The sequence below is a fragment of the Lacinutrix sp. genome, assembly GCF_037625555.1.
Lineage (GTDB): Bacteria > Bacteroidota > Bacteroidia > Flavobacteriales > Flavobacteriaceae > Lacinutrix.
Window position 1 is genome coordinate 115344 of the sequence record NZ_JASJHV010000044.1, and the last position, 53070, is coordinate 168413.

The 53070-nt window shown below is 30.9% G+C and carries 45 protein-coding genes, 2 tRNA genes and 3 pseudogenes (1 of these 50 cut by a window edge); 22 read left to right on the forward strand and 28 right to left on the reverse strand.

What is annotated here, in order from left to right; translation table 11 throughout:
* The 5 genes from QNK89_RS03095 to QNK89_RS03115 form a co-directional block, all read right to left on the reverse strand.
* Positions 1-695 carry the 5' portion of a class I SAM-dependent methyltransferase gene (locus QNK89_RS03095; RefSeq protein WP_340169503.1) on the reverse strand. It extends 166 nt beyond the left edge of the window, so 695 of the gene's 861 nt are visible here — the first part of the coding sequence; it begins with the start codon at positions 693-695; its stop codon lies off the left edge, out of view.
* Positions 696-726: 31 nt separating this feature from the next.
* Positions 727-1119 carry a hypothetical protein gene (locus tag QNK89_RS03100; RefSeq protein ID WP_340169504.1) on the reverse strand — a complete coding sequence of 131 codons (393 nt, stop codon included), beginning with the start codon at positions 1117-1119 and terminating at the stop codon, positions 727-729.
* A 71-nt stretch (positions 1120-1190) separates the two neighbouring features.
* On the reverse strand, positions 1191-3062 hold the full coding sequence (gene mnmG / locus QNK89_RS03105) for a tRNA uridine-5-carboxymethylaminomethyl(34) synthesis enzyme MnmG (protein ID WP_340169505.1): 1872 nt from the start codon (positions 3060-3062) through the stop codon (positions 1191-1193).
* Between the two features lie 165 nt (positions 3063-3227).
* Complete coding sequence (gene ybeY, locus QNK89_RS03110) at positions 3228-3638, reverse strand: rRNA maturation RNase YbeY (RefSeq protein WP_340169506.1); 411 nt, start codon at positions 3636-3638, stop codon at positions 3228-3230.
* Positions 3631-7116, reverse strand: coding sequence for a DUF4175 family protein (locus QNK89_RS03115; RefSeq protein ID WP_340169507.1), 3486 nt, complete (start codon positions 7114-7116; stop codon positions 3631-3633). The genes ybeY and QNK89_RS03115 overlap by 8 nt, the downstream gene beginning before the upstream one ends.
* Before the next feature lie 101 nt (positions 7117-7217).
* Here QNK89_RS03115 and QNK89_RS03120 point away from each other — a divergent pair.
* Positions 7218-8261 (forward strand): annotated as a pseudogene (locus QNK89_RS03120) (alkane 1-monooxygenase).
* 100 nt (positions 8262-8361) lie between these two features.
* Positions 8362-9885: a glutamate--tRNA ligase gene (gene gltX / locus QNK89_RS03125; RefSeq protein WP_340169508.1), complete on the forward strand. Its 1524-nt coding sequence runs from the start codon at positions 8362-8364 to the stop codon at positions 9883-9885.
* A 76-nt stretch (positions 9886-9961) separates the two neighbouring features.
* Here gltX and QNK89_RS03130 read toward each other — a convergent pair whose 3' ends face one another.
* Positions 9962-11794: a T9SS type A sorting domain-containing protein gene (locus tag QNK89_RS03130; protein WP_340169509.1), complete on the reverse strand. Its 1833-nt coding sequence runs from the start codon at positions 11792-11794 to the stop codon at positions 9962-9964.
* 851 nt (positions 11795-12645) lie between these two features.
* Here QNK89_RS03130 and QNK89_RS03135 point away from each other — a divergent pair.
* Together QNK89_RS03135 and QNK89_RS03140 are read left to right on the forward strand one after the other, a co-directional pair.
* On the forward strand, positions 12646-13578 hold the full coding sequence (locus tag QNK89_RS03135) for an SPFH domain-containing protein (RefSeq protein WP_340169510.1): 933 nt from the start codon (positions 12646-12648) through the stop codon (positions 13576-13578).
* 362 nt (positions 13579-13940) lie between these two features.
* A complete protein-coding gene (locus QNK89_RS03140) occupies positions 13941-14135 on the forward strand; it encodes a hypothetical protein (RefSeq protein ID WP_340169511.1) in 195 nt (64 codons plus the stop codon).
* 73 nt (positions 14136-14208) lie between these two features.
* On the opposite strand, the gene QNK89_RS03145 is transcribed toward QNK89_RS03140, so the two are convergent.
* From QNK89_RS03145 to QNK89_RS03155, 3 genes are all read right to left on the reverse strand, one after another.
* A complete protein-coding gene (locus tag QNK89_RS03145; protein ID WP_340169512.1) occupies positions 14209-15366 on the reverse strand; it encodes a GNAT family N-acetyltransferase in 1158 nt (385 codons plus the stop codon).
* A gap of 67 nt (positions 15367-15433) precedes the next feature.
* Positions 15434-15913: a DUF1761 domain-containing protein gene (locus QNK89_RS03150; protein ID WP_340169513.1), complete on the reverse strand. Its 480-nt coding sequence runs from the start codon at positions 15911-15913 to the stop codon at positions 15434-15436.
* Positions 15914-15990: 77 nt separating this feature from the next.
* On the reverse strand, positions 15991-17997 hold the full coding sequence (locus QNK89_RS03155; protein ID WP_340169514.1) for a glutamine--tRNA ligase/YqeY domain fusion protein: 2007 nt from the start codon (positions 17995-17997) through the stop codon (positions 15991-15993).
* Positions 17998-18136: 139 nt separating this feature from the next.
* Between QNK89_RS03155 and QNK89_RS03160 the strand changes: the two genes are divergently transcribed.
* The 3 genes from QNK89_RS03160 to QNK89_RS03170 all read left to right on the forward strand — a co-directional run bounded on the left by QNK89_RS03160 (position 18137) and on the right by QNK89_RS03170 (position 18863).
* Positions 18137-18337, forward strand: a complete 201-nt coding sequence (locus QNK89_RS03160) for a zinc ribbon domain-containing protein (protein WP_340169515.1) — start codon at positions 18137-18139, stop codon at positions 18335-18337.
* 9 nt (positions 18338-18346) lie between these two features.
* Positions 18347-18709: a dihydroneopterin aldolase gene (gene folB, locus QNK89_RS03165; RefSeq protein WP_340169516.1), complete on the forward strand. Its 363-nt coding sequence runs from the start codon at positions 18347-18349 to the stop codon at positions 18707-18709.
* An 83-nt stretch (positions 18710-18792) separates the two neighbouring features.
* Positions 18793-18863: transfer RNA gene (locus QNK89_RS03170), tRNA-Cys, on the forward strand.
* Between the two features lie 120 nt (positions 18864-18983).
* On the opposite strand, the gene QNK89_RS03175 is transcribed toward QNK89_RS03170, so the two are convergent.
* The 3 genes from QNK89_RS03175 to rnr all read right to left on the reverse strand — a co-directional run bounded on the left by QNK89_RS03175 (position 18984) and on the right by rnr (position 22847).
* The gene (locus tag QNK89_RS03175) at positions 18984-19673 is read right to left on the reverse strand and encodes a LysE family transporter (protein ID WP_340169517.1); all 690 of its coding nucleotides are present in this window, start codon (positions 19671-19673) and stop codon (positions 18984-18986) included.
* Positions 19674-19960: 287 nt separating this feature from the next.
* Positions 19961-20155: a heavy metal-binding domain-containing protein gene (locus QNK89_RS03180; RefSeq protein ID WP_340169518.1), complete on the reverse strand. Its 195-nt coding sequence runs from the start codon at positions 20153-20155 to the stop codon at positions 19961-19963.
* 493 nt (positions 20156-20648) lie between these two features.
* Complete coding sequence (rnr, locus tag QNK89_RS03185; protein WP_340169519.1) at positions 20649-22847, reverse strand: ribonuclease R; 2199 nt, start codon at positions 22845-22847, stop codon at positions 20649-20651.
* 796 nt (positions 22848-23643) lie between these two features.
* On the opposite strand from rnr, the gene rpiB reads away from it, so the two are divergent.
* The 3 genes and pseudogenes from rpiB to QNK89_RS03200 all read left to right on the forward strand — a co-directional run bounded on the left by rpiB (position 23644) and on the right by QNK89_RS03200 (position 25440).
* On the forward strand, positions 23644-24072 hold the full coding sequence (gene rpiB / locus QNK89_RS03190) for a ribose 5-phosphate isomerase B (RefSeq protein ID WP_340169520.1): 429 nt from the start codon (positions 23644-23646) through the stop codon (positions 24070-24072).
* Positions 24073-24918: pseudogene (locus QNK89_RS03195) on the forward strand (cation diffusion facilitator family transporter).
* 75 nt (positions 24919-24993) lie between these two features.
* A complete protein-coding gene (locus tag QNK89_RS03200; RefSeq protein ID WP_340169521.1) occupies positions 24994-25440 on the forward strand; it encodes a GNAT family N-acetyltransferase in 447 nt (148 codons plus the stop codon).
* Here the strand turns inward: QNK89_RS03200 and QNK89_RS03205 are convergent.
* The 8 genes from QNK89_RS03205 to QNK89_RS03240 all read right to left on the reverse strand — a co-directional run bounded on the left by QNK89_RS03205 (position 25437) and on the right by QNK89_RS03240 (position 35958).
* A complete protein-coding gene (locus QNK89_RS03205) occupies positions 25437-26297 on the reverse strand; it encodes an OmpA family protein (RefSeq protein WP_340169522.1) in 861 nt (286 codons plus the stop codon). The two genes, QNK89_RS03200 and QNK89_RS03205, sit on opposite strands and share 4 nt — an antisense overlap.
* Before the next feature lie 24 nt (positions 26298-26321).
* Complete coding sequence (locus QNK89_RS03210) at positions 26322-27968, reverse strand: S41 family peptidase (protein ID WP_340169523.1); 1647 nt, start codon at positions 27966-27968, stop codon at positions 26322-26324.
* A gap of 4 nt (positions 27969-27972) precedes the next feature.
* Positions 27973-28338 (reverse strand): ribonuclease P protein component, encoded by a 366-nt coding sequence (rnpA, locus tag QNK89_RS03215; protein ID WP_340169524.1) that lies wholly within the window; start codon positions 28336-28338, stop codon positions 27973-27975.
* Positions 28339-28466: 128 nt separating this feature from the next.
* On the reverse strand, positions 28467-30311 hold the full coding sequence (locus QNK89_RS03220; RefSeq protein WP_340169525.1) for a M1 family metallopeptidase: 1845 nt from the start codon (positions 30309-30311) through the stop codon (positions 28467-28469).
* Positions 30312-30374: 63 nt separating this feature from the next.
* The gene (locus tag QNK89_RS03225) at positions 30375-31988 is read right to left on the reverse strand and encodes a S8 family peptidase (protein ID WP_340169526.1); all 1614 of its coding nucleotides are present in this window, start codon (positions 31986-31988) and stop codon (positions 30375-30377) included.
* A gap of 23 nt (positions 31989-32011) precedes the next feature.
* The gene (locus tag QNK89_RS03230) at positions 32012-32875 is read right to left on the reverse strand and encodes an MBL fold metallo-hydrolase (RefSeq protein ID WP_340169527.1); all 864 of its coding nucleotides are present in this window, start codon (positions 32873-32875) and stop codon (positions 32012-32014) included.
* 51 nt (positions 32876-32926) lie between these two features.
* Positions 32927-35113 carry a SulP family inorganic anion transporter gene (locus QNK89_RS03235; RefSeq protein ID WP_340169528.1) on the reverse strand — a complete coding sequence of 729 codons (2187 nt, stop codon included), beginning with the start codon at positions 35111-35113 and terminating at the stop codon, positions 32927-32929.
* On the reverse strand, positions 35110-35958 hold the full coding sequence (locus QNK89_RS03240; RefSeq protein WP_340169529.1) for a universal stress protein: 849 nt from the start codon (positions 35956-35958) through the stop codon (positions 35110-35112). The genes QNK89_RS03235 and QNK89_RS03240 overlap by 4 nt, the downstream gene beginning before the upstream one ends.
* Before the next feature lie 133 nt (positions 35959-36091).
* Here QNK89_RS03240 and QNK89_RS03245 point away from each other — a divergent pair, with 133 nt between their 5' ends.
* Together QNK89_RS03245 and QNK89_RS03250 are read left to right on the forward strand one after the other, a co-directional pair.
* Positions 36092-37942 carry a sodium:proton antiporter gene (locus QNK89_RS03245; RefSeq protein WP_340169530.1) on the forward strand — a complete coding sequence of 617 codons (1851 nt, stop codon included), beginning with the start codon at positions 36092-36094 and terminating at the stop codon, positions 37940-37942.
* A gap of 3 nt (positions 37943-37945) precedes the next feature.
* The gene (locus tag QNK89_RS03250; protein ID WP_340169531.1) at positions 37946-38089 is read left to right on the forward strand and encodes a hypothetical protein; all 144 of its coding nucleotides are present in this window, start codon (positions 37946-37948) and stop codon (positions 38087-38089) included.
* 26 nt (positions 38090-38115) lie between these two features.
* On the opposite strand, the gene QNK89_RS03255 is transcribed toward QNK89_RS03250, so the two are convergent.
* Positions 38116-38253: a hypothetical protein gene (locus QNK89_RS03255; protein ID WP_340169532.1), complete on the reverse strand. Its 138-nt coding sequence runs from the start codon at positions 38251-38253 to the stop codon at positions 38116-38118.
* A 524-nt stretch (positions 38254-38777) separates the two neighbouring features.
* Positions 38778-40574 carry a translation elongation factor 4 gene (gene lepA, locus QNK89_RS03260; protein ID WP_340169533.1) on the reverse strand — a complete coding sequence of 599 codons (1797 nt, stop codon included), beginning with the start codon at positions 40572-40574 and terminating at the stop codon, positions 38778-38780.
* A 159-nt stretch (positions 40575-40733) separates the two neighbouring features.
* On the opposite strand from lepA, the gene QNK89_RS03265 reads away from it, so the two are divergent.
* Both QNK89_RS03265 and QNK89_RS03270 read left to right on the forward strand, forming a co-directional pair.
* Positions 40734-41180, forward strand: a complete 447-nt coding sequence (locus QNK89_RS03265) for a carboxypeptidase-like regulatory domain-containing protein (RefSeq protein ID WP_340169534.1) — start codon at positions 40734-40736, stop codon at positions 41178-41180.
* Positions 41181-41212: 32 nt separating this feature from the next.
* Positions 41213-41902 (forward strand): annotated as a pseudogene (locus QNK89_RS03270) (outer membrane beta-barrel protein).
* 28 nt (positions 41903-41930) lie between these two features.
* Here the strand turns inward: QNK89_RS03270 and QNK89_RS03275 are convergent.
* From QNK89_RS03275 to QNK89_RS03285, 3 genes are all read right to left on the reverse strand, one after another.
* Entirely contained in the window at positions 41931-42197 is a 267-nt protein-coding gene (locus QNK89_RS03275; protein WP_340169535.1) for a hypothetical protein, read from the reverse strand.
* A gap of 114 nt (positions 42198-42311) precedes the next feature.
* Positions 42312-42668, reverse strand: a complete 357-nt coding sequence (locus tag QNK89_RS03280; RefSeq protein ID WP_340169536.1) for a hypothetical protein — start codon at positions 42666-42668, stop codon at positions 42312-42314.
* A 198-nt stretch (positions 42669-42866) separates the two neighbouring features.
* Positions 42867-43979 carry a hypothetical protein gene (locus tag QNK89_RS03285; protein ID WP_340169537.1) on the reverse strand — a complete coding sequence of 371 codons (1113 nt, stop codon included), beginning with the start codon at positions 43977-43979 and terminating at the stop codon, positions 42867-42869.
* A 59-nt stretch (positions 43980-44038) separates the two neighbouring features.
* Here QNK89_RS03285 and QNK89_RS03290 point away from each other — a divergent pair, with 59 nt between their 5' ends.
* From QNK89_RS03290 to dusB, 4 genes are all read left to right on the forward strand, one after another.
* The gene (locus QNK89_RS03290; protein WP_340169538.1) at positions 44039-45271 is read left to right on the forward strand and encodes a M20/M25/M40 family metallo-hydrolase; all 1233 of its coding nucleotides are present in this window, start codon (positions 44039-44041) and stop codon (positions 45269-45271) included.
* Positions 45272-45316: 45 nt separating this feature from the next.
* On the forward strand, positions 45317-45655 hold the full coding sequence (locus QNK89_RS03295; RefSeq protein WP_340169539.1) for a DUF4345 domain-containing protein: 339 nt from the start codon (positions 45317-45319) through the stop codon (positions 45653-45655).
* A gap of 72 nt (positions 45656-45727) precedes the next feature.
* Positions 45728-46318: a heme-binding protein gene (locus tag QNK89_RS03300; RefSeq protein ID WP_340169540.1), complete on the forward strand. Its 591-nt coding sequence runs from the start codon at positions 45728-45730 to the stop codon at positions 46316-46318.
* A gap of 75 nt (positions 46319-46393) precedes the next feature.
* Positions 46394-47389: a tRNA dihydrouridine synthase DusB gene (dusB, locus tag QNK89_RS03305; protein ID WP_340169541.1), complete on the forward strand. Its 996-nt coding sequence runs from the start codon at positions 46394-46396 to the stop codon at positions 47387-47389.
* 6 nt (positions 47390-47395) lie between these two features.
* Here dusB and QNK89_RS03310 read toward each other — a convergent pair whose 3' ends face one another.
* Positions 47396-48610: an FtsX-like permease family protein gene (locus QNK89_RS03310; RefSeq protein ID WP_340169542.1), complete on the reverse strand. Its 1215-nt coding sequence runs from the start codon at positions 48608-48610 to the stop codon at positions 47396-47398.
* A 5-nt stretch (positions 48611-48615) separates the two neighbouring features.
* Entirely contained in the window at positions 48616-49017 is a 402-nt protein-coding gene (gene rbfA, locus QNK89_RS03315) for a 30S ribosome-binding factor RbfA (RefSeq protein ID WP_340169543.1), read from the reverse strand.
* A gap of 173 nt (positions 49018-49190) precedes the next feature.
* On the opposite strand from rbfA, the gene mce reads away from it, so the two are divergent.
* Together mce and QNK89_RS03325 are read left to right on the forward strand one after the other, a co-directional pair.
* Complete coding sequence (mce, locus tag QNK89_RS03320; RefSeq protein ID WP_340169544.1) at positions 49191-49619, forward strand: methylmalonyl-CoA epimerase; 429 nt, start codon at positions 49191-49193, stop codon at positions 49617-49619.
* A 46-nt stretch (positions 49620-49665) separates the two neighbouring features.
* Positions 49666-49739, forward strand: a tRNA-Ile gene (locus QNK89_RS03325).
* A 336-nt stretch (positions 49740-50075) separates the two neighbouring features.
* On the opposite strand, the gene QNK89_RS03330 is transcribed toward QNK89_RS03325, so the two are convergent.
* Entirely contained in the window at positions 50076-50303 is a 228-nt protein-coding gene (locus QNK89_RS03330) for a hypothetical protein (protein ID WP_340169545.1), read from the reverse strand.
* A 383-nt stretch (positions 50304-50686) separates the two neighbouring features.
* On the opposite strand from QNK89_RS03330, the gene QNK89_RS03335 reads away from it, so the two are divergent.
* Positions 50687-51163 (forward strand): T9SS type A sorting domain-containing protein, encoded by a 477-nt coding sequence (locus QNK89_RS03335; protein ID WP_340169546.1) that lies wholly within the window; start codon positions 50687-50689, stop codon positions 51161-51163.
* Positions 51160-52167: a hypothetical protein gene (locus QNK89_RS03340; RefSeq protein ID WP_340169547.1), complete on the forward strand. Its 1008-nt coding sequence runs from the start codon at positions 51160-51162 to the stop codon at positions 52165-52167. Before QNK89_RS03335 ends, QNK89_RS03340 begins: the two co-directional genes overlap by 4 nt.
* The last annotated feature ends 903 nt before the right edge of the window (positions 52168-53070 follow it).

The window sequence follows — 53070 nt, forward strand, 5'->3', positions numbered from 1 at the left end:
GGAAGCGTTTTTTCTACGATCATGTTTTTTGTTTCAAATAGTTTAGATATTGAATCTTTAGAGAAATGCCAAAGATGTCTAGGGACATCAAAAGCTGCCCAAAAGTTTTTGTAATGTAAAGCATCATAGCTCTTATAATTTGGCACAGCTATAATTAAAGTTCCATTTGGTTTTAGTAATTTTTTAATAATTGAAACATGTTCAACTAAATTAGGTAAGTGCTCTAGTACATGCCAAAGCGTAATTACATCAAAACTTTCAGCTTTAAAAGCTTCTAATTTTTCGACATTAAAAACAGAACCATCACAATTCTTATTTGCAATATTTCTTGCTTTTTCATTTGGTTCTATTCCAAAAACATTCCAATTATTATCTTTAGCTATCTTTAAAAAAGCTCCTGTTCCACAACCAATGTCTAGTATTTTTTTCTGTTCTGATTTAAATGAATTAATCAGTTTTAGCTTTCGTTTTAAAGAAATATTACGAATTATATGATATACGTTTTCAAACAAGTTACGCTTAGCATTAGTGTGTGAAATATAATCTTCACTTTCATAATAGATAGAAAGTTTATCTAAACTAGGTTGAGGTGTGGTTTCTAAATAACCAAATTCCTTGTTTAAAATCAAATCAAATTCCTCTCCAGAAACCGAATAATCTTTAACTTGAATGTATGATACTTCTTCTTTTGTCACTACAAATTCATTTGTGTTCCACGTGGAACTATTATAAAGTATTATGTAAATTTACTTGAAATAAATGAGCTAATTTAGTGCCTAATACAATTACCTCATTCTTTTTATTAGACTCGAAAACAATCTCTCTTTCGCGCTCATTAAATAATTTTATTGTAAATAAGGAGTAATGGTCGTCTTTTAAAATTTTTGAGTAAAGACCAACACCACTATCTCTCCTGAAGTTTTGCTTAAAAAGTGAAATATAATCAGGAATTATAAACTTTTTTTTAAATTTAAAAAACGAAAAGCCAAACATTGTAAAACTTAAAAACCTTTTATCCTTGCCGTAAAACACAAAATCAAAGCCACAACCAAATAAGAGAATTGGGACTAATAGGTAGTAAAAACGACTTGGGTTATTATACGCAAAAGCAAAAATCACTAACAACAAAGTATAAGCAAAGAACCACTTAAAATTAGGATGAACGGTTTGTTTTAAAACAACTTTATCAATTATCTTCCCATATATAACAAAAGCACAGAAATATCTGCAGGAGAAACGCCGCTAATTCGTGAGGCTTGAGAAATGGTTATTGGTTGAATTTTATTTAATTTTTCACGAGCTTCTAAACTCATAGATTGCAAACCTGAATAATTAAAATTAGCAGAAATTTTAATATTCTCTAACCTATTTAACTTATCTGCATTGTTTCTTTCTTTATCAATATAACCCGAATATTTAACTTGAATTTCTGTTTGTTCAATAACTTCTCTATCTAAATTATTCTCTTGAATATAGTTTTCTACAGATTTAATTTTACGCATATCATCTATAGTAATATTAGGTCTAGCAAATATTTTATGCATCTTCCCTTGTTGATTTACAACTGCAGAATTTTTAGCTTCTAAAACTGGATTTGCTTCTTCTTTTGTAACACTTGTTTCTTTAAAAAAAGTAACGAATTTTTTAGATGCGTTTAACTTTTCTTCCATTCTTTTAAGTCTTTTCTCGCTCGCTAAACCTAGATCATAACCTTTAGGTGTTAATCTAAAGTCTGCATTATCTTGTCTTAATAAAGTTCTGTATTCTGCACGAGAAGTAAACATTCTATAAGGCTCTTCAGTTCCTTTAGTAATTAAATCGTCTACCAAAACACCTATGTAAGCTTCATTACGTTTCAGTATAAAAGGTTCTTTTTCTTGTACTTTAAGCGCTGCATTAATTCCAGCCATTAAACCTTGCGAAGCAGCTTCTTCATAACCTGTTGTGCCATTAATTTGACCTGCAAAATATAAGCCTTCTATCAACTTTGTTTCTAAAGTATGTTGTAATTGTGTAGGTGGAAAATAATCGTATTCTATAGCATAACCAGGTCTAAAAAACTTAACCTTTTCGAAACCAACAATGGAACGCATAGCTTTAAATTGCACATCTTCTGGCAACGATGTAGAGAAACCATTTACATACATTTCAACGGTATTCCAGCCTTCTGGTTCAACAAATAATTGATGACTATTTTTATCTGAAAACCTATTAATTTTATCTTCAATACTTGGGCAATATCTAGGTCCAAGACTTTTAATTCGACCATTAAACATTGGTGAACGATCGAAACCTTCACGCAATAGATCGTGAACCATTTCACTTGTATGTGCCAAATAACATGAACGCTGATGATCTAATGGTTTGGTAATATCCAAATAAGAAAATTTTTCTGGATTAGCGTCACCAGGTTGTTCTGCCATTTTAGAAAAGTCTAAAGAGCGTCCATCTACTCTTGGTGGTGTGCCTGTTTTCATTCTACCAGATTCAAAACCTAAATTTACAAGCTGTTCTGTTATACCAGTTGCTGCTCTTTCTCCTGCTCTTCCTCCACCAAAATTCTTGTCTCCAATATGAATTAAACCATTTAAAAAGGTGCCATTTGTTAACACTACAGATTTAGCTTTAACCATTATACCTAAAGATGTCTTTACACCAGTAACTTTAGCGTTTTCTACAATTAATGCAGAGACCGTTTCTTGATAGAAATCAAGATTTTTTGTATTCTCTAAAAGTAATCTCCAATCTTCTGCAAAACGCATTCTATCGCTCTGTACTCTGGGACTCCACATTGCAGGCCCTTTAGATTTATTTAGCATTTTAAACTGAATCGCTGATGTATCACTAACAATACCACTATAACCACCTAAAGCATCAATCTCTCTTACTATTTGCCCTTTCGCTATTCCTCCCATTGCAGGATTACAAGACATTTGAGCAATGTTTTGTAAATTCATGGTAATAAGCAAGGTTTTACTTCCCATGTTTGCAGCGGCAGCTGCTGCTTCACTTCCTGCGTGACCTGCACCAACAACAATAACATCGTAAATTTCGTTAAACATATTTTAACCTTTAAAAATGTATTATATAATTTCTTTAAGCCTGTTCCACGTGAAACAATTAACTAGTTTAATAAATTTTAAATGTTTGATAATTAAAAAAATGTTCCACGTGAAACATAATTACAACATTTAAAAGTCTGCAAATATACAACGAATTAATTAATACTATACAAGCGTTTTAAGATAGTAGTTTTCTTTGTCACGCATTAAAAGAGCATCAGCTTCTGTCTTGTCTTTATAGCCACAAAAATGTAAAATACCATGTACTAATACGCGATTTAATTCTTCTACAAAGGGAACACTAAAATCTATAGCGTTCTCTTCTACTCTTTCTGTTGAAATAAAAATATCGCCTTGTAGGGTTTTTCCGACAGAGTAATCAAAACTTATAATATCTGTAAGCGTATCATGATTAAGAAACTCTATATTTAATTTATGAAGATAAGTATCGTCACAAAAAACATAGTTTATTTCGTCTTCTTTGCAATTTTCTGCATTTATAACTGTTGAAAGCCAATTAGAAATTTTTAATTCGTTTGTTAGCTTGAAGTTGTTCTCGTAATTAAAACTAATCATTCTTTTGTTTAAAATAATCTTGAACCTTTTTTTTGTAAACTTGCTGCAAAGGTAGAGTTTGCTTATTCAAAATTTCTGTAATATTAAAATATTCTTTAGCCTTAGATATTTGATTATTTGTAGTGTTTATAAATTCTTTTTTATTTGCTTCAGATTTACGTTTGTGGTCTTGACCTTGTTGAAAAGCGGCTTTTTCTAACTTTAATAATTGGTGTTGTAAATTCATCATTTTCGATAGCGTTTCGTTAGTAAAACCACTATTAATTAAGTCTAACTCTACATCTTCCATCTGTTTTAAAAGTTGTTTAGCTTCTGCAGGAGTACCTAGACCCATCTTTTCATCCATTGCAAGTTTATCTTCTAATGCTTGACGTATCATTTGCTGTTGTTGGTAAATTTTAAACAATTCACCATTAACATCCTCATTAAAACCATCTTGACCGTCTTGGTTTCCTCCTTTAACTTCACCGTTATTACCTTTTCCCTCGCCTTTACCTTCACCTTCGCTTTTTCCGTCTTTCCCTTTTTCGCCTTCTTTGCTGTTTTCTCCCTCTTTACCATCTTCTCCCTCTTCTCCTGGCTTCTTTCCTTCTCCAGGTTTTTCGCCTGGTTTGTCACCTTCACCTTCTTTTGGTTTTCCGCTTTCAGCCTTTTTAGTGCCTTCTTCCATTTTTTTATTAAGTTCCTCTTGACTTATAATAATATCTGGAAGCGGAACACCGCCTTCTCCTTGACCAGATCCTGGTGAGGGCATTGCATCCATTAATCCATCTAGCGTGTCGCTTAAAAAATTTGCTAAATTATTTGCAGCCGTTACTGTGTATTGTTGTGACGATACTCCTTTATAAAGATTATTTTCTGCTAACTCTGCTAGTGCTTTGTCTATGTTAAAATATACTTCTGAAATTTCTTTATTGACTTGTTCTGATAATTTAGGTTGACGTAGTGATATTGCAAATAAACTATCGTCTATATGTTCGAAATGGGTACGTAAGTCTTTTTGTTTTTTAAGGTAGGTTGCATATTCATTATGGTTAACTTTTATGCTTTTAAACTGTTTCATCACCTTTTCTTCATCGAAAGAAAATAATACTAGGTTATCTAAAATTTGACGTAACATTTCTATATCTTCCTTTAATGCTTCTCCTCCAGATTGTCTCATTTGAGCTTGCATTTTCATACTCATCTCTTTCATTTTTTGTGCAGCAGACTTTTGTTTAGCTTTTGCTTTATTATTTTGTTCTTGCTTTTCTTCTTCTGTATTAGAATCTTCTTTTTTCTCTAGTTCTTCTGAAGCCTTTTCTTGATCATCTTTTACATTTTCTTCCTTGTTTTTATTTCTAGGAAGCTTAAGTGGGTTTTTAAGTTGTTTATTGTCTTTTTCAAGCTCGTCTAATTGTTTTTGAATCTCTTTAAACTTTTTATTTAAAGCGTCTTGTTTCTCTTTTGTATTCTCTTTTGGGTCTTTATTAGCTAGTTCGTCTTGTTCTTTTGCGAGCTTATCTATCTCATTACCGGTCTTTTCCATTTTTTTAGAAACATAATAACGCTTTGTTAATTCGAGCATTTGCTCTAGACTTCTTTTTTGGTTTTTGGCTTTTTTAGCAAGTTTATCTAATTTTTCAGAAAACTCTTCTTTATTCATCTTTTCTCGAAGTTTTTCAAGTTCCTTAAGAAGTTTTTCGTCTTCTTTAAGCTGTTCTTCGTTTTCTTTTAAACGCTCTTTTAAATCTTCCTTAAATTGATCTTCTTTTTTGTTTTCTTTTTGAAAGTCTTCTAGATTCTCTTGTAGTTTTTTATTAAAATTCTTCATCATTTGCTCTTGTTGCTTTTGACGTTTAATAAAGTTTGTAAATTTCTTTTTATCGTTAAAGCTAAGTTCAGATTTCTCCTTTTGTGTTTTAGATAGCTCTTCTAATTCCTTTTGCTGGTCTTCGAATTTTTCTAAAGTTTTGTTTAAATCTTGAATAGTTTCGTTTTGCTCTTCTAGTTGTTTTTGCTCTTCTTCGTCTGCTGTTCTCTTTCTATAACTAAACACGCTGCTTTTTGTGCTTTTATTATTAGCAAAGGCATCGTTATCAAAAACCTCAAAGTATAATTCGTAACTAACACCTTCATCTATATCTAAATTATTCGGAAATGCACTAACAAACTCACTAAAATTAGATTTAGATATTAGTATTGCTTCTGTTTTTTTCTCCTTATCATTTCCGCTAGGATAATATACTAATTGAAGCTTATTAAGTCCGTAATCATCACTTACTTGTCCTAAAAAATATATGGATTGTTGATCAAGTGAGTCGACTTTAGACTGTAATTTAAGCTCTGGATATTCATCGTGAACTACTTGAATATTAAAAGCTATGTTTTCGTAATCTTTTAAATGGTTATTACTTGTTGAAATACTGTAATCTAAATTATTATAGAGCTTTTTAGTTGCTGAAAAAACCCCATTATTGGAGCTGTTAAACAATAGAGTGTCTTTTGCATAAAGCGTTGCGTAATGTGTAGCTTTGGTTCTTAATTGCCAAGTCACATTTGTTCCTGTTGGTACAACTGCATTTCCAGTGCTTTTTAACACCTCATCTCTTTTGTTAGTATAGTTTGGATAGTTTAAAACCATATCAAAACCCAACAAAGTAGGGACAGGTGCAACTGTTATTGTGTATGGTCTTGAGGTAACATTGTTGGCAGATAGATTAAAAGTAATATTGGTTTTTGGTTGCTCGAAAACATACTCAAAAGCTCCTGCTCCGCGTTGTTGCAAATAGTAGGTTTCGTTGTTAAATGTAATTCTTGCGTTTTCTGGTACAATGTCTCCTGCTGTTTTAATAATTAATCGAAATTCTTTTTTTTCTATGGCTTGCATCTCTTCGTTTAAAACAAAAAACTGAAAAGGAGCAGGAGGTTCGTAAGCTGTTTGATAATTTAATACACGCTCATAACTATCACTAAACCAATTTAACTTACCAGATATTGCAGAGAGTAAAATGATAAGTACAGGAATGGCTGCATATTTTAGATACTTCGTGTTCTTTTTGAAATTAATCGCTAATTTAAAAGGAATAGGTTTAAGCTCTGCCGACTTTTGATCGATACTAGCTAAAAGCAATTCAGAGTCAGATTCTGTGCTTTTTAGCTGGAGCACATTCAATAATTTATCTTTAACCTGAGTAAAATGATTACCAATTAAAACTGAAGCTTCTTCAAAATTGATTCCTTTTTTAAGCTTAAACAGTTTTGCTATTGGTAATATAATAAACTTTGAAAATAATGCAAGCTCTACACCAACAAATAAACAAAACAAAATAGTTCTTGCTCTAGAATTAAGCCATAAAAAATGCTCAACTAATAACGTTATGATTAGGTACAACAAGCCAATGCTAAAAAACAGAATAACACCTTTAATCAACTCATTAGTATAATATTTTCTAATAAATTGCTCTAATTTAGATTGTATGTTTTTAAAATTATTCAAACTCAAATAGTCTATATTGCTTAATAACTCACTAAAATAGTGTTTTATTCTAAATAAGAATTGATTAGATTTATAAGTTTAACATAAACTGTTTACAGATAATGAAAGATTTAAAATACATAGCGGCTTTTTCATTACCATTAATTGCATTTATTGGCTTGTATTTTAAAGGAATCTTTAGTTTTTCAACACCTGTTTACGCTTTTGTAATTATACCATTATTAGAAATTATTTTACCTGTTCAAATAGAAAATCTAACAGATAAAGAAACAAACTCAAAATTAAAAAGAAAAGTATTCGACTGGTTGTTATACCTTAATTTACCAATAGTTTTTGTTTTAATTACTCTAGCTTTTTTTGTTGTTTCAACACAACCTGTTTCAACTTTTGAATTTATAGGATTCGTTTTTTTAATTGGTATTATTCTAGGTACAAATAGTATTAATGTAGCGCATGAATTAGGACATAGACAAAATATTAACGAACGGTTTTTAGGTAAGGCTTTGCTTCTTCCTTCATTTTATATGCACTTTTATATTGAGCATAATTTTGGACATCACCTTCATGTTGCTACACCAGACGATGCTGCAACAGCAAAGTATAACCAGAATGTATATTCCTTTTGGATAACCTCTACTATTAGGCAGTATTTTAATGCATGGAGTATTCAAAAAAAATTACTAAGCAATAATAAGCTGTCTTTCTTTTCTTTAAAAAACGATATGTTTTAGTACACTGATTATCAAACAACTTACTTAATAATTGTTTTCTTTCTTTTTGGAAAAACCACATTATTATTTGCTGTTTTATGTGGCATTGGTGGTATAATAATGCTTGAAACGGTTATTTATATTGAACATTACGGTTTGTTAAGATTAAAAACAAAGTCTGGGTGTTATGAACGCGTTCGAGAAATGCATTCATGGAATTCTAATCATTTAGTTGGATGTATTGTATTGTATGAATTGACTAGACACAGAGACCACCATTATAAATCGTCTAAAAAATATCAAATTTTAGATTGCCATGATGAAAGTCCACAAATGCCCTATGGCTATCCAACATCTATGGTACTGGCGTTGTTTCCGCCTTTATGGTTTGCAATAATGAATAAACGAGTGCCAAAGAACATGATTAATAGTTAATTTGGTTATTAAACTGAACCATTCTTATTAATAATCTTATGTTTCTTTTCTTTGTACTATAGCTATATCAATATATCTTTACGCAATTAAAAATTATACAATGTCTAAAAATGTTCGTGTGCGTTTTGCACCAAGTCCTACAGGACCTTTACATATTGGAGGAGTAAGAACTGCTCTTTTTAACTATTTATTTGCAAAAAAACACAATGGTACTTTTGTGTTGCGTATTGAAGATACAGACCAAAACCGTTATGTTGATGGTGCAGAGAAATACATAGTAGATTCTTTAAACTGGTGTAATATTCCTTTTGATGAAGGACCAGGTAAAAATGAAAAATTTGGACCTTATAGACAAAGTGAACGCAAACATTTATATAAACAATATGCAGAGCAATTAATTGCAAGTGATAATGCATATTACGCTTTTGATACTAGTGAAACATTAGATGCCAAAAGAAAAGAATACGAAGCAAACAAGCAAACTTTTATTTACAATTGGCATAACCGTTTAGAACTAAGTAACTCTTTATCGCTTTCTAAAGAAGAAACGCGAGCAAAATTAGATAATGGAGACGATTATGTTATTCGTTTTAAGATGCTTGATACAAGTAAAGGTTCTCATGGTACTATTTCTACTCAAGATTTTATTCGTGGTCATGTTTCATTTAAAAAAGAAGTATTAGATGATAAAGTCTTGTTTAAAAGCGACGGGATGCCAACCTACCATTTAGCGAATATTGTAGACGACCATTTAATGGAAATTTCTCATGTAATTCGTGGTGAAGAATGGTTACCTTCTGTTCCTCTTCATATTTCATTATACCAATCTTTAGGCTGGAAAGCTCCAGAATTTGCACACTTACCTCTAATATTAAAGCCAACAGGAAAAGGAAAACTAAGTAAGCGTGATGGTGACAAGTTAGGCTTCCCTGTCTTTCCTTTAGAGTATACATCTCCTCAAGAAGGAGTTTCTAAAGGCTATAAAGAAGAAGGCTATTTTCCTGAAGCGGTCATTAATTTCTTAGCCTTTTTAGGGTGGAATCCAGGTACAGAACAAGAGTTATTTAACTTAGACGAGTTGGTAGAATCTTTCGATTTAAATAGAGTTAATAAAGCAGGAGCACGTTTTGATCCAGATAAAACAAGGTGGTTTAATCACCATTACATGCAAGATCAAAATAATGATGAATTAGCTGAAGCTTTTAAAAGTAAACATTCAGAATTAACAGATGTAGATTCAAATTATATTGCAATGGTTATTGGCTTAGTAAAAGAGCGCGCAACATTTGTAAACGACTTTTGGAACTTAAGTAGCTTCTTTTTTGTTGCACCAGATAGTTATGATGAAAAGGCATCAAAAAAAGCTTTTAAAGAGGAAACTAAAGCGTTAATGACGCAATTAGTTTCTATTGTTAGTAACATAAATAATTTTGAAGTAGAAACACTTCAAAAAGAAATAAAAGGATGGATAACTAGTAATGAAATAGGTTTTGGAAAAGTAATGATGCCACTACGTTTAGCTCTAGTAGGTAATTTACAAGGTCCTGATGTTTTTGATATTATGTATATGATTGGTAAAAATGAAAGCGTGAAACGTATTGAAAAACTGATTTCTATATTATAAAACCTAAAAAATTTAAATAAAAAAAGCGTGCTCTATTTTAAATAGAGTTCGCTTTTTTTATGGTGATATTTGTGTTTTACTCTTTTATAAACTTTAGAACAGTATCTACTCCATTAAATTTAATAAAGTAAGTTCCTGTTGCAAAATTAGAAACATCCATAGTATTAGAGCTTACGTTAACCATTTGCTCTTTTACTTTTTGACCTAGCATATTGTAAATAGCAACATTATATTCTTGCTTAATATTCTTTAAACTAATAATTCCGTTTGTTGGATTTGGGAATATAGAAATAGAATTAGCTGCAAACTCATCTACACTTAATAAATTACAAGTGTATGGAGGCATGTTATAACCTTGAGCCGCAAACCTATCTGTCATAGATTGAATATCTGCACAGGTGTAACCATGAGCTGTTCCCATATCTATTGCAGCTTGTCTTACCGCAATTGCTGCATTTTCTTGGTTAGTTCCGCTATTAGTCATACCAAGGCCTTCTAAAAAGGCTTTATCTGTCTTTTCACGACCTATGTCTTCCCAAATTTCCATTAACGTTGTTGCCCACATTTGTCCATCTGTATGTATTTGTCCAACTAATCCTGCTGGATACTGTGCACCATAAACAGTTGTTCTTCCGTTCCAACAAGCATTGTGTCCATCCCAACCAAAAACCCAGTTTCTAGCTGCATCACTTGTAGACCATAAACCTAAGCTTCTTTTATAAGAATTTGCCCAATAATCTCCACTTCCTTCACTTAAACCATTTACTTGAGATAAACCCCCATTGGTAATCCAATCGTGTAAACCGTGTCCTAATTCATGCAATACAACATCTGCGTCTTCTGCATCATCAACACAACCTTCTCCAAAATTTAATGTTCCAGCTGTATAATAAGAGTTATCTCCACCACTAACTCCATGTGGATCGAAACGTATAACACCACCATTTTGTGGTGGAGCTAAAGCAATTCCTAAATCGTTATTTATGTATCGCATTGTCTTATCTGTATGGTAATACACATTGGCTGCCTCAAAACCATCTTCTTGTCTATTAAACTCAAAATTGTTATTACTCTGGATAAATAAGCCTTTATTAGGAGATGTTAGCTCTGCTATTTCAGTATATGGACCTCTTAACCTATATTGTCCACCTGCTAATTCAATATCTAATAATGTAACAGCTGTTCGTGCAGCATCTAGTGCAGCATTAGTAGCGTCGTTTCCGTCTATATATTGTCCTCCATAAGGACTCGTTGTAGCGGTTAATGGATCTGTATCAAAAATCATGGCTGTACCTGTTGCTATAAAAGATGAAGATCTATTTTGCTTGCTTGCTTTCTTTTTCTTGTCTTTATCTTTGTCGCCATGATAATAGATTGCAATATCATTAGCGCTAATAACAACTCCAGTTTGTGCATCTACCATAACTTCCCATCCACCAGGTTTTGTATAAGCATGAACAAAAACTCTATAAGCTAAAACGGTTTCGTTATTGTTTTTTTTAAGTAAAAGTTTATTCTCTTGCTGAGTTATACTTGATGGTTCAACATTTAAATTTAATAATGCATTAGTAAAGGCCTCAGCCTCAGTAACACTTGGTGTCGTGTTAATGTTTTGAATAGTAGCATCGTAAGTACTTGCAAAATAAGAAACAGCATTTCTATTAGAAACATGAACTGTTACCTCAGCATCAAATACCTGTACTCCATTTGCTATTTGGTAAAATCGAAACGTTTCTCCTGTTAATCCTTCTCTGCTAAACAACATATCAAACGTATGATTCACTTGTATGTTTAACTCGTGTTTATTGTCTTCTAGCCAGTTTGTAGCTACTGTTATCTTTTCTACTTGAGCAAAAAGAGCAACACAGCTAAATACTGCGCAAAACGTAAAAAGTAGTTTTTGTTTCATATTTATAATTTTTTGAGGTTAAATGTGTTTATTATAATTAATTGTTTGTAAGATAGTTGCTTTTTTTAAAACGTAATCATTGCTGAAAAAGTTAATAAGGACTGGTTACCTTTAAACTTATTATCATTACCAGTTAAATCGATACTATTATTAGCGTTTAATTTATTTGTGAAACCGTAAATGTATTACGCTCTAAACTTAATGATACTAAATCCAGCTGTTAACCCAATAGCGACATTTACATTAAAATTAGAAATTTCTGTAATATAGTTTGCGGTTAAATTATTGTAATTATTAATCAAAAAAAGCTCTTGTTCATCGTCTTTTAGTTCTAAGTTACTATTTTATTGTAGCATTGGTCCAAAATCTAATGTTAAATAACTACCTGTTAATTTAGCATGCTATAAAAAGCCTAACTTGACGGCTAAAAGTTTATATTCAAATTATCTAGCAGACAGGTCTCTATTACTAGTAAGACCTAAAATCCCTATTGTGTTTTCAGATAATTGCATACCATAACTAGCATTATACCATTTATTTGGAAATCTACAGTAGCACTCATGCCTCCTACCCATACATTACCTTTTGTGGTTTCAAAATTATCTGTAATAATATCAAATTATGTAACACCACCAAAGAGGCTAAAGCCTTTTTTAATTTCGTGATTTTACGTTGAGCAAAACCTTTTTGTAACAAACCATAACATGATTGCTACTAATAAGGTAAGTTGTGTGTTTTTTATTGTTAATATCAGTATTAATGAGCAAATATAACTTATTTTAGTATTTCAAATTTTATTAACATTAAAAGCTGTTTTTTAAGCTTTTTTCTAATCATTTAAAAAAACTGTTATGGGAAAAATTATTCTTATTCCGATTTTATTTTTCGGTCTTATCATTTTAATCTCTGCTTTCTTCGTCGTAAAACAACAAACATCTGCTATTATTGAACGCTTTGGTAAATTTCATAGTATTAGACCATCTGGTTTACACCTAAAGATTCCTTTAATAGATAAAATTGCAGGGCGCTTAAGTTTAAAAATTCAACAATTAGATGTTATTGTAGAAACCAAAACTAAAGATGATGTTTTTGTGCGCTTAAAAGTATCTGTACAATACCGTGTTATTAGCCAAAAAGTTTACGATGCTTTTTACAAGCTAGATTATCCGCATGATCAAATTACGAGTTATGTTTTTGATGTTGTACGTGCCGAAGTACCAAAAATGATATTAGATGACGTGTTTTTACGTAAAGACGATGTTGCAATAGCAGTAAAATCTGAACTTAACGATGCTATGTCTGACTATGGTTTTGATATTATTAAAACATTAGTAACAGATATCGATCCAGATGCTCAAGTTAAAGAAGCTATGAACCGTATTAATGCTGCAGATAGAGAAAAAACTGCTGCTCAATATGAAGGAGATGCACAACGTATTTTAATTGTTGAAAAAGCAAAAGCTGAAGCTGAAAGCAAGCGCTTACAAGGACAAGGTATTGCAGACCAACGTCGTGAGATTGCACGTGGTCTTGAAGAAAGTGTAGAGGTTTTAAATAAGGTTGGTATTAACTCTCAAGAAGCTTCTGCGTTAATAGTTGTAACCCAACATTACGATACTTTACAGGCTATTGGTAGCGAAACGAATAGTAATTTAATTTTATTGCCAAATTCGCCTCAAGCTGGAAGTAATATGCTTAATGATATGGTTGCTAGTTTTGCAGCTAGTAACGAAATTGGTGAAGCTATGAAAGAAGCTAAACTTAATAAAAAAGCAGGTAAATAAGGTTTTACCATTAACACCTAAACAATTATTTATGTTTAAAAAAACTGTTTTTATTTTCTTTATCTGTTTTGCTACACAAGCATTTGCTTAAAATACAGAAACACTAAAAGCTTTTGCGTTACGAGATGCTCAAGCAGCCTCTGATGCAACCGTTAGAAAAGGTTTTAAAACATTATTAACCTATCCGCATCCAAATCTTTTGGAAGCTGTTGGTGGAGTATATGTAATGGAAGAGTATTTAAAAACCACATTTACAGAAATGAAAGCAAATGGTTTTTTAAATAAAAAAGTAGAAAAAATCTGTTTCAGATGTTGTAAAAGAACAAGGTGAATACCGTTGTTTTGTAGAAAATTACAACCAAATGAAGATGAAAAACAAACGCATAACAGCTACTAGTTATATGATAGGTTTTTATAATGAAACAACTAAAAAACGGACGTTTGTTGAAGCAAAAGAAATGAAAGCTGATACAGGAACTATTATTGAATACTTTCCAAACTTTAAAACATCTTTAGTTATTCCTGAAAACACTATGAATGTTGAAGAACTCTCGTAATTATTAATAAATTATTTATGAGGTTTAAAAATAAAAAATGTGTACTAAAATAGTGCGCTTTTTTGTTTAAATATTATGATTTAAAAGGATGTCTTTCTACCCATTTTGTAACAGGATTAAGAAACTTAACAATTAATTTTAGTATAGAATTTGCAATAAAATTAGTGTGTTTCATATAAATATGCATTGTTCTTGGCTTTGCACCTACAGAACTCTTAATCTCCATTGCTGTTCTAGCATAAACAATATTTTTAAAATTATTTTCTATACCATATTGTGCCATATCAAAAAGCATGTTTAAGTACGTTTGATGTTTATATTGATAATCTTGGTTATAACCCAAAAAATAAGTTTCTAGCGTTTTATTGTTTACTATTAAAGTGTAAAAACCAACAAGTTCTTGATTTATAAAATAACCGAAAATTTTAAAATTTTCGTTAAGTTCTTTTTTTAAGGTTATAAAATGCGTTTCGTTTAAAATAAAAGAATTTACGCGAGCATTATCTGATACGTTTTTATAAAGTTGATAGATTTCTAATTCTAAATCTTCTAAATCTTTTAAAGATAATTCTCGCTTAATAAGTTGTTTTCCCTTCTTTCTTGCAGATTTAAAACGATCTCTGTATTTTTTTGTGAAAGCTGATGTGTAATCTTCTAATACTCTCCAAGTCTCTGGTATTGTAAAAACCATATTTGTTTGTACTTGTACTTTATAAAGGCTCTTTGTTTTAAAAAAATCTTGATTATCATGTATTTTATCTTCTTCAAAATAATCTTTAAAAGCTATTAACCTTACTTTCTTATTTAAGTTTTTCTTAAGCTTATCTGTTATAGCTGAAATAGCTGAAGAGACTTGATTAAGGTATTCCTTATAACTAATACTTTGGCTATTAAAATATAATCCATGTTGTCCTGTGTGCATTAAGTTTCCAATAATTAATATATTTCCAGTTACAATTTTTGAAATGAGCTGCTTCGATTTTTTAATTAAATACTTATCGTTAGTGTTTCTAAAAACATCTTCTAGATACATTTCTACACGTTGTATTATTGCTATTCCAACAAGCTCTTTGTTGTTAAAAACCGCGATATAATTAGGTGTAATATTTTTAGGGCTAGAAAGCTCCAAAGCTTTTAAAAAAGGTGTTTTTAAAAACAAATCGTTATTTGGTAGGGTGTCCCAAGACTTAGGAAGATCGCTTACATTAGAATGAATTTTATAGTCAATCAAAATTATAGAAAAGAAAAAAGACTAAAACAGAAAATTTCAGTCTTTGTAAAGTTAGTATTTATACTCATTATCTCCAACCGCAGATAATAGCTCCCATAATTGCTAAAGAAATTATCCAATAGCCAGAATTAATGAAAATGTATTTCCAGCTCTTACGTTCAAACATTCCGTTAATTGCAATAACAGGAAAGAATAAGAAAACACCTGCTAATACACCGTGTAAAGCACCATGTTTAAAGCTTCTAAATTCGTTTCCATATTCTTGCACAAAAGCAAGGTGTGTTTCTGTTTCACCTAATTCTCCTTGAGCTAAAGCAAAAACTCGCATTTGATGAGTGGTTAAGTTTTGTAAAAAAAAGACTAGAACGAATGATAATAATAATGTAAGGCTAAAAATAAGAGCCATGTTACCGCTTTTCATTTTTTCTAAAGTCATTTCTGCTTCTTGCATCCATGCGTTTCCAAAAAATACTGGATTGTACCACAAAAACCCTATGACGATAGGTGCAATTGCAGCTACTAATATTGCTAAATAATTAAATTCCATCGTTGTAAATGTTTTAGTGTTAGTTAGTTAAATGTACAAAAAAGTAATTGCTCACTATTTCTACAAGTATTTTATATTTATTTAATTGAAGTAGCCTCAGTAACTAACAATTCGTTTTTATCCTCTAATGCTTTTGCTATAAAATTATTTATGTCTTCATTTCTTTCGTGTCCGTTTTCTAATAAAACACCTAAACTTATCATAGTAATAATTCGTGTTCCTGCTTTTTTTACTGCAGTTCCAAAAAGCGGTTCTAAGTCTTGATAAGTTACATTTTTAGCTAATTCAATAATCTCTGTTTTTGCTTTTTCGCGCTGTGCATCTTGCATTCTATCGTACTTTTTACCGTAAGACTTTATTTGCTCTATTGCAGAACGATTATTTTGTTGTGGTTGCTTTTGCTGATTATTATTATTTTCTTTTGGCTTTACTTTTACCCAAGAATCTCTAAGCCCAACCGTTTTATTGAATACTAATTTATCTAAACTTGAGTCTAAATCAACATTAAAATAACCTAAGCGTTGAAACTGAAACTGCTCGCCTATTTTTGCTTCTGCAAGACTTGGCTCTACAAATGCTTCTATAATTTTTAATGAGTTTGGGTTAATAAAGTGCATAAAATCTTTGTCTGCGTGACTATCTGGAGCTTCGTTTGTAAATAATCTATCATATTCGCGAACCTCTGCTTTTATTGCGTGCTTTATAGAAACCCAGTGTAAAGTCCCTTTTACTTTTTTTTCTGTGTCTTGTGAATATGTACAATGAATTTCGATAATATTACTTTTTTCGTCTTTAACAACACTCTCTGCTTTTATAATATAAGCGTTTTTTAAACGTACTTCTCCACCAAGCCTTAAACGGAAAAATTTACTTCCGGCTTGTTCTTTAAAATCTTCCTTTTCTATATATAGTTCTCTTGAAAACGGTACTTTTCTAGAACCGGCACTTTCATCTTCTGGATTATTTTCAGCATCAAGCCATTCTACTTTATCTTCAAGATAATTGGTAATTATTAGTTTTATTGGGGCTAAAACAGCCATAACCCTATCGGCTTTCTTGTTTAAATCTTCTCGAATACAGAACTCTAAAAGCGATACATCAATTATATTTTCGCGTTTAGCAACACCTACGGTTTCTACAAACTTTCTTATAGATTGTGGTGTATAACCACGACGTCTTAATCCTGAAATAGTAGGCATTCTTGGATCGTTCCATCCAGAAACCACACCATCTTCTACTAACTTAAGCAGCTTACGTTTGCTCATAATTGTATAACTTAGGTTTAAACGTGCAAACTCACGCTGTTTTGGTTGCATAGGATACTTGTTCTTTGCAAAGGTGTAAACTTGCTCCTTAAACCAGTCGTAAAGCTCTCTATGAGGCTTAAACTCAAGCGAACAAAGTGAGTGAGAGATTTGTTCTATATAATCGCTTTCTCCATGAGTCCAATCGTACATTGGATAAATACACCAATCGTTAGCAGTACGATGGTGGTGTTTTTTTAATACGCGATACATAATAGGATCACGCATTAACATGTTAGGGTGTTGCATGTCTATTTTTGCGCGTAAAATATGCTCACCTTCATTACATTCTCCTGCTTTCATTTTTGCAAAAAGCGCAAGGTTCTCCTCTATTGTTCTGTTTCTGTAAGGTCCATCTATTCCTGGTTGAGTAGGTGTGCCTTTTTGCTCTGCCATAGCTACACTAGGTTGAGAATCTATATAAGCTTTACCATCTTTTATTAATAATATTGCCCAGTCGTAAAGTTCTTGAAAATAGTCTGATGAGTAACGCTCTTCTGCCCATTTATAACCTAACCAAGACACATCTTTTTTAATAGCATCTACATATTCTTGCTCTTCTTTAGCAGGATTAGTATCGTCGAAACGAAGGTTTACAGGAGCGTTATATCTTTCGCCTAACCCAAAACTAATACTTATAGCTTTTGTGTGGCCAATATGTAAATATCCATTAGGTTCTGGTGGAAAACGAAAACGTAGTTTATTTTTCGATAAACCGTTAGCTAAACCCTCTTCTATAATGTGCTCTAAAAAGTTGAGCGATTTGGTTTCTGTAGACATATTGTTATTGAATATTTTTTATTGATTATTTACTCTAAATCAATATTAAAAAAACGTTGTAAAATTAATGAAAATACGTAACAAATTATAGGTTTATAGGACTTATACTTTGAATTGTTAATCTATAAAACTAAAAACTATGAATTACGAATGTCCAAAATGCCACAAGACAACTTGTGAAATTGATAAAATGCGAGCTACAGGTGGAACGTTTTCAAAAATTTTTGATGTACAAAATAAAAAATTATCTACAGTTACTTGTAAAAAATGTACATATACCGTGTTTTTTAAAACCAAAACCAGTGTAATTAGTAATATCTTTGATTTTTTTACAAACTAAAATATAGTAATGGGAATAATTAAAGTTGAAAATATCCGCATTTTTGCCAATCATGGTTGCTTGAAAGAAGAAACAGCTATTGGAAGTGATTACCGCGTAGATTTAAAAGTAAAAGCAGATTTAGAAAAAAGTGCTAATTCTGATGCACTTAGTGATACTGTAGATTATGTTTTTTTAAATAAAGTTGTTGCTGAAGAAATGGCTATTCCAAGTGCGCTTTTAGAGCATGTTGCAAAGCGTATTTTAAAGCGCATATTTGCAGAAGATAAGTTAGTTACTACTGCAACAATTGCAGTTAGTAAAATAAATCCTCCAATAAGTGGTGATGTTGAGATGGTTACTATAGAATTAACTGAAAAAAGAAAAAGCTAAAGTATATAGCGTTAAAAGGGAATTATTTTTATATTTACCATCTCATTAATAATAAAGAGTTTTCTATTAAAAATAGAAAATAGGGTGTCGTGGCCGAGTGGCTAGGCAGTGGTCTGCAACACCATCTACAGCGGTTCGAATCCGCTCGACACCTCAAAAAGAGTTACTTTTTAAAGTAGCTCTTTTTTTTATGATTAAATTTTTTGGAAACTATAATAATGTTGAATCTGTTTAAAACTACTAAAAAAATATTCCGCGTAAGTTGATATTATAATTAATGTGTATTCTCTTCTATTTTCTCGAAGATTTCTTGAGGATTTAATTTATCTTTTGGAAGAAAACCTTTAACAATAAGCACTGTTCCACAAATTACTAAAATTAGTCCTAGAAGACGTTTAACCTTAATAATAGCTTTAGCCGTGAGTTTGTTTTTTAATTGTTTTGCTAGTAAAATTTTAAAAAGATCTGTTACAAAGTAAGCTGAAATCATAGTTCCAAAAAAGATAATAAATCTATTGGTATCGTTTTCTAAACTCGGACCAACAACAATAATAATTCCTAACCAAAAAACTAAAACTCCAATATTAATAAAGTTTAGAAAGAAACCTTTAATAAACAGTGAAAGGTAATTGGTTTTTGGCTTTGCTAATTCTACAGTATCTACAGCTTCTACAGCTTCTTTATTTTGTTTTTTAAAGTAAATAATAAAACCATAAGCTGCTAAAATAGTGCCCCCAAAGACATAAAGGCCTGGTTGATTGCTTAAATTTTCTAATAATTGAAAGCTTGAAAAATAAGCGATTGCTATAAATATTATATCTGCTAAAATAACACCTAAATCTAATGCTAATGCAGCTCTAAAACCTTTAATAACACTTGTTTCTAGAAGTACAAAAAACACTGGTCCAATCATGAAGGCTAAGAAAAAGCCTAATGGTATTGCTGCCTGAATGTCTTCAATCATAAAAAGGAAAGTGTTGTTTATATCAAATAAACTAATTTAATATATAATCAATCATTTTAAAATTTAATTGATATTACAAAGTAAAGAAATTTATAGGATTAAAATAAAAGATTATAAAGTATTACAGTTTAATATGTAAAAATAAAAATTTATTTATCTTCTACGACAGTTACTACTGTTCCTGTTATAGAGATTATTAAAATAGATGTTGCTGATAATGGTTTAATATCAACTTTAATTCCAACTACTGAATTAACATTTAAAGCTTGTGTTTTGTTTTGTAATTTTTAAAAAGCTTCTTCTTTAATATTTTGAAGGCCCTCCTCATAAGCTTCTTGATGTTTTTTCATACTAAACATGTCTATAAAAAACATTTTTTTACCTTTATAAAAATGACTTGAATTATTAGATATTCCTGAAACTATACCTTTGTATTCTATTATTTTAAAACCTTCAATTGAATTTATTGTTGTAAGTATCATACTTTTTTTTGTTTTTAAGTAGTTGAAAAAATATTTTTATTTCATGTTAAAAATAAAAAAAGCCTCAGTAAAACTGAAGCTTAAGTTTATTATTTTATTATTTTTCTGAAACAACATTTACTACACTACTAGTTAAAGATATTATATTAACACCAGTTGTCGCTAAAACTTTAAAATCTATTTTAATACCAACCACAGTGTTTGCATTTAAAGCTTGAGCTTTTTCTTTTAATTTAGAAAAAACTTCCTCTTTTACATCGTTTACACTCTTATTTAAAGAATCTAAATACTTACTTGTACTAAAAGAAAATATAACTTTTTGTTGCTATGCACTTACTCCTGTTACAATACCTTTATAATCTATTCTTCTAAAGCCTTCTACAGAGTTTGTTGTTGTTAAAATCATGGATAGTTGTTTTTTTTATTAGTATAAAAAGTATTAGAATTGTTACAATTATATAATAATAAAGTTACATTTTTATTATAAATTAAATTATGCTTCAGGTTTTCCTATAAGTTCAAAATCTAAGTGACGTTTTACTAAATCTGCATTTTTAACTTTTACAATTACTTCATCACCTAGTTGATACATGGTTTTTGTTTTTTTACCAATTAATGCATATTGTTCTTGATCGAACTCATAATAATCACCTTTAATATCCCGAGTTCTTACCATACCTTCACATTTATTAGCAACAAGCTCTATGTAAATTCCCCAATCTGTAACTCCAGAGATGACACCTAAAAATTCTTCATCTTGGTGATCTTGCATAAATCTAATTTGCATGTATTTAATAGAATCTCTTTCGGCTTTTGTAGCAAGATATTCCATATTACTAGAATGTTTACAACGCTCTTGGTATACGTCTGCATTAGCTGTTTTTTCGCCATCTAAATACCGTTGTAATAAGCGATGTACCATAACATCTGGATAACGACGAATAGGAGATGTAAAATGACTGTAATAATCGAAAGCTAAACCGTAATGGCCAATATTTTTGGTAGTATACTCTGCTTTAGACATGGTACGTATTGCTAAAGTATCTACTAGGTTTTGTTCTTTTTTACCTTGTACATCACTTAATAACTTATTTAAAGAGGATGCTATACCGTTTTTACTATTAAAGTTAAGCTTATACCCAAATTTAGAAACAACGCCTTGTAAAGTTATTAATTTATCTTCATTTGGCTCGTCGTGTACTCTATAAACAAACGTTTTTTCTGGTTTTTGTTTTCCAATAAATTCTGAAACTTTTCGGTTTGCTAATAACATAAATTCTTCAATAAGTTTATTAGCATCTTTACTGGTTTTAAAAAATACACCTACAGGATTTGATTCTTGATCTAAATCGAATTTTACTTCAATTTTATCGAAAGAAATAGCTCCAGATTGCATGCGTTTTCCACGCATGATTTTCGCTAATTCATCCATTTTTAAAACAGCATCTGCAATAGCTTGATCTGTTATATATTCTTTTCCTGTAAGTGAAACTTCAGCAGGAATTGTATTATTTTTATTTCCTATAATAGCTTGTGCTTCTTCGTAAGCAAAACGTGCATCAGAATACGTTACCGTTCTTCCAAACCATTCGTTTATTATTTGAGCTTTGTTATTTAATTCCAAAACTGCAGAAAATGTATATTTTTCTTCGTGTGGACGTAAAGAACAAGCACTATTACTTAAAATTTCTGGCAACATAGGTACCACTCTATCTACTAAATATACTGAAGTTGCACGCTTGTAGGCTTCATCGTCTAAAACGGTACCTTTTTGTAAATAATGCGACACGTCTGCAATATGAATTCCTATTTCATAATTACCATTTTCTAGAACGGTAAACGATAAAGCATCATCAAAATCTTTAGCATCTTTTGGATCTATAGTAAAAGTTAAATCCTTTCGCATATCGCGACGCTTCTTAATTTCTTCTGGTTTTATGTTTAAATCTATATTGTTTACATAATCTTCAACTTCTTTTGGAAATTCGTAAGGCAAACCGTAATCTGCTAGAATTGCGTGGATTTCTGTATTGTGTTCACCAGCTTTTCCTAGTACTTTTATAACCTTTCCGTTAGGAGAATCCGATTTTTCTAGCCATTCTTCCATAGTAACTAATACTTTGTCACCATCTTCAGCATTCATGGTTTTATTGATAGGTACAAAAATGTTGGTTTTCATTTTATTACCATCTACCACTACAAAAGCAAAATTCTTTTTTATGTGTACTTGTATAATACCAACATATTCGGTTTTAGCTCTCTTAATTATTCTAGTAATTTCACCTTCTTGTTTACCGCTTTTTCTACGTTTGTAAACATATAATTCTACTTCATCTCCATTTAAAGCTTTGTTTACATTATTTGAACCAATATAAATATAGTCTTCAAAATCATCGCAAATAACATAACCGTTGCCACGTTGCGCAGCATCGAAAATTCCTGTATAGTACACTGTATTACTATTTATTTGAAACTTACCACGATCGATTTCTTTAATTTCTTCTTTCGCTTTAAGTTGTTGTAATTTTTTTATAATCTGGTTACGACTACTCGCATCGTTAACGCTTAATATTGCTCCAATTTGTTTATAATTGAATGCTTTGTTTCTATCTTTTTTTAAAATACTTAGAATTGTATTTGTTAGATTGGAAATCTTGTTATGACTTGGTTTCCTGTGTTTCTTTTTACTCATGTAATGTTTTAATGTAATTGAATTCCTAAAGTTATTGGAATTTTTGATTTTTATATCAATTGTATTATTAAATAATTGATAATAAATAGCAATTAGAAGAAGATGTTTTGCTATTATGTTTATGCAAAGCTACGTTTTTTTAAATTAAATTATTATTTATTTAAAGTTAACTTAATATAAAAGGGTTTATAAATTTTAAAAGTAGAAGTAAACTTTTATTAACATTTATAATATATATTATTATTCTTTCTTTAAAATTTAAAAAAAAATTGATGATTATGATTGCTTGTTAATAGCGGTATAACTTTATAGTATTTTATTTTTATATGTTACTTATATCTTTCTATTAACAGTTTATAAACATATTAAAGTACTGATTTTAATACTAATTAGGTTTACTATTAACAACTGTTTATAACCTTAATTAACCAACTTTTTTTAATAAGTATTTTATTTTTTTATGTTGGTATGGGTTTTTTTTTTAATGATAAATAAATAAAAGAAAACAACTAACTTTTTTGGTGGTTTAGTTTATATTTTAGTTTAGAAAATTAACTGGATAAACCTAATAAAAGTTTTTAAAAACAGTGATTAGATATTAACAAGTAGTTACTATTAAAAACTATAGTTATTAACAATAGTTTTAAACACTCTTTTTAAGTTGAATTTTCAAACATATAAATTTTGAATAAGTTCCTAAGTATTACTTATTAATAGTTACAATCAATTATTAACTTTACGTTTTATAAAGCAAATAGATTTCTTTTTTACTGAAACTATTTTAAACCTTAATTAGATGACAATATCAATAGGAAACGATCACGCAGGAACAGATTATAAATTTACTATTATTACACATTTAGAAGCAAAAGGAATAACTTTAATAAATCATGGAACAGATGCTAGTGATAGTGTAGACTATCCAGATTTTGTTCATCCAGTTGCTAAAGATGTAGAGAATAAAAAAGCAACTTTTGGAATATTAATATGCGGAAGCGCAAATGGTGTTGCTATGACTGCTAATAAACATCAAGATATAAGAGCTGGTATTTGTTGGACAAAAGAAATTACAGCTTTAACACGCCAACATAATAATGCAAATATTATTTGTATTCCTGCACGTTATACAGCTGTACAACAAGCAATAGCTATAGTAGATACGTTTTTAGAAACTGAATTTGAAGGTGGTAGACACCAAAACCGAGTTGCTAAAATACCATGTTAATTGGGACAGCAACACAATAATAATCACGCACACAATCACAACAATTTAAAAGGTAGAAACTTATTAATTTTTATTTTTTTAAATATAATAATTTCAGTTGCACAAATAATAGGTGGAATACTATCTGGAAGTTTTGCTTTGTTAAGCGATGCTTTACATAATTTTAGCGATGTTGTATCGCTTGTTATTAGTTATATAACAGATAAACTATCTAAACGTAAAGCCTCTTTATATAAAATCTTGGCTTATAAACGTGCCGAAATTTTAGTAGCTTTTATAAATGCAGCTACATTACTAATAGTTGTTATTTTATTGATTATAGAAGCTATAAAGCGTTTTCAAAACCCTCAAGAAATAGAAAGTAATTTTATTATTTGGTTATCTTTTATAGCTATTTTAGGAAATGGTTTTAGTGTATTATTATTAAAAAAAGACAGTAAATCTAATATGAATATACGAAGTGTATATTTACATTTATTAACAGATATAATAGCAAGTGTAGCTGTTTTATTTGGAGGATTATTAATAAAATTTTATTCTATTTTTTGGGTAGACAGTGTGTTTACTTTCATAATTGCAATTTATCTAGTATGGATCGGTTTTAGTCTTTTAAAAGAGTCTACTAAAGTATTAAGGTTATTTACTCCAGAAACTATACCTGTAGATGATATTAAAAACGTACATCATATTCATGTTTAGCAATTAAATAACGATGAAATTCATTTTGAAGCACATGTAGATTTTGAAAAAAATATTAAACTCACAGAATTTGATAGTATTTTATCTAAAATTAAAGAATTACTATTTCGTAAATTTGAAATAAACCATGTAAATATTCAACCATAGTTTAGAAAGGATGATGTTAAAGACATAATTATTCAAGACAAATTTATTTTTTTAAAAGATTATAATATTAAATACATGTTAGAAATTAAAACCAAAACATTTCAAGAATTAACAACTACAGAGTTGTATAATTTATTACAATTAAGAAGTGAAGTTTTTGTTGTAGAACAGGATTGTGTTTACCAAGATATTGATGGAAAAGATCAAAAAGCGCTACATGTAATAGGTTATAAAAATAATAATATAGTTGCTTACACACGTATTTTTAAACCAGGAGATTATTTTAAAGAATCTAGTATTGGTAGAGTAGTAGTTGCTGAAAATGAAAGAGAATATAAATACGGTTATAATATTATGGAAGCTTCAATTGAAGCTGTAAAAAACCATTATAATGTTTCAGAAATAAAAATCTCTGCACAATGTTATCTTAAACGTTTTTATAATAAACTTAAATTTACTGAAGTAGGAGAGGAGTACTTAGAAGATGGTATTCCGCATATTGGCATGATATATAAAAATTAATTAACCTTACCAACATAGGTAACAAGAATTTCTACTCTTCTATCTAATTTTGGAGCTCCACCAAGCGGAAATTTTCTTCGCATACCAACGTATTTCATTCGTTTTTTATCTACGCCTTTTTTTGCTAAATAATCATAAATAAATCGAGCTCTTGCAACAGATAAATTTCGTTTCTTCGTTTTTTTATCTACAGCATCTCTACTGTTTTGTGTACAACACACATGACCTTGAATGGTAAAATAAATATTTTTATTTTCAACCATAATTTTAGCAAGTTCTTCGAGAGTTTTTTTAGAATCTGATGTTATATAGCTATAGCTTGTTTTAAAGTATATTTTATCTAAACGAATTTTATCACCTTTTTTAATTGTACCTTTTTTTATATCGTCTGTTGTTTTTTCTTTTTTAACGTCCTCATCTACAACACTTACTTCTTCTTCAACTTGTTTTTTTGGAGACTTTTTGGTAACTATAACTTCAACTTTTCTATTTAAACCACGTATTTTATGTACTTCCTCTTCATTTAAAACCTTTAAAAGTATTTCTCCTTTTCCATTAACATTTGTAATTAAATATAGATCAATGCCATAACCAGAAAACATATCTTTAATAGTATTTGCTCGGTTTTGTGAAAGCTCTAAATTATATTCGTTTGTACCTCTATCATCTGTAAAACCGTAAATAGCTACTTTTTCTACAGGAATAGTATCTAGAGAAGAGATAAATAACAATAACCTATTTTCTTCTGTTAAAGGCACAACATATTCATCTGTATCAAAATAGACATCATGAGAAAATTCTTGTTGAGAATTTCCTAATAATGAGATAAAGAAAAAAAGTGTAATCAAATATTTCATTCTAATAGATAGTATAATAATATGCTAGTTTAAGTAACGTTTGTATTTTGTTGGGTTTGCTAGTATTTCGGTTGCTTTTTTAATTTCATTATTATGAAGCTTGTAATACTTGTATAAACCTTCTCTATATACATAACGTTTAATAATTTCGTCGCTTAATAAATTCATGAGTTGAGATTTATTATCGTCTAAAGCTTTTAATTTTGAATTATTTAAATTTTGAATTAGCGCATTATAATCACGCTGAATATCATCGTCTAAATTCTCTGTTTTAGCAATTTCTAAAGCTTTATTTAGAGATTTTTCTGTCTTGGTTTCAAAAGAAAAATCTGTTGATTTAAGGAATTCTTTAAATTCTTTAAAGTCTGAATCCTTTAATTTCCAATCATTAATATTGGTAATGTTTATGTTATTGTAATAATACTTTGTTGCAAAATCAAAAACACCTTGATTACTTAAAATTGCTTTTGTAATTGCAGAATTTTTTGAATATTCTAATTCCTCGTCCGGAAAAACACCACCACCATCAAACACTTTCCTTCCGTTTTTAGTTTTAAAGACATTATAGTCTTTTTGCTTAATTCTTACAGCGTTTCCTTTTTCGTCTTTATTCCAATAGTCTAAAGCTTGAATACATCTTCCAGATGGTGTATAATAACGTGAAATTGTAACTTTTAACTGTGTACCATATGTTAGTTCTTTTGGACGCTGTACTAAGCCTTTACCAAAGCTTCTTGAACCAACAACAACACCTCTATCTAAGTCCTGTATACTACCAGATACAATTTCGCTTGCAGAGGCACTACTACCATTAATTAGTACAATAAGTGGAACCTTTGTATCTACTGGATCTCTTTTGGTGTAAAATGTTCTATTGTATTTTTTAACTTTAGATTTTGTTGTAACCACTAGTTGGCCCTTTGGTACAAATAAGTTTACTACATTAACCGCTTCGGTTAGCAGCCCTCCTGGATTTCCACGTAAATCTAAAATAATACCTTTAGCACCTTTAGCTTTTAGGTCTTTTAATGCATAACCCGTTTGTTGTGATGTTTTTTCGTTAAATTTTGTAAGTACAATATAACCAGTTGTACCGTCAATCATAGAGAAATGAGGTACAGCATCTATTTCAATTTCACTACGTTTTACAGTTGTTTTTGCTGTCTTACCTTGTCTAACGTAGGTTATTTCTGCAGATGAGTTAGGTGCTCCTTTAAGTAGGTTTCCAGCATCATCTTTATAATTAGCTACAATTTGGCCATTAATTTCTATAATTTCGTCTCCTGCTTTTAATCCAGCTCTATCTGCTGGATAACCTTTGTATGGCTCTATAATTAATAGTTTTTCTTTTAAAATTCTTACTTGAGCTCCAACACCTGTATAATCTCCAGTTCTTTTAATTCTTTCTGCTTCAACGTCTTGTTCATTATAAAACTTTGTATACGGATCAAGTTCATTTAACATGTTTTTAATAGCATTATCCATTAAATCACCAGGATTAGTTTCGTCTACATAATTCATATTCAACTCTTTAAAAAGGGTTGTAAATATTTCAATCTGTTTAGCAATTTCAAAAAAATCGTTATTAAAAGTCTTAAAGGCAGAACCAGTAATTAGTATTATTAGTGCTAAAATAGGGACTAACACTTTTTGTTTTAGTAATTTTTTCATTGTTCTAGCTATTAGAAATTGAGTCTGTAAATTTAGATAGTAGCTTTATTGTTTTGGTATTTACTATTTCAAAATCAGGCATATCTTTACTAAGATATAAAATCATTAACACGTAATCGTTAACTTCATTATTAATTAACAAAGATTTATTTAATCTGTAGGCTTCTCTTAGTAAGCGTTTTATACGAATTCTATCTACAGCAAGTTTAAAATTTCGTTTACTTACAGATACACCAACCTTTAAAGAGTCGTCATGTTTTAAATATACTAACCGCAAAGGATATGCCGAAACCGATTTTCCTTCAATAAATAATTGCTCGATGGTTTTTTGGCTCTTTAGTTTTTCGTGTTTGTTGTAGGTGAGTTTCATTATACAAACTATTACTAGGGCTTTAATATATTATTAAAGCTAATATACAACATCACTTATAAATATAATATTTGGAAAACAAAAAACCTCATCCTTGGATGAGGTTTTAAGCTTAAACTTATAATGTCTTATTTTTTATTATTTGCTTTATCAATATCAGCCATTAAGTTTTTAGCATCAATTTCTACACTTTTAACAGCTTTTTTAGCATCAAAAGAATAGGTTGGGTAAGCCCAAGCCCAATCTTTAATAATAGTTGCAGTAGTTGGTTTTTCTCCACGCATCATTTGTAGAGGAATATACAAACTTTCTGTAGAACCATCGGTATAAACAACCTCAAGGTCTATTGGCATTGGCATTTCGCCTATACGCATTAAGACAACTGTCTTTCCTTCAATACTTTTTACGCCATAGTCTATTGTGTTTGTAGTCATGGTCCAGTCTGTTAAATACCATTCTAGTTCTAAGCCAGAAACTTTTTCTGCTACACGAATAAAGTTGTTTGGTGTTGGGTGTTTAAAAGCCCAGTCTGTAAAATATTGTTTTAGTGTTTTCTTTAAATTGTCTTCACCAATTACATAACCTAATTGAGATAAGAATACAGAACCTTTGTTATAGGCCGAAATGCTATAGGCAGTATTTGTAGTATATCTATCTGCATGAGTAGTTTGCGGTCTTTCTAAACCTGCTGTTGTGGCTAAATAATTATAACCTCTGTAAGCTCCTGCTGCAGGATTATCACTGTTCTTATTGTTAATCTCATCCATAGCATGATCGCTAATATAACTAGTGAAACCTTCGTCCATCCATTCGTGTTTTGCTTCATTTGTTGCTAATAAAAACTGAAACCATGTATGTGCTAATTCGTGAGCAGTAACTCCTATTAAGCTTCCAAAATTACGTTTACCAGTAATTAGAGTACACATTGCATATTCCATTCCACCATCACCACCTTGAATAACAGAGTATTGATCGTAAGGATATTTACCAACATTTTCGCTAAAATATTGCATCATTTCAACTGTTTTAGGCTGTAGGTCTTTCCAGTGTTTAAGATTTTCTGCAGGTAAGTTGTTTTTATAATAAAAGTGAAGCATTGGACCATTAGGTACTTGCATACTATCGTGAATATAATCTGGGTCTGCAGCCCAAGTAAAATCATGTACATTAGGAGCTTTAAAATGAAGCGTCTTTTTATTTCCGTTTATTACTGGATTAGGTTGAAGATATCCAGTACCTCCTACAACATAATTTTTATCTATAGTTAATTTTAAATCAAAATCTCCCCAAACACCATGAAATTCTCTAGCAATATATGGGTAGGCGTGCCAACCCTCAAAATCATATTCAGATAATTTTGGATACCACTGCGTCATAGATAATGCTACACCTTCTGCATTATTTCTACCAGAACGACGAATTTGTAAAGGAACTTGAGCATTAAAAACCATATCGAAAGCTACACTCTCACCTGGTTGTATTGCTTTGTTTAGGGTAACCTCTAAAACAGTTCCAACTGTTTCATGCTTTACAAAACTTCTATTTTGTTTAAGAGATGTTACGTTAATATACCCTATTTCGTTAGGCTTTAAAGTGCTTATTTTACTAACTTTTTCGCCACCAGAGCTGGTCATCATTCTACCATCTGGATCTTCTATAGACTGCAATCTTGCATCCATTTGGCTTCCTGGTTGAAACGCATTAAAGAATAAGTGATAAAACACCTTGTTTAATACATCTGGAGAGTTATTGGTATAGATTAAGGTCTGCTTTCCTTGATATTGGTAGTTATTAACATCTATATCAATTTCCATTTTATAATCCACATGTTGTTGCCAATATGCAGAACTAGAAATATTAGAGTATGTATTACTACTTTGAGTTGTTGTTGTTGTTGTCGAAGCGCTTTTTGATGAGCCACAACCCAATAAAAACAATGAAGCTGTAAGGCTAAAAAGAAGAACTTTATTCATTTTAATTTATTTAAATAAAAAAAGCCTCAGTATTAATTACTGAGGCTTTTTTTAGATTATTAGTTATTTAGATAATTGAGATGCCATAATTAACGCATTGTATGCATTAACCATTTTACCAGATTTTGTTAGTGAACTAAAATCCCTAACATCATCTGCATTTCCACCAACAACAACTTTAGTATTGATAGCTAAACCAGAGTCCATAACAACTTGCTTTACTTGAGCAGCTGTTAATTTTGGGTATTGAGACCAAACTAAGGCAGCAACACCAGCTACAGCAGGTGAAGCCATAGATGTTCCTCCAATAGATTTATATTCATTTTCTGGGAATGTAGAGTATATTTGTGCACCTGGAGCAAAAACATCTACGTTTTGTTTTCCATAGTTAGAAAAACCAGCAACCATATTTGTACCGTATTTAGGTGCTAAAGCTCCAACACGAATATAAGTATTACCAACTTCTACATAATTTACGTTATCGTCTGGGAAGTTTGGCTCTGTATCTACATCTTTACCATCGTTTCCTGCTGCATGAACAAAAATTACACCATTATCACTTGCATACTTAATTGCGTCTCTAACCCATTCTGGATGTGGAGAAAAGCTTTTACCAAAACTTCCATTAATTACTTTTGCACCATTATCTACAGCGTATCTAATTGCTTTTGCAACATCTTTATCGTACTCATCTCCGTTTGGTACAGCACGAATACTCATAATTTCTACGTTATTTGCAACACCATTTGCTCCTAAACCATTATTACGCTCTGCAGCAATAATTCCTGCAACGTGTGTTCCATGGCTTTCAGATTTTTTTACTGGCATTACGTTTCCATTTCCGTAACCTGGTTTATCGTTCCAATCATTAGGGTTGTCCCCTGTTGTTCTTCCTTTAAAATCTTTGTTTAAGCTGTAAGCCACTTGATCTCCATAATAATCAACACCACCTTTAACTTGATCAATTACTTCAGGTAATGACTTTGCTCCTCTAGAAAACATGCTAGTTGCAGCTTGTACAGCTCCTTTTAATTCTTCGTCTTCAGTAGTTATTGCTGCGACTTCTTTTGCTGTATAATCTTCTTTTTTAAAGTGTGCAGTTAATTTTTTGTGTGCGCCATCAACCATATTAAAAATTCCATCATACTGTTGCTTTCCTGCAAGCGCAGCATTATAATCGGCATCGTATTTTGCTTTCGCTTTTGCATATCTTGGAGCGCTTGTATCTCCACTGGCTATTAAACGAATATATTCTAATTGCTCATCGTGTCCATCGCCTAAAAAGTTCCAACCATGAATATCATCTACGTAGCCATTTTTATCATCATCAATTCCGTTGCCAGCAATTTCTTTTTTGTTAGTCCAAAGCACACCATCTAAATCTTCGTGAGAAATATCAATTCCAGAATCTATTACTGCAACAATTATTTTTTGGCCTTTTTTACCCTTAATAATTTCGCTGTAAGCTTTATCTACACTCATTCCAGGAATAGTGTCCTTTGCAAGGTCTAAATGTCCCCAATTATAAGCTTGAGCATCTGTAAGACCTGCTTCTTTAAGAGGTGATGTATCTATGTTTTCTAAAGGTGTAGTTAAAATTGGAGCTCCACCACCACAGCTTGATAAAATAGCTGCTGAAAATACTGAAAACAAAAGTGTTTTATTTATTAATTTCATGTTACAAATGTTTAGTTATTATATTAAAGGTTAAAAATATCATTGCTTGAAAAAGTGTCTTTTAATCTTACTCCTTTTTCGGTATGTTGCACAGTAATTATCTCATTATATGCATCGTGTTCCAAAAATAAGTAATAATTATTATTTGCTGCTAAATTTAAGAATTTTTCTTTCTCGTCTAAAGTTAATAAGGGTCTAGTATCGTAACCCATTACAAAAGGAATAGGAAGGTGGCCAACGGTTGGTAATAAGTCTGCCATAAAGCAAATGGTTTTACCATTGTAATTAATCATTGGTATCATTTGTTTTTCTGTATGACCATTAGCAAAAAAAATATCAAATCCCAAATTAGAATTTTTTAATATATGGTTATTTGGTACTTGTGTAAATTTTAAATGACCACTATCTTGTATTGGTATAATATTTTCTTTTAAAAATGATGCCACTTCACGAGGATTGGGTTTTGTTGCCCATTCCCAATGCTTCTGGTTACTCCAAAAATATGCATTTTTAAAAGCTGGTTCTAAAAGCGTTCTGTCTTTGTTATATTGTATAGATCCACCACAATGATCAAAGTGTAGATGCGTCATAAAAACATCTGTAATATCGTCTCTATGAAAACTATATTTTGCTAATGATTTATCGATAGTGTTGTCTCCCCAAAGGTGATAATAACTGTAAAACTTTTCACTTTGTTTATTACCCATTCCAGTATCTATTAAAATAAGACGGTTTTCGTCTTCTATTAATAAACAACGTGCAGCACAGTCTATCATGTTATTGCCGTCTGCAGGATTTGTTCTTGTCCATAGAGATTTTGGAACCACTCCAAACATGGCACCTCCATCTAGCTTAAAATTTCCTGCGTTTATTGGGTATAAATTCATAGTTACAAATTATAAAAAACTAAGGAATTGTTACTAATTGTCATGTTTTTATTAAGAAACAACCTGTTGTAAGCGCTTACCAAAATCGTAAAGTGCTTTAATCTCTTTTATACTTGCTAGTCTTTCGCGACCAAAAACAAGCAAATCATAACCATTAGACTCTACATGATAGTATGGATTACTCTCGAAAAAATGAGTGATTTCATCTGTAAAAAACTTCTGAATAGCCTTTGTATCTTCACCAAGTAAATAAAATCTATTTGAGAAATCTGTATGGTTTTCAATAGGAATGTCTTTAAAGCCAGCAAAAGCATAAACTTTTTCTAAAAAGCCTTCTCGATCTAAAGTAAATTTGGGTATGCTTTTATCTAATTTAATATAGAGCATTGTAGAACGTATAACTTCTTTGGCAATAAATTCACCTTCAGTAAACTCAATATCGAAGGTATTAAGTACCTCATTTTTGTTTGCTAATTGATTGTATATGTAATTAATTTTTTTTGTTTTAAAAAAATGAAAATCATCTAAAAAGCTGGTTTCTCTAACTTTTTTAGAACTATAATTTAATTGATAATCCTGAGCCAAATCTTCTATTGTTTTTTGTCTTCTTGTTAAGCTGTTTTTAATAAGGTTTGGCACTGGTAATAAACGACGCAATGCAAAGGGATGTTTAGAGTCTGTGTCGTGTAAGTCTAGACCTAGAACCTCAAAATGCCCCCCCCTTTTAGTAAACAACTCTTGGTAGTTATTTAAGTTTTCCATAACCGTATGATCTACAAACTTGCAAAGTGAAAAATCTACAATAACATCTTCGTTTTCTGGTATTGCATCTATTTTTGATTTCAGTTTATAGAAATTTAAAAAACTACAAAAATGCTTTACGCTTATATAATAGTTTCGATCTTCTTGAAACATTAATACATTTGGTTTTAATAGGTTTCTACCAAAAAGACCAAAGCTTTTATTAATTATTATATGAATTATAAAAGTGACAAAAACACCAGAAGCAATACCAGAAATTAAGCCGACTTTTAAGGTAATAAAGAGTGTCACAAAAAATATAATAAGTTGTTCTTTTCCAATTTTAAAAATCTTTCTAATGTTTTCTGGAGACGCTAATTTATAACCCGTATATACTAAAATAGCCATTAAAGCTGGTAATGGAATACGTTGTAATTGAGAGCTAAAAAGCACAATAAAAATAACTAAAAATGCTGCATGAAAAAAGTTTGAAGACCTATTGCTAGCTCCATTATTTACGTTTACAGAACTTCTAGCAATAACGGTTACTACGTTTAGTCCTCCTAAAAAACCACTACCAACTGTTGCTAAACCTAGGGCTTTTAGGTCTCTATTTACATTGCTTCTGCGTTTTTCTGGATCAAGTTTATCTACAGCTTTTATGCTTAGTAGTGATTCTATACTAGCAATTAATGTTAAGGCTAATACACTTGTCCAGAAAGGGATTGTGCCAATTTTACTAAAATCTACGGTTGGAAGTTGTGCGATAATTTCTGAGAATTCAGGTATTCCAGAAACCATATACTCAAGAGCGATTGGGTTGTTTTCGTGTGCAACGAATTCAAAATAATAACTAAATGCGATTGATAATATTACAATCCACATTGGAGCAGGAATTAATTGTAAGTATTTATTTCTAATTTTTGAATAAAAGATCATGATTAGAAAACTTAAAACACCAGCTATTGCAGCATATATAAGTCCCGTATTATCATAGTGAACAGCATCATTAATAGTGTAAGGGATTTCTATAAGGTAATCTATAGTTTCTTCTTTTTTTATACGATGCGCAAGCATAATATGAAACTGTTTACCAAGGATAATAAGTCCAATAGCAGCAAGCATACCTTGAATGGCAGAGGAAGGGAAAAAATCAGCTAATTTTCCTAAGCGTAAAAAACCAAGAATTAATAAAATAACGCCAGAGCAAACTATTGCTGCATAAGCGCTTTCTAATCCTAATGTTGCAATAGCAACTAAAAGCACACCAACCAATCCATTTCCTGGTCCTGCAATTGTAACATTACTTCCTCCTAGAATCGATACTAATACACCACCAACTACTGCAGCAATTACTCCAGCAATTGGAGGAGCTTCACTAGCCATTGACAAGCCTAAACCTAAGGGTAAAGCAATAAGACTTACCACAAAACCATAAAAAATATTTTTTGGTAATGCTTTCAAGAATGTTTTTATGTTATTCTTTTTTTTGCTCATTGAATAATTAAAACATCTGTTGGTAATTCGGTTAAAATATGTTCAATATCGTGAGGAAACAACCTATCCCAAAAAGTCATCTTTGTTGGCGCATTCATAACTAACAAATCGGCTCTTGCAATTTGTGCATAATGCCCAATAGAATAGCCCTGAGTCCCAAAAATAGGTTGAGATTTTATAGTTATATTTTGAGTATAATCCTTTGGGATATCTTCAATAATATGATTTATTCTTGAGCGTTCACGGTTTCGTAAACGTTCCTTAACAATTTGTGCTTTTCTTAAAGATTTATCATCATCTACATTAACGTGAATTTCGTTTTGTTTTATTTCTTCGACAATGGTTAGTTTTTCAGCCTCCAGCTTTAAACCAATATAAAAAGCGGTTGTTATAGTTTGTTCTGTTTTAGGGTGTTCTAGACCATTAACTACAATGTGTTGACAAGGAAGCCTATCTATCGAAGGATTAATAAGTAATAATAAAGAACAATTTGCTTTTCTGGTAATTTTTCTAGCAATAGAGCCAATGTAATATTTAAAAAGTTTTTCTCTTTTAGCAGCACCAATAATTAATAAATCTATTTTTTTTTCTTCTGAAGCGCTTAAAATTACCTCAACTGGATCACCAGGTTTAAAGAGAACATCATAATTTAAATTATCTTTTTCGAATGCGCTAAGAATACTTTTTAAGGTGTCTGTTTTTTCGTTTGAAGTTTTCCCAACATGAATAATAACTAATTTACAATCAAAAAATAATGCCAAACGCGAAGCCTCATAAAGGTTTGCCTTTAAGTTTGGAGAAAAGGCAATACCTATACCTATGGTTTTGAATGGTTTTGGAATCACGGATAATTAATTTCGAAAAAAGTGAAGATAGTATTTTTTTAACTTATGTTGCAAGTCTCTAAGAATTGTTAATAGCTTGTAAATTTTGATTTATTTATATTTAACTTTATCATTTTAAAACAACAAAGACAATATGTTAGAATTAGCCGGAATAATTATACTAGGTATACTTGCACAATGGGTGGCTTGGAAATTTAAAATTCCAGCTATTTTGCCCTTAATACTAATAGGTCTTTTAGTAGGACCTATTGCTGCCGAATTTTTAAGTGAAGATGGCACTAAATGGATAGAACCTGTTTGGAATGGAGAAAAAGGACTCTTTCCAGGGGATAGTCTTTATTACTTTGTTTCTCTTGCAATTAGTATTATTCTTTTTGAAGGAGGATTAACTTTAAAACGTTCCGAAATAAAAAATGTAGGTCCAGTTATTACCAAGTTAATAACCTTAGGGTCTGCAGTTACTTTTTTTGGAGCTGGAGTTTTAGCGCATTATATTTTTAATTTAAGTTGGGATTTATCGTTTTTATTTGCAGGTTTAATAATAGTTACAGGTCCTACTGTAATTACACCAATTTTAAGAAACATTCCTCTTAAAAAAGATATTTCAACGATTCTTAAATGGGAAGGTATTTTAATAGATCCAATAGGAGCATTAGTTGCTGTATTGGTTTTCGAGTTTATTAGTGTAGGTGGAGATAGTGGTTTTACTAAAACAGCATTGTTAGAGTTTGGTAAAATTGTACTTTTTGGTACTACTTTTGGCTTCACATTCGCACATGCTTTAGCCTTTGCTATTAATAAAAAATTAATACCACATTATTTATTAAATGTTGTAGCGCTTTCTACAGTGCTTCTTGTTTTTGTAGAATCAGAGATTTTTGCTCACGAATCTGGATTACTAGCAGTAGTTGTTATGGGAATGGTTTTAGGAAACGGGAAGTTAGAAAACTTAAAAGAACTCTTATATTTTAAAGAATCGTTAAGCGTATTATTAATTTCTATTCTATTTATATTGCTTGCAGCAAACATTAATATTGAAGATTTAATGTTATTGTACACCTGGAAAACAGCATTGCTTTTTTCCATTGTTGTATTTGTAATTAGGCCACTTGCAGTGTTTTTAAGCACACATGGATCTAAACTAAAACTTAACGAAAAACTTTTTATAAGCTGGGTTGGACCTCGAGGTATTGTGGCAGCAGGAATTGCTTCACTTTTTGGTAGTAAGCTTTTAAAACAAGGCGTTGAAGGTGCAGAATATATTACCCCTTTGGTGTTTATGATTGTTTTAGGAACAGTATTATTAAACGCTACAACAGCGAGGTTTTTTGCGAAAATAGTTGGTGTTTTTTTAACAAAATCAGATGGTATTTTAATAGTTGGTGCTTCTAAAATTTCTAGACTTATAGGTCATTATTTAGAGTCTAATGGTAGACACGTGGTTTTAATAGACAGTAATCAAACCAATATTGATAAAGCCAAAGAATTAGGGCTTGAGGCTATTAACACCAATATTTATTCAGACACTTTAATGGACAACATAGAGTTAAATGATGTTGGTTATTTAATGGCTTTAACCGGAAGCAATGATATTAATAAATATGCCATTAATAAGTTTAGCAGTCAATTTGGAGAAAACGGTTCTTTTAGGTTGGTTAGTGTAGATGAAATGCGAGATAGTAACAATAACCCAAAAGAAGGTTTGTTTTCTCATACAGATGATTACTCTACACTTAGTAATGTTGTAAAAAAGTTTCCTAGCATTCAAGAAATTGAACTTAAAGACAAGGCGCATTATGAGAATTTAATTGAACTCTCTGATAACGATAAGGATATTATTCCTTTGTTTATTAAAAATGAAGCTTACGAAATAAAAATAATATCATCTTACAGTAAAGAGATTGAAGATATTGGTGAAAAATGGAAATTAGTTTACCTAGGAAAACCATTTGATGTGGAAAAAGTGGTTATTGAAGAAGATTAATAAATGAGTACTAAGCTTCAAGACATACTTAATAACAAAGCAAAAACCAACAACCGCATAGACTATTCTAAATATCAAGTTGATGAGGTTACAGAAACTATTGCAGATGCACTTTTTTTCCTGTTTATATTGGCAAAGTCTTATTAACAAACCTTATAGTTTTTTGGGTGTTGCTAACGCTTTTTTTGCTTGTTTTTTATAGACAACACGACTTTAAGTGTATTATACTGGATTATAGCCTTTTTAACTTCTATTCCATCTATAATATTGTTTTCTATTGTAAGGCTCTTTAGCACAATTAAAAATGACATTGATAAAGTATTTAAAAGAACCTTAGAAACCTCTAAACACGTTTACTAAGATGCAGGCTTAACGAGAAGAAAGTTTACCACTAAAATCTACATTTTCAGATGTTTTTAGAGGAGTTGCTATTTATGTTATTAGACCTTCTTTAAAGAAAGCACTACAAAAGCGCATTAAGTTTTTTGCTTTTCCTCTAACATTTTTAATAGACCTAATTTTTAAAAAAACAATAATAAAATCATCTGAAAATATTGAAGTTGATTTAGATAATGAAAACCATATTGTACTTAAAGAAGACACCAAATTAAATAAGATAAATAAAGGCAGTGAAAAAACAACTTCTGTAGCTTTACCGTAGTTAAGTTTGTTTTTAGGTTAGCGCTTGTAATTTATGGATTAGTAAATTTTACAATACTTTATGGAGTTTATCTATTATTTAAATAACTTGTTATAATGGGCCTAAAAAGAAAAACACTTTCTTTATTAGAAAGCATTTTTTATATTTAAAAAGTTACTAAATTAAATCGCCCAATTAATCGTTAAGTTTTAAAACAGCCATAAACGCTTGTTGAGGTATTTCTACATTACCAACTTGGCGCATACGTTTTTTTCCTTTTTTCTGCTTTTCAAGAAGTTTACGTTTACGCGAAATATCTCCACCATAACATTTTGCAGTTACATCTTTACGTAATGCTTTTACAGTTTCTCTAGCTATAATTTTTGCACCAATTGCTGCTTGAATTGGAATATCGAATTGTTGACGAGGAATTAACTCCTTCAACTTTTCAGTCATTTTTTTACCAATATTGTGCGCATTGTCTGCGTGTATAAGAGCAGAAAGCGCATCTACGGGTTGTGCATTTAGTAAGACATCTAAACGCACTAGTTTCGATGTTTTCATACCAATAGGATGGTAATCAAAAGAAGCATATCCTTTAGAAACTGTTTTTAATCTATCGTAAAAATCGAAAACAATTTCTGCTAAAGGCATTTCGAAAGTTAACTCCACACGAACTGGAGTTAGGTAGGTTTGATTAGTAATCATACCACGCTTCTCAATACACAAGCTCATAACGTTACCAACAAAATCAGATTTTGTAATTATAGTTGCTTTAATAAATGGTTCTTCAACCCTATTAATCATTGTTGGCTCTGGTAAATCACTTGGGTTATTTACAATAAAAGGAACGTCTGGTTCTTTGTTGGTATAAGCGAAGTAAGATACGTTAGGCACAGTTGTAATTACTGTCATGTCAAACTCACGTTCTAAGCGTTCTTGAATAATTTCCATGTGTAGCATTCCAAGAAAACCACAACGGAAACCAAAGCCTAAAGCCGCAGAACTTTCTGGAGCAAACACAAGAGAAGCATCGTTTAGTTGTAGCTTTTCCATAGAGTTTCTAAGCTCTTCGTAGTCTTCTGTGTCAACAGGATAAATACCTGCGAATACCATAGGTTTTACATCTTCAAAACCTTCAACAATATTTGTTGTTGGGTTTGCAAAATCAGTAATAGTATCTCCTACTTTTACTTCCTTTGCTGTTTTTATTCCGGTAATTAAATAACCAACATCACCAGTTTTTACACTTTGTTTTGCAACTTGAGTTAATTTTAATGTACCAACTTCATCTGCAAAATACTCGTTGTCTGTAGCAACAAATTTAATTTTCTGACCTTTTTTTATTTCACCATTAAAAACTCTGAAATACGTTTCAATACCTCTAAAAGTATTGTAAACCGAATCGAAAATTAAAGCTTGTAAAGGCGCATCTGGATCTCCTTTAGGAGCAGGAATACGCTTAATAATAGCCTCTAAAATATTTTCAACTCCAAAACCAGTTTTTCCACTTGCATGAATAACTTCTTCTGGCTCACAACCTAAAAGATCTACAATATCGTCTGTAACTTCTTCTGGGTTTGCACTTGGTAAATCGATTTTATTTAAAACGGGAATAATTTCTAAATCATTCTCAAGTGCTAAATATAAATTAGAAATGGTTTGTGCTTGTATACTTTGTGCAGCATCTACAATTAACAAAGCGCCTTCACAAGCAGCAATAGACCTAGACACTTCGTAAGAAAAATCTACGTGACCAGGAGTATCAATTAAGTTTAAAACATACTCTTGTCCTTCGTAAGTATATTCCATTTGGATAGCGTGCGATTTAATGGTAATACCACGTTCGCGTTCTAAATCCATACTATCTAAAAGTTGTGCTTGTTGCTCACGTGCAGTTACAGAACCTGTTGCGTCGAGTAAACGATCTGCAAGTGTACTTTTTCCGTGATCTATATGTGCAATAATGCAAAAATTTCTAATGTGCTTCATAATCTGTCTGCTCTTTATAAGAAAGAGAATGCAAATATAATGCAAATATTGGCCATTTTTTAGATTTTCTTCGGAATTGAAAATCAATAATGATTACACTTTCTTTTGTTATAAAAACTTAAAAAAAGTTGCTATCTTGCTTTATCATTAATCCCATAAATGAAATACTTTTTTTACCTATTTATATTTTTATTTTCTTCTGAAATAATTGCGCAGGAATTTACTATTTCTGGGACAGTTATGGATGAGCAGAACAATGTTATTCCTTATGCAAACGAAGTACTTCATGAGTCTGTTATTCCAACTTTAGAGGGAAGCTCTGGAATTTCAGTGAAGAATAGAAAAGGTGCAGTTACAGATGAGAATGGTAATTTTGAATTTACCAATTTAAAAGAATATGGATACTTTATTGCATCAAGCTACATTGGTTATAAATCTAAAAAGATATTTTATCCAATACAACTTTTAAAAGATGAATACATTAAAATCGTATTGGTGGAAGACACCCAAACACTAGAAGAAGTGACTATAAACACAACCAAACCAACATTAGAAAAACAAGTAGAGAGACTCGTTTTTAATGTTGCTAAAGTTATCAATTATTAAATCCGTTTAATTTCTTTTTAAACGATAACACCATAGCTACTGGTAATCTAAATCTATTACCATCTTTTACAAACCACTTTGTGGTAGGAACAGAATTTAATAAACGCTACATAGTAGAGGCTTATTACAAAGATATTTCTAATCAAATAAACGAATTACCAAAGCAAGACAACGTTAATAATTTTCTAATATATTCACCAACTAATATTGTAAAAACCAAAGAACTAGGGTTCGGTTTTATTACTTATTTTGATGTTAATAACGATTGATCTGTATATTTTGTAACGTCTTTTTACAATATTCAAGACGAGGTGTTTATAGATAATCAATTACTTAAAACAGACCAATGGAGTAATTATTCTGTGCTTAGTAATGATTTTTCATTTTTAAAAGACAAGAGCCTAAAGGCAAGTTTAACCTTAACTTATGTAGGTAAAAACCAACAAGCATTTCAAATTGCAGATTCTCGTTTAGTTTCAGATTTATCTTTTAGTAAATTGGTATTTAAAAAAAAAGGAACCTTGTCATTAGCTTTTGCAGACCTATTTAACAAACAAGATTTTTTAGCAAGATCAAGGTTTGGAAACCAAAATAAGGTCAATTTCACCAATTTAGATAACCGTTATGTTAAGTTAGGCTTTAGTTATAAGTTTGGTAATACAGGATTAAAAAAAAATGCGCGAACTAAAGATATTAATGAACGCAATCGTTTAGAGAAATAAAAAGACAATAATTATTTTTGTTAGAACACTATTCTACAATTAAATCAATTGAGGTTTCAAATGTATAGCCGCTTTTTTTGTCTTTTATTTTTAGAAGGCAAGTAACAGGATTATTAACTTTACCTTCTGTAATTTCAATACTAGCAAATAATTGCTCTTTTAGCTTTTTTGCACTAACAGCTTCAGAGAATAGATTATCTGTTTTTGCTATAGTTTGTCTTAAGAAATCTGTTAAACTAATGGAGCCCTCTAAGTCTACTTTTTCATTTTCATTTATAGCATAACCTGTTAACACTTCTAATAGTATATAAACCTGTTCGTTTGCGTTTATTTTAGCGTCAACAATAGCAAGATCTCTAGTAAGTGAGTATAAATAAAGTACGTTATAGCTTAAACCTATTGTTTTTGTTTATAGAAAAGTGCTTTCTACTAACGAAAAATCTTTTTTTACGTTGTAATAGGCATCACTATTTTTATCACTAATATTAATATGCATTATGTATGAGTTATTCGTCATCATAGGCGTAGCAAAAGCAAGCATACTTCGTAAGTTTAAGTCTTTTAGAGTGTAACCTTTAGAAGTGTCTTTAAACAGGTTTTTTTGCGACATTAGTGTGTCGCCTTTCTTATTATTTACAAAAATGTTCATGTCAGGAAATGCTAAACTATCTTTTAAAGCAAAACCTTTCATGTTTTTGAAAAGAAATGTAATTTCTTCACCACAAGTAAATGTAGACTTGTCTAAAATTCCGGGATAATTCTTCATTTTTATACCATCACAAGACATCTTATAGCTTTCAATTTTATAATCTTGGCTCTGAGAAGTCGTTTTTTTACAACAAAAGAAAAAAAAACAAATAGAGAAATGTAAGCGAATGAGTATTTCATCGTAATAGTGTTTTTGTGCTGTTTTATTGAGTACTAAAAAGCATAATTATTGACTTCAGTTTTAAATAAGATTAATTTAATCTTGCCATTCAGCAATAAATAAATTTGTATCGCGACCACCTCCATTATTTCTGTTTGAAGAAAAAGCTAGTTTTTTTCCATCGTTAGAAAAAACAGGAAAAGCATCAAAAGTTTCACTGTGTGTAACACGTTCTAGGTTTTTTCCATCAATATCTATTAGGTATAAATTAAATGGAAAACCACGCTCTGCTTCAAAGTTTGAAGAGAATAACACCTTCTTTCCAGAAGGATGAAAAAACGGACTCCAATTTGCGTTTCCTAGGTCTGTTAATTGACGTAAATCACTTCCATTTGCATTACAAATATAAAGCTCCATATCTGTTGGCTCAACTAAGCCTTCTGCTAATAAACCTTTATACTCTTTAATTTTTTTTTCTGTTTTTGGTCTTGAAGAACGAAAGATAAGTTTAGTACCATCTGGAGAGAAAAAAGCACCACCATCGTAGCCCAACTCATCTGTAATTTGCTTTACATCACTACCATCAATATTCATAGTGTAGAGTTCTAAATCACCACTTCTAGTAGAAGTAAACACAATTTTGTCTCCTTTTGGAGATACAGTAGGTTCTGCATCGTAGCCTTTTTCGTTAGTTAATTGTTTAACAATATTACCTTCTAAATCTGCAACAAAAATATCGAAAGTGTCATAAACAGGCCAAATGTACTTTCCGTTTTTACGTAAAGGAGTGTCTGGGCAGTTTTCATCTGCTAAATGTGTAGAGGCATAAATTATATGTTTATTATCTGGCATGAAATAAGAGCAAGTTGTGCGGCCTTTTCCAGTACTTACCATTGGTGGAACAGTGCCATTAAATGTCTCGTCTGCATTCATTAAGAACATTTGGTCGCAACCAACATTCCATTTTTCGTAATTAGATTGAAATACTATTTGCTTATCATCAAAACTCCAGTAAGCCTCAGCATTATCACCACCAAAAGTAACTTGACGTAAATTTTTAAAGTGCGTTTCTTCTGGATAAATTAAAGGATTATCTGTTGCCACTTTTTCTGAAGTTACTTCAGTTTTTTCTGCTTCAGTTTTTACTTTTGTTTTACATGAAAAACAAATAATTGCGATAAGTGTTAAATAGATTAATGTTGTTTTCATTTTTAGCTTTAATAAATGGCTTTTAATGCCTAATTTTGTGCAAAATTAATACTCTTATCATGAAATACATAATCACATCACTTATTTTATTGTTTTTAACAGCATGTAAAACAGAAACTACAGAAACAATTAAAACAGTTTCTATTAAAGATGATGTAACCTTTTTAGCATCTGATGCTTTAGAAGGACGACAAACCGGAAGCGATGGCGAGCAAAAAGCAGCTAAATATATTGCAGAAAGATTTAAAAACATAGGTGTTCAAGAAAAAGGGACCAATGGCTATTTTCAAACGTTTACTTTTCGTCCAAAAACAGATCCACACCAAGAAGTAAACTATACAGTAAAAGATGGAGATAGCACAATTACTGGAACCAATGTTATTGGTTTTATTGACAATAAAGAAGAAAACACAATTATAATTGGAGCGCATTACGACCATTTAGGTTTAGGTGCAGAAGGCTCTTTACATAGAGGTGAAAAGGCAATACATAATGGTGCAGATGATAATGCGAGTGGTATTGCAGTACTTTTAAATTTAGCCGAACGCTTAAAATCAAAAAACACAAATAACAACTATTTATTTATGGCTTTTTCTGGAGAAGAAATGGGCTTATTAGGTTCTAATTATTTTGTAAAAAATCCAACTATCGACACAAAAAAAGTAGATTACATGGTTAATATGGACATGGTTGGTCGTTTAAAAGCAGATAGCACTTTAGCTGTTTACGGTGTTGGCACTTCTCCAATTTTGAAGCAAACAATTACTTCTAATAACTCGAAATTTAAAATTGTAGCTAAAGAGTCTGGAGTTGGACCAAGCGATCATACTTCTTTTTACCATGCAGATATACCTGTATTACATTTTTTTACAGGACAACATGAAGATTACCACAAACCAACAGATGACACAGAAAAGTTAAATTATGAAGGCATGAAAACCATTTCAAATTATATTTTTAAAATTATAACAGACCTTGATAATAACGGAAAACTACCTTTTAGAGCTACTAAAAACGAAAGCGATTCTGTACCTAAATTTGAAGTTGGATTAGGCGTAACTCCAGACTATCTGTATGATGGAAAGGGAATGCGTATTGATGGCACTAGAGAAGATACACCAGCAACTAATGCGGGCATACAAAAAGGTGATGTTGTAATGAAAATTGGAGCGAATGAAATCTCAAATATGATGAGTTATATGAAAGCTTTATCAACTTTTAAGAAAGGTGAAAGCACAAATATTACTGTTAAAAGAGGAGAGGAGTTAATTGATGTTGAGGTAACGTTTTAAATTATTGTTTTAAGGTTAATAATTTTTTAAAGCTTTAAATAAATAATGATACTAAAGACAAAAAAAGACATTGTTACTAAAAGTCATTTAATAATTTCTATAGCCATAGTAGTTCCTACAGCTTTTATTTACGGTTTTAAACCAGAATTAAGTTTCGACAGGTTTTTGGAAACAATAGATGAGCATAATTTTTACAAAGCTGTTATGGGACTGTATCTAGGGTTTTCAATATTATGGATATTAGGCTTGTTTAAAGACACCTTTTTAAAAACAGCCATAATTACAAACATAGTTTTTATGCTTGGTTTGGGTTTTGGACGCATTGTAAGTATTCTTCTGGATGGCATACCAACTTTTGGATACGTTTTTGGAACTGTCGCATAATTATTTTTAGGTTTTTACGGTTTATGGGTCTTAAATAAAAAGAGTGATACATTATAAATTTACATTTTTGATATGAAAATTAAAACAATACTTATTATTCTTGGAGTTATTATAACTGCTTTTTTAATCTTTCAACTCTATTTTATTTACTCACAAAAAGATATTGAAACACACCAGTATAAAACTATTAAAACTATTGGTGATATTGAAATTCGCAAATATGAATCCGCATTATTTACATCAATAAAACTAGCAACAGATGATTATGACAAAGCCGGTTCTGAAGGTTTTAATGTATTAGGAGGCTATATTTTTGGCAGTAATGAAACCAAAGAAAACATAGCCATGACGTCTCCCGTAAACATGACTTTAGAAGATTCTGTTACAATGCAATTTTTAGTTCCTAAAGCATATAAAAAAGAAGATTTACCTAAGCCAAATCAAAAAGATATTGAGTTTAAGCAAATGCCTGAAAAAACAGTTGCAGCAATTAGTTTTGGTGGTTGGGCAAATAAAGACAAGATTGAAAAGTATAAAAACACACTTAAAGAAGCGTTATATAAGAACAAAATAGCTTACAAGAATAATTTTTCGTTTTTAGGTTACAATGCACCTTTTGAAGTTTTTAATAGAAAGAACGAGGTTATTGTAGAGCTTGAATAAAAGAACAAAGCTTAAAACCAAACGACACTAAATAATAATATAAAAAGCATTAATTTTGCTTTAAAATCAAATACTTTGGTAAAAATAGACAAGATAGAACTTCCTGATTTCCCATTGCTTTTAGCGCCAATGGAAGACGTTAGCGACCCACCATTTCGTGCTTTATGTAAAGAGCAAGGTGCAGATGTTGTTTATACAGAGTTTGTAAGTAGTGAAGGTTTAATTCGCAATGCAGCAAAAAGCGTTATGAAACTGGATATTTACGAAAAAGAAAGACCAGTTGGTATTCAAATTTTTGGAGCTAATATGGAAAGCATGTTAGAGACTATTGATATTGTTTCTGCATCTAAACCAGATATTATAGATATTAATTTTGGTTGTCCAGTAAAAAAAGTAGTAAGTAAAGGAGCAGGAGCAGGTATTTTAAAAGACATCTGCCTAATGGAACAGTTAACTGCCGAAATGGTAAAGCGTACAGATATTCCTATTACTGTAAAAACACGATTAGGTTGGGATCATGACTCTATAAAAATTGTTGAAGTTGCAGAGAGGCTTCAAGACGTTGGCTGCAAGGCTATTGCAATTCACGGTAGAACAAGAGCGCAAATGTATAAAGGAGAAGCAGACTGGAAACCTATTGCTGCTGTAAAAAACAATCCTAGAATGCACATTCCTATTTTTGGAAATGGAGATGTTACATCGCCAGAACGCGCAATGGAAATGAGAGACGTTTATGGTTTAGATGGCTGTATGATTGGTCGTGCAACAATTGGAAATCCGTGGTTTTTTAAACAAGTAAAGCATTTTTTTGAAACAGGAGAACATTTAAAACCAATTACTATTGGAGAGCGCGTAGAGGCTGCCCGAAGACACTTACAAATGGCAATTGATTGGAAAGGAGAAATACTTGGTGTTTTTGAAACCAGAAGGCATTACACTAATTATTTCAAAGGCATTCCACATTTTAAAGAATATAGAATGAAAATGGTTACAAGTGATGACTCTAAAGACGTTTTTGCTGCTTTTGATGAAGTAGAGAAACTATTTATCGACTATATTTTTACCGAATAAATATATTTAATTTGTTTTCATCATATATTTAGTAATCCTAACTGAAGCAATTTTAGAAGCTATAATGCCTAAAACAGTTATAGTTAAAAAAACAATTACAAGGTTTACTGCATGAAACGCAACAGGATAAGCAAGAGTTTGTGTTATCATAACCTTCATGTTATCAGGCCCATAAAGCTGAAACACTATTAACAATGTACTAACAGCTAGACCAATTAATCCTCCAAAAACACTCATTAACGCGCCTTGTAAAAAGAAGATTTTTCTAATATCTTTTACTGTTGCACCTACATTAAATAAAGTATTGAGACTTTTCTTTTTATCTAGCATCATCATTATTAAAGAACCAATAACATTAAAAAAGGCAATAATTAGAATAAGAGTAAAAATAAGATAAACAGCAAGGTTTTCTGTATTAAGCATCTTATACAACGCGTCGTTTAATTGTGCTGTATTTTTTAGTGTAATATTGTTTCCTAAAATGCCTTGAATTTGAGATTTCACTTTCTTTTCGTCGGCATTTTCCGTTAACCTAAACTCAATGTTTGTAATCTGGTTTTCTTCAAAATTAAGGAGTTCATGAGCGAGTTCTAAACTTGAAAAAATGTGACTATCGTTTAGTTTTTCGTTTATACTAAAAACACCAACGTTTATAGCTTCTACTTGATTAAATGCTTGTTGAACAGAAGTTATTTGGCCTTTCCCAGGTCTAGGTACAAACAAAGAGACGCGTTTCCCGTAGTCTAAAACACCAATATTTAAACTGTTAGACACGCCATCGCCTACAACTACTTGATTTGTTTTATCTGTTAGCCAGCTACCTCTCCATATTATAGAATCTAAAACATTTACATGCTTATAATTAGCATCAACACCTTTAATGTATAAAGCCTGATTATTACCATCAAAAGAAGCGATAACACGCTCTTCAATTATTTTAGAATAACTTGCAATACCGTTAACAACCTTAAGCTTATTTTCTACATTTGGGTTTAATATAAAAGATTTTCCAATCGTAACTTCTGCTCTTAAATCAGGGTCAATAACAGTTGTAAATTGAAGCGTAAAGTCTCTTAAACCAGCGAAACCTGAAAGCACTATAAATAATGATGCAGAGCCTAAAATAATACCAGCAATTGCAATATAAGTAATAAAATTAATCGCGTTGTTTGAGCTTTTGGAGCGTAAATAGCGTTTTGCAATGTAAAGAGGAAAACTCAAAAGGTTTAGGATTTTTTATGCTTTCCTAAAAGGCTTGGATCTTTTAACGGGTTGTCTATTCCTTTTAAAGATTGCTCAATTTTATCAATATGTTCTAGAGAATCATCCACAAAAAAGTAAAGTTGTGGCATTCTTCTTAATTGGTTTTTTGTACGTTGCGCGAGTTCGTGACGTATAAAAGGCTGGTTAGATTTTATACCTTCTACTAAGGTTTTAGCTTTATCGTTTGGAAAAATGCTTAAATACACTTTAGCTACAGATAAATCTACAGTAACACTAACTTTAGATACCGAAATAATAACACCTCGCATACCACCTTGAGTCGCTGCTGTTTGTAAAATATCTACCAAATCGCGTTGTAAAACCGAACCAATTTTTTTTTGTCTTTGACTTTCTTCTGTTTTCATTATATGAATTGCTCCTAAATTAAAGGAATATGTATAGATTGTAAAAATACACTTTTTAAATATTATAGTATTTTTGAATTTAAAATTAATATCTTAATTTAAGGTAAATTAGAAATTAATTATAAAAAACAACACTATTTTCGATTTCACGAAAATAAAAAACACTGTATTTAATGAATAAAATAGAACATATAGGTATCGCTGTTAAAAACTTAAAAACATCTAATGCATTATTTTCTAAACTATTTGGAGAGCCTCACTATAAGCTAGAAGAAGTTAAGTCTGAAGGTGTAAACACCTCTTTTTTTCAAGTAGGTGAAAATAAAATTGAATTATTAGAAGCTACTAACCAAAACAGTCCAATAGCTAAGTTTATAGAGAAGAAAGGAGAAGGCATTCACCACATAGCCTTTGATGTAGACGATATTGAAGCAGAAATTAAAAGACTAAAATCTGAAGGTTTTATAGTTTTAAACGAAATTCCAAAGAAAGGTGCAGATAATAAATTAGTAGCCTTTTTACATCCTAAATCGTCTAATGGCGTGTTGATTGAGCTTTGTCAAGAAATAAAGATTAAAGAAAATAAAGATATAGAGAAATAAATCTTGTAGAGTTTTAAAATTAATATTAGATTTACACACCAATTTTGGTCCCATAGCTCAGTTGGTTAGAGCACCTGACTCATAATCAGGTGGTCCTTGGTTCGAGCCCAAGTGGGACCACTAGTAAAATCAAGCCTTTACAGAGATGTAGGGGCTTTTTTTATAGTAGTTACTTACCCAAATATAATGATAAACAGGTTAACTGCCATATAACTGCCAGTTATGTGCCAGTAAAAAACCTAAAAAACAAACACTCCCCTGTCTAAATAAGATCACTTTTCTTTTGGGGCAGGTCTTCGTGAGATGATATATTACCTAAAGGTTCTGGGTTTATAATATTTAAAAATACTTTATATAAAAACCCCTACAAAATAGTAAGGGCTATAAGGTGTTATTAAAATTGTTTTATAAATTAACTAGTACAGCCTAGTACAGCAAGAATATCTTACCATTCTTCTATAACCCTAACAGAAGAAAGATGGTGTAGCAAGCACTTAAAATACTACCTGTTAAAAAGAATAAAAGTATATTATACGAGGCATTTATTTTTTTTTGACTGTTGTCTAGTTTTTTTTGAAATAAAGAAATTTGCTCAAGGACATAATTGTCCTTTTCCTCTTTGGACATTTCTTTAATATTTACCTTGACTTTATCTTTAAACATTTTCTTTTCTAAATCCGTCATAACTTTTATTAATTTTTAATTCTAGTATAAAAACTTTTCTACCCAAATATAACAAATAAATCATAATGTGTTGACACAACCTTGATACAGAAAAAACTCCTACTAAATTAATAGTAAGGGTTATAGGGAGTTATTAAGATGGTTAGCACCCTCCTATAATGATATATGAACAATCACTACAAGTCACGTTAAGACATACTTCTTCACAATTTTCATTATAATTTTATTTTTTTAGATTTCATAAAATTAATGATAATAAAATACTGTTACAATTATTATGGAAGTAGTTGATGTAGAATGAATATTGTTGAGCGTTTTTTTTCATTAATTTTAGAGACAATAATCAACTATTCCTTATATTTGAATTCTAAACCAATTTAACAGTGCGCTACTTTACATTACTATTTTTAGTTGTCTCTTTTTCAGGATATAGTCAAACCATCTCTAAACAAGTCATTGGTCCAGCTGGAGCCACTTATGAAAACGACATCAACAAACTTAGCTACACCACAGGAGAAGTGTTAGTGGGAGCTATGACTGCCCAAGATGGGAGCATACAATTAGGCAATGGGTATTATCCTTCTATGGATTTAGAAACCTTAAACACAGAAACGCCAGAACTTCAATTGCAAGTCAAGGTATTTCCAAACCCTGTCTCAGAAGCACTTTTCATAACCCATCCCACAGAACAGTTTTTTGAGGTTAGGATTACTGACATTAGCGGAAAACAAATCCTACAAACAGCGCATCAAAAACAGCAACCCTTAAGTGTACAAACTCTTACAACGGGCACTTATTTTATTTCAGTCACGACAAAAGATTCAAAACAACCCAATACGTATAAAATTATTAAGAAATGAAAAAGTTTTATGTCATTCTATGTCTAGTCATAGCATCCCTCACACAACTACAGGCCCAAGCCCCACAGGGTTTTAACTACCAAGCGACGGTTAGAAACAGCGCAGGAGATTTAGTAGTTAATACCAATGTGTATTTTAAGTTTAATGTTATTCAGGGTTTACAAACAGATGGGCCTATTTTCACAGAGACACACGTAATACTCACAGATGATTTAGGACAAGTAAACCTAATAATTGGACAAGGCACAGCCAACATAGGCGCCTTTTCAGACCTGGATTGGTCTATGGGTAGTTATTATTTGGGCATTGAATTAAGCATCGACGGTCCTAATAACTATGTACTCATGGGAACGACTCAACTGCTTAGTGTACCCTATGCTCTATATGCAGCAAATAGTGGAAACGCAACAACAACACCTAATTTAGAGTCGGTTCTTGCAGAGAGCAACTCAGCAAACAACCAACAAATAAAAGACTTGCAAGACCCTACGGAGGCGCAGGATGCAGCAACAAAAAACTACACCTATTCAAAAGTAGTCATAGATGCTTTAATTGCAGCAGCAGTTAGCAATCTTCATAGTCAGATTAATCAAAATTTAAATTTACTAGAATTTCTAAAAGGGAAGGTTTATCGTAAAGATATTCCTAATGGAGTGAGGTATGTCCATTTTGACTTATCTTATGTTGGCCAAATTACAAATGAAGGGAACATTGTTGAAGCATATGAGGGTTGGTCATTTTATGAAGTATTCAATAACAACCCTGACCAACAAGGGTGCGTTTTACAACTACTTCCTGTAACATTTTCGTATTATGCCTTAAACTTAGACCCGAATATTAACAGTCCCACACAATTTAAATTTAATGGAGCCTTTGGTCAGAGTTGGGTTGTAACAAAGAATCCTGTTGATGATACGATTAGTATAAACAGCAGTTCCAACGGTTCTGAAGATGGCTATACAGAATTGACTATAGAAGAATTTATTGAGTTAGATTGCTTGTAACCATAGGCAAAACTTCCTCTTTCAATTCAGCTATTTCAAGACCTCTTAAGTAGGATAAACTTACATTTCTTATATTTGAAGGATGAAAAATTATTCTGACTTCACTAATGCACTAAACGTAGTCGGATATGTTAGGTCTGAGTTAATCTCTGTTAAATACTCCTAGAACTGAATAATCAGTTGAGCAACCAAGACACCTTTTTAGGTGTTGTAAGCTAAAATCCTAGCTTGCCCCAGCCCAGCTCTTTACAAGGGAGTTAATTAATATGTTTTTATAAATAATAGTATATTAATAATACTAGAAATTAAGATTAACTTCATAACATTCTAATGAAGTTGATATTAAGAAAAATAGATTAATTCTTTGCGCAATGATTTGCGCAACGTTAAAGGGTAAAAGATATAAATAAATGATAAATAATGAACTTTCCTTATTTATTAAAACACTGAAAATGAACATATTAAGGCAGTTGTGATTTTAATTAAAGCAACTCATAATCAGGTGGTCCTTGGTTCGAGCCCAAGTGGGACCACAACAAAAACCCTGTTAACATCAATTTTTACAGGGTTTTTTACTTTAATAGTTGAGCAAATAGTTGAACAAAACCTCCCGCTCAACTGCTTAACATCCATATTTTATTGGTTTTTACATCAAAAATTTCTTTCCTAGCGTATTTAAAAATTAAGGATAGTTGTTCCGTAGAGAATACATTTAACCTCATTAGATTGTTATTAGGTTATTAACCCAACAGCTCATAGAAATGGTTCTGTCGCATCTGCTAAAATTAAGCATCAAGTTTTAAACTAATTTAATTTTTTAAGAAGCTAATGATATAAATGATTTGTAGGTTGAACTTTCAGGGTTCACCAGTTGATTTTTCTTTATCATTCTAACTACTTCTA

Excerpts from the sequence above, each read along its gene's own strand:
- mnmG (WP_340169505.1), bottom strand. The coding sequence starts at position 3,062 with ATGTTTAACGAAATTTACGATGTTATTGTTGTTGGTGCAGGTCACGCA.
- ybeY (WP_340169506.1), bottom strand. The coding sequence starts at position 3,638 with ATGATTAGTTTTAATTACGAGAACAACTTCAAGCTAACAAACGAATTA.
- gltX (WP_340169508.1), top strand. The coding sequence starts at position 8,362 with ATGTCTAAAAATGTTCGTGTGCGTTTTGCACCAAGTCCTACAGGACCT.
- QNK89_RS03130 (WP_340169509.1), bottom strand. The coding sequence starts at position 11,794 with ATGAAACAAAAACTACTTTTTACGTTTTGCGCAGTATTTAGCTGTGTT.
- QNK89_RS03135 (WP_340169510.1), top strand. The coding sequence starts at position 12,646 with ATGGGAAAAATTATTCTTATTCCGATTTTATTTTTCGGTCTTATCATT.
- QNK89_RS03140 (WP_340169511.1), top strand. The coding sequence starts at position 13,941 with ATGAAGATGAAAAACAAACGCATAACAGCTACTAGTTATATGATAGGT.
- QNK89_RS03150 (WP_340169513.1), bottom strand. The coding sequence starts at position 15,913 with ATGGAATTTAATTATTTAGCAATATTAGTAGCTGCAATTGCACCTATC.
- QNK89_RS03155 (WP_340169514.1), bottom strand. The coding sequence starts at position 17,997 with ATGTCTACAGAAACCAAATCGCTCAACTTTTTAGAGCACATTATAGAA.
- QNK89_RS03160 (WP_340169515.1), top strand. The coding sequence starts at position 18,137 with ATGAATTACGAATGTCCAAAATGCCACAAGACAACTTGTGAAATTGAT.
- folB (WP_340169516.1), top strand. The coding sequence starts at position 18,347 with ATGGGAATAATTAAAGTTGAAAATATCCGCATTTTTGCCAATCATGGT.
- QNK89_RS03175 (WP_340169517.1), bottom strand. The coding sequence starts at position 19,673 with ATGATTGAAGACATTCAGGCAGCAATACCATTAGGCTTTTTCTTAGCC.
- QNK89_RS03180 (WP_340169518.1), bottom strand. The coding sequence starts at position 20,155 with ATGATACTTACAACAATAAATTCAATTGAAGGTTTTAAAATAATAGAA.
- rnr (WP_340169519.1), bottom strand. The coding sequence starts at position 22,847 with ATGAGTAAAAAGAAACACAGGAAACCAAGTCATAACAAGATTTCCAAT.
- rpiB (WP_340169520.1), top strand. The coding sequence starts at position 23,644 with ATGACAATATCAATAGGAAACGATCACGCAGGAACAGATTATAAATTT.
- QNK89_RS03200 (WP_340169521.1), top strand. The coding sequence starts at position 24,994 with ATGTTAGAAATTAAAACCAAAACATTTCAAGAATTAACAACTACAGAG.
- QNK89_RS03205 (WP_340169522.1), bottom strand. The coding sequence starts at position 26,297 with ATGAAATATTTGATTACACTTTTTTTCTTTATCTCATTATTAGGAAAT.
- QNK89_RS03210 (WP_340169523.1), bottom strand. The coding sequence starts at position 27,968 with ATGAAAAAATTACTAAAACAAAAAGTGTTAGTCCCTATTTTAGCACTA.
- rnpA (WP_340169524.1), bottom strand. The coding sequence starts at position 28,338 with ATGAAACTCACCTACAACAAACACGAAAAACTAAAGAGCCAAAAAACC.
- QNK89_RS03220 (WP_340169525.1), bottom strand. The coding sequence starts at position 30,311 with ATGAATAAAGTTCTTCTTTTTAGCCTTACAGCTTCATTGTTTTTATTG.
- QNK89_RS03225 (WP_340169526.1), bottom strand. The coding sequence starts at position 31,988 with ATGAAATTAATAAATAAAACACTTTTGTTTTCAGTATTTTCAGCAGCT.
- QNK89_RS03230 (WP_340169527.1), bottom strand. The coding sequence starts at position 32,875 with ATGAATTTATACCCAATAAACGCAGGAAATTTTAAGCTAGATGGAGGT.
- QNK89_RS03235 (WP_340169528.1), bottom strand. The coding sequence starts at position 35,113 with ATGAGCAAAAAAAAGAATAACATAAAAACATTCTTGAAAGCATTACCA.
- QNK89_RS03245 (WP_340169530.1), top strand. The coding sequence starts at position 36,092 with ATGTTAGAATTAGCCGGAATAATTATACTAGGTATACTTGCACAATGG.
- QNK89_RS03250 (WP_340169531.1), top strand. The coding sequence starts at position 37,946 with ATGAGTACTAAGCTTCAAGACATACTTAATAACAAAGCAAAAACCAAC.
- QNK89_RS03255 (WP_340169532.1), bottom strand. The coding sequence starts at position 38,253 with ATGTCATTTTTAATTGTGCTAAAGAGCCTTACAATAGAAAACAATATT.
- lepA (WP_340169533.1), bottom strand. The coding sequence starts at position 40,574 with ATGAAGCACATTAGAAATTTTTGCATTATTGCACATATAGATCACGGA.
- QNK89_RS03265 (WP_340169534.1), top strand. The coding sequence starts at position 40,734 with ATGAAATACTTTTTTTACCTATTTATATTTTTATTTTCTTCTGAAATA.
- QNK89_RS03280 (WP_340169536.1), bottom strand. The coding sequence starts at position 42,668 with ATGAAGAATTATCCCGGAATTTTAGACAAGTCTACATTTACTTGTGGT.
- QNK89_RS03285 (WP_340169537.1), bottom strand. The coding sequence starts at position 43,979 with ATGAAAACAACATTAATCTATTTAACACTTATCGCAATTATTTGTTTT.
- QNK89_RS03290 (WP_340169538.1), top strand. The coding sequence starts at position 44,039 with ATGAAATACATAATCACATCACTTATTTTATTGTTTTTAACAGCATGT.
- QNK89_RS03295 (WP_340169539.1), top strand. The coding sequence starts at position 45,317 with ATGATACTAAAGACAAAAAAAGACATTGTTACTAAAAGTCATTTAATA.
- QNK89_RS03300 (WP_340169540.1), top strand. The coding sequence starts at position 45,728 with ATGAAAATTAAAACAATACTTATTATTCTTGGAGTTATTATAACTGCT.
- rbfA (WP_340169543.1), bottom strand. The coding sequence starts at position 49,017 with ATGAAAACAGAAGAAAGTCAAAGACAAAAAAAAATTGGTTCGGTTTTA.
- mce (WP_340169544.1), top strand. The coding sequence starts at position 49,191 with ATGAATAAAATAGAACATATAGGTATCGCTGTTAAAAACTTAAAAACA.
- QNK89_RS03330 (WP_340169545.1), bottom strand. The coding sequence starts at position 50,303 with ATGACGGATTTAGAAAAGAAAATGTTTAAAGATAAAGTCAAGGTAAAT.
- QNK89_RS03340 (WP_340169547.1), top strand. The coding sequence starts at position 51,160 with ATGAAAAAGTTTTATGTCATTCTATGTCTAGTCATAGCATCCCTCACA.